Annotated in this window: 52 protein-coding genes and 2 tRNA genes (2 of these 54 cut by a window edge); 27 read left to right on the top strand and 27 right to left on the bottom strand. The window is 31.6% G+C overall.

All coding sequences use genetic code 11. The annotated features are described in order from the left end of the window. The 6 genes from dnaG to G4L40_RS06890 all read right to left on the bottom strand — a co-directional run. Nucleotides 1-1,409: the 5' portion of a DNA primase gene (dnaG, locus tag G4L40_RS06915; protein WP_166236474.1), read on the bottom strand. It extends 568 nt beyond the left edge of the window; 1,409 of the gene's 1,977 nt are visible here — the first part of the coding sequence; it begins with the start codon at nucleotides 1,407-1,409; its stop codon lies off the left edge, out of view. A 125-nt stretch (nucleotides 1,410-1,534) separates the two neighbouring features. Continuing rightward, entirely contained in the window at nucleotides 1,535-3,145 is a 1,611-nt protein-coding gene (locus G4L40_RS06910; RefSeq protein WP_166236473.1) for a hypothetical protein, read from the bottom strand. A gap of 34 nt (nucleotides 3,146-3,179) precedes the next feature. Beyond that, nucleotides 3,180-3,863, bottom strand: a complete 684-nt coding sequence (locus G4L40_RS06905) for a hypothetical protein (RefSeq protein ID WP_166236472.1) — start codon at nucleotides 3,861-3,863, stop codon at nucleotides 3,180-3,182. Continuing rightward, nucleotides 3,850-4,419: an RNA polymerase sigma factor gene (locus tag G4L40_RS06900; protein ID WP_166236471.1), complete on the bottom strand. Its 570-nt coding sequence runs from the start codon at nucleotides 4,417-4,419 to the stop codon at nucleotides 3,850-3,852. Before G4L40_RS06900 ends, G4L40_RS06905 begins: the two co-directional genes overlap by 14 nt. 69 nt (nucleotides 4,420-4,488) lie before the next feature. After that, a complete protein-coding gene (locus G4L40_RS06895) occupies nucleotides 4,489-5,040 on the bottom strand; it encodes a hypothetical protein (RefSeq protein ID WP_166236470.1) in 552 nt (183 codons plus the stop codon). Between the two features lie 67 nt (nucleotides 5,041-5,107). Further along, on the bottom strand, nucleotides 5,108-5,872 hold the full coding sequence (locus G4L40_RS06890) for a response regulator transcription factor (RefSeq protein ID WP_166236469.1): 765 nt from the start codon (nucleotides 5,870-5,872) through the stop codon (nucleotides 5,108-5,110). 194 nt (nucleotides 5,873-6,066) lie between these two features. Between G4L40_RS06890 and G4L40_RS06885 the strand changes: the two genes are divergently transcribed. Beyond that, nucleotides 6,067-8,469, top strand: a complete 2,403-nt coding sequence (locus tag G4L40_RS06885; RefSeq protein ID WP_166236468.1) for a PAS domain S-box protein — start codon at nucleotides 6,067-6,069, stop codon at nucleotides 8,467-8,469. A 205-nt stretch (nucleotides 8,470-8,674) separates the two neighbouring features. Here the strand turns inward: G4L40_RS06885 and G4L40_RS06880 are convergent, their stop codons facing one another. Beyond that, complete coding sequence (locus tag G4L40_RS06880; protein WP_166236467.1) at nucleotides 8,675-9,655, bottom strand: polyprenyl synthetase family protein; 981 nt, start codon at nucleotides 9,653-9,655, stop codon at nucleotides 8,675-8,677. A gap of 53 nt (nucleotides 9,656-9,708) precedes the next feature. Continuing rightward, a complete protein-coding gene (rlmN, locus tag G4L40_RS06875) occupies nucleotides 9,709-10,749 on the bottom strand; it encodes a 23S rRNA (adenine(2503)-C(2))-methyltransferase RlmN (protein WP_166236466.1) in 1,041 nt (346 codons plus the stop codon). A gap of 72 nt (nucleotides 10,750-10,821) precedes the next feature. Here rlmN and G4L40_RS06870 point away from each other — a divergent pair, with 72 nt between their 5' ends. Next, on the top strand, nucleotides 10,822-11,463 hold the full coding sequence (locus tag G4L40_RS06870) for an O-methyltransferase (protein ID WP_166236465.1): 642 nt from the start codon (nucleotides 10,822-10,824) through the stop codon (nucleotides 11,461-11,463). Here the strand turns inward: G4L40_RS06870 and G4L40_RS06865 are convergent. From G4L40_RS06865 to G4L40_RS06845, 5 genes are all read right to left on the bottom strand, one after another. Further along, nucleotides 11,447-12,022, bottom strand: a complete 576-nt coding sequence (locus G4L40_RS06865) for a phosphatase PAP2 family protein (RefSeq protein WP_166236623.1) — start codon at nucleotides 12,020-12,022, stop codon at nucleotides 11,447-11,449. The two genes, G4L40_RS06870 and G4L40_RS06865, sit on opposite strands and share 17 nt — an antisense overlap. Then, nucleotides 12,022-12,366 carry a twin-arginine translocase TatA/TatE family subunit gene (locus G4L40_RS06860; protein ID WP_166236464.1) on the bottom strand — a complete coding sequence of 115 codons (345 nt, stop codon included), beginning with the start codon at nucleotides 12,364-12,366 and terminating at the stop codon, nucleotides 12,022-12,024. Before G4L40_RS06860 ends, G4L40_RS06865 begins: the two co-directional genes overlap by 1 nt. A 95-nt stretch (nucleotides 12,367-12,461) precedes the next feature. Next, nucleotides 12,462-14,738, bottom strand: a complete 2,277-nt coding sequence (locus G4L40_RS06855) for a M1 family metallopeptidase (RefSeq protein WP_166236463.1) — start codon at nucleotides 14,736-14,738, stop codon at nucleotides 12,462-12,464. A 15-nt stretch (nucleotides 14,739-14,753) separates the two neighbouring features. Next, nucleotides 14,754-15,257 (bottom strand): DUF6702 family protein, encoded by a 504-nt coding sequence (locus tag G4L40_RS06850; protein WP_166236462.1) that lies wholly within the window; start codon nucleotides 15,255-15,257, stop codon nucleotides 14,754-14,756. Nucleotides 15,258-15,273: 16 nt separating this feature from the next. Beyond that, nucleotides 15,274-15,987 carry a hypothetical protein gene (locus G4L40_RS06845; RefSeq protein WP_166236461.1) on the bottom strand — a complete coding sequence of 238 codons (714 nt, stop codon included), beginning with the start codon at nucleotides 15,985-15,987 and terminating at the stop codon, nucleotides 15,274-15,276. A 184-nt stretch (nucleotides 15,988-16,171) separates the two neighbouring features. On the opposite strand from G4L40_RS06845, the gene pepE reads away from it, so the two are divergent. Beyond that, nucleotides 16,172-16,879: a dipeptidase PepE gene (gene pepE / locus G4L40_RS06840; protein WP_166236460.1), complete on the top strand. Its 708-nt coding sequence runs from the start codon at nucleotides 16,172-16,174 to the stop codon at nucleotides 16,877-16,879. Between the two features lie 33 nt (nucleotides 16,880-16,912). Here pepE and G4L40_RS06835 read toward each other — a convergent pair. Further along, a tRNA-Gly gene (locus G4L40_RS06835) sits at nucleotides 16,913-16,985 on the bottom strand. Between the two features lie 31 nt (nucleotides 16,986-17,016). Beyond that, nucleotides 17,017-17,092 (bottom strand) — tRNA-Gly (locus G4L40_RS06830). A 161-nt stretch (nucleotides 17,093-17,253) separates the two neighbouring features. Between G4L40_RS06830 and G4L40_RS06825 the strand changes: the two genes are divergently transcribed. Together G4L40_RS06825 and G4L40_RS06820 are read left to right on the top strand one after the other, a co-directional pair. Continuing rightward, a complete protein-coding gene (locus G4L40_RS06825) occupies nucleotides 17,254-17,691 on the top strand; it encodes a GNAT family N-acetyltransferase (RefSeq protein ID WP_166236459.1) in 438 nt (145 codons plus the stop codon). Between the two features lie 42 nt (nucleotides 17,692-17,733). Next, a complete protein-coding gene (locus tag G4L40_RS06820) occupies nucleotides 17,734-19,326 on the top strand; it encodes a L,D-transpeptidase family protein (protein ID WP_166236458.1) in 1,593 nt (530 codons plus the stop codon). Between the two features lie 71 nt (nucleotides 19,327-19,397). On the opposite strand, the gene G4L40_RS06815 is transcribed toward G4L40_RS06820, so the two are convergent. Continuing rightward, nucleotides 19,398-20,060: a murein L,D-transpeptidase catalytic domain family protein gene (locus tag G4L40_RS06815; RefSeq protein WP_317163942.1), complete on the bottom strand. Its 663-nt coding sequence runs from the start codon at nucleotides 20,058-20,060 to the stop codon at nucleotides 19,398-19,400. Nucleotides 20,061-20,319: 259 nt separating this feature from the next. Between G4L40_RS06815 and G4L40_RS06810 the strand changes: the two genes are divergently transcribed. Both G4L40_RS06810 and gpmI read left to right on the top strand, forming a co-directional pair. Further along, the gene (locus G4L40_RS06810) at nucleotides 20,320-22,731 is read left to right on the top strand and encodes a DUF5916 domain-containing protein (RefSeq protein ID WP_166236456.1); all 2,412 of its coding nucleotides are present in this window, start codon (nucleotides 20,320-20,322) and stop codon (nucleotides 22,729-22,731) included. Nucleotides 22,732-22,814: 83 nt separating this feature from the next. Then, nucleotides 22,815-24,332, top strand: coding sequence for a 2,3-bisphosphoglycerate-independent phosphoglycerate mutase (gene gpmI / locus G4L40_RS06805; RefSeq protein ID WP_166236455.1), 1,518 nt, complete (start codon nucleotides 22,815-22,817; stop codon nucleotides 24,330-24,332). Between the two features lie 60 nt (nucleotides 24,333-24,392). Here the strand turns inward: gpmI and G4L40_RS06800 are convergent, their stop codons facing one another. Together G4L40_RS06800 and G4L40_RS06795 are read right to left on the bottom strand one after the other, a co-directional pair. Further along, on the bottom strand, nucleotides 24,393-24,725 hold the full coding sequence (locus G4L40_RS06800) for an RNA recognition motif domain-containing protein (protein WP_111566080.1): 333 nt from the start codon (nucleotides 24,723-24,725) through the stop codon (nucleotides 24,393-24,395). 220 nt (nucleotides 24,726-24,945) lie between these two features. Further along, nucleotides 24,946-26,220 carry an acetyl-CoA hydrolase/transferase family protein gene (locus tag G4L40_RS06795; protein WP_166236454.1) on the bottom strand — a complete coding sequence of 425 codons (1,275 nt, stop codon included), beginning with the start codon at nucleotides 26,218-26,220 and terminating at the stop codon, nucleotides 24,946-24,948. Between the two features lie 178 nt (nucleotides 26,221-26,398). Between G4L40_RS06795 and map the strand changes: the two genes are divergently transcribed. From map to G4L40_RS06765, 6 genes are all read left to right on the top strand, one after another. Further along, complete coding sequence (gene map / locus G4L40_RS06790) at nucleotides 26,399-27,217, top strand: type I methionyl aminopeptidase (RefSeq protein ID WP_166236453.1); 819 nt, start codon at nucleotides 26,399-26,401, stop codon at nucleotides 27,215-27,217. Then, nucleotides 27,217-27,981: a class I SAM-dependent methyltransferase gene (locus G4L40_RS06785; RefSeq protein ID WP_166236452.1), complete on the top strand. Its 765-nt coding sequence runs from the start codon at nucleotides 27,217-27,219 to the stop codon at nucleotides 27,979-27,981. Before map ends, G4L40_RS06785 begins: the two co-directional genes overlap by 1 nt. A gap of 77 nt (nucleotides 27,982-28,058) precedes the next feature. Beyond that, on the top strand, nucleotides 28,059-29,309 hold the full coding sequence (locus tag G4L40_RS06780; protein WP_166236451.1) for a type IX secretion system plug protein: 1,251 nt from the start codon (nucleotides 28,059-28,061) through the stop codon (nucleotides 29,307-29,309). 116 nt (nucleotides 29,310-29,425) lie between these two features. Then, on the top strand, nucleotides 29,426-29,812 hold the full coding sequence (apaG, locus tag G4L40_RS06775) for a Co2+/Mg2+ efflux protein ApaG (protein ID WP_166236450.1): 387 nt from the start codon (nucleotides 29,426-29,428) through the stop codon (nucleotides 29,810-29,812). Nucleotides 29,813-29,958: 146 nt separating this feature from the next. Then, a complete protein-coding gene (gene pruA / locus G4L40_RS06770; protein ID WP_166236449.1) occupies nucleotides 29,959-31,584 on the top strand; it encodes an L-glutamate gamma-semialdehyde dehydrogenase in 1,626 nt (541 codons plus the stop codon). Between the two features lie 191 nt (nucleotides 31,585-31,775). Further along, nucleotides 31,776-35,471 carry a putative lipase gene (locus G4L40_RS06765; protein WP_166236448.1) on the top strand — a complete coding sequence of 1,232 codons (3,696 nt, stop codon included), beginning with the start codon at nucleotides 31,776-31,778 and terminating at the stop codon, nucleotides 35,469-35,471. Nucleotides 35,472-35,540: 69 nt separating this feature from the next. Here the strand turns inward: G4L40_RS06765 and rsmG are convergent, their stop codons facing one another. Beyond that, on the bottom strand, nucleotides 35,541-36,170 hold the full coding sequence (rsmG, locus tag G4L40_RS06760; protein WP_166236447.1) for a 16S rRNA (guanine(527)-N(7))-methyltransferase RsmG: 630 nt from the start codon (nucleotides 36,168-36,170) through the stop codon (nucleotides 35,541-35,543). Nucleotides 36,171-36,277: 107 nt separating this feature from the next. On the opposite strand from rsmG, the gene G4L40_RS06755 reads away from it, so the two are divergent. The 3 genes from G4L40_RS06755 to G4L40_RS06745 all read left to right on the top strand — a co-directional run bounded on the left by G4L40_RS06755 (nucleotide 36,278) and on the right by G4L40_RS06745 (nucleotide 40,656). Continuing rightward, on the top strand, nucleotides 36,278-37,372 hold the full coding sequence (locus G4L40_RS06755) for a fatty acid desaturase family protein (RefSeq protein WP_166236446.1): 1,095 nt from the start codon (nucleotides 36,278-36,280) through the stop codon (nucleotides 37,370-37,372). A gap of 60 nt (nucleotides 37,373-37,432) precedes the next feature. Beyond that, a complete protein-coding gene (locus G4L40_RS06750; RefSeq protein ID WP_166236445.1) occupies nucleotides 37,433-38,617 on the top strand; it encodes a pyridoxal phosphate-dependent aminotransferase in 1,185 nt (394 codons plus the stop codon). Nucleotides 38,618-38,784: 167 nt separating this feature from the next. After that, entirely contained in the window at nucleotides 38,785-40,656 is a 1,872-nt protein-coding gene (locus G4L40_RS06745) for a peptidase U32 family protein (protein ID WP_166236444.1), read from the top strand. A 32-nt stretch (nucleotides 40,657-40,688) separates the two neighbouring features. Here the strand turns inward: G4L40_RS06745 and G4L40_RS06740 are convergent, their stop codons facing one another. Both G4L40_RS06740 and G4L40_RS06735 read right to left on the bottom strand, forming a co-directional pair. Then, on the bottom strand, nucleotides 40,689-41,246 hold the full coding sequence (locus tag G4L40_RS06740) for a sugar O-acetyltransferase (protein WP_166236443.1): 558 nt from the start codon (nucleotides 41,244-41,246) through the stop codon (nucleotides 40,689-40,691). 99 nt (nucleotides 41,247-41,345) lie between these two features. Beyond that, nucleotides 41,346-43,532 carry a LamG-like jellyroll fold domain-containing protein gene (locus G4L40_RS06735; protein ID WP_166236442.1) on the bottom strand — a complete coding sequence of 729 codons (2,187 nt, stop codon included), beginning with the start codon at nucleotides 43,530-43,532 and terminating at the stop codon, nucleotides 41,346-41,348. A 130-nt stretch (nucleotides 43,533-43,662) separates the two neighbouring features. On the opposite strand from G4L40_RS06735, the gene G4L40_RS06730 reads away from it, so the two are divergent. The 8 genes from G4L40_RS06730 (at nucleotide 43,663) to G4L40_RS06695 (ending at nucleotide 48,965) form a co-directional block, all read left to right on the top strand. Then, on the top strand, nucleotides 43,663-45,654 hold the full coding sequence (locus G4L40_RS06730) for a sensor histidine kinase (RefSeq protein ID WP_166236441.1): 1,992 nt from the start codon (nucleotides 43,663-43,665) through the stop codon (nucleotides 45,652-45,654). 1 nt (nucleotide 45,655) lies between these two features. Continuing rightward, entirely contained in the window at nucleotides 45,656-46,276 is a 621-nt protein-coding gene (locus G4L40_RS06725) for a response regulator transcription factor (protein ID WP_166236440.1), read from the top strand. Nucleotides 46,277-46,292: 16 nt separating this feature from the next. Further along, nucleotides 46,293-46,868, top strand: a complete 576-nt coding sequence (locus G4L40_RS06720; RefSeq protein ID WP_166236439.1) for a Crp/Fnr family transcriptional regulator — start codon at nucleotides 46,293-46,295, stop codon at nucleotides 46,866-46,868. Nucleotides 46,869-46,946: 78 nt separating this feature from the next. Further along, nucleotides 46,947-47,660 (top strand): pirin family protein, encoded by a 714-nt coding sequence (locus tag G4L40_RS06715; RefSeq protein WP_166236438.1) that lies wholly within the window; start codon nucleotides 46,947-46,949, stop codon nucleotides 47,658-47,660. A 44-nt stretch (nucleotides 47,661-47,704) separates the two neighbouring features. Continuing rightward, nucleotides 47,705-47,986 (top strand): GNAT family N-acetyltransferase, encoded by a 282-nt coding sequence (locus G4L40_RS06710; RefSeq protein ID WP_166236437.1) that lies wholly within the window; start codon nucleotides 47,705-47,707, stop codon nucleotides 47,984-47,986. A gap of 15 nt (nucleotides 47,987-48,001) precedes the next feature. After that, nucleotides 48,002-48,238, top strand: coding sequence for a (4Fe-4S)-binding protein (locus tag G4L40_RS06705; RefSeq protein ID WP_166236436.1), 237 nt, complete (start codon nucleotides 48,002-48,004; stop codon nucleotides 48,236-48,238). Then, a complete protein-coding gene (locus G4L40_RS06700; RefSeq protein WP_166236435.1) occupies nucleotides 48,222-48,434 on the top strand; it encodes a hypothetical protein in 213 nt (70 codons plus the stop codon). Before G4L40_RS06705 ends, G4L40_RS06700 begins: the two co-directional genes overlap by 17 nt. Nucleotides 48,435-48,437: 3 nt before the next feature. Beyond that, on the top strand, nucleotides 48,438-48,965 hold the full coding sequence (locus tag G4L40_RS06695) for an NADPH-dependent FMN reductase (protein WP_166236434.1): 528 nt from the start codon (nucleotides 48,438-48,440) through the stop codon (nucleotides 48,963-48,965). A gap of 57 nt (nucleotides 48,966-49,022) precedes the next feature. Here the strand turns inward: G4L40_RS06695 and G4L40_RS06690 are convergent, their stop codons facing one another. The 6 genes from G4L40_RS06690 to hpt form a co-directional block, all read right to left on the bottom strand. Continuing rightward, the gene (locus G4L40_RS06690; RefSeq protein WP_166236433.1) at nucleotides 49,023-51,170 is read right to left on the bottom strand and encodes a S46 family peptidase; all 2,148 of its coding nucleotides are present in this window, start codon (nucleotides 51,168-51,170) and stop codon (nucleotides 49,023-49,025) included. Between the two features lie 178 nt (nucleotides 51,171-51,348). Continuing rightward, nucleotides 51,349-52,359, bottom strand: a complete 1,011-nt coding sequence (gene obgE, locus G4L40_RS06685) for a GTPase ObgE (protein WP_166236432.1) — start codon at nucleotides 52,357-52,359, stop codon at nucleotides 51,349-51,351. A gap of 67 nt (nucleotides 52,360-52,426) precedes the next feature. Continuing rightward, a complete protein-coding gene (locus tag G4L40_RS06680) occupies nucleotides 52,427-53,701 on the bottom strand; it encodes a hemolysin family protein (protein WP_166236431.1) in 1,275 nt (424 codons plus the stop codon). A 112-nt stretch (nucleotides 53,702-53,813) separates the two neighbouring features. Next, complete coding sequence (locus tag G4L40_RS06675) at nucleotides 53,814-54,110, bottom strand: DUF1905 domain-containing protein (protein WP_166236430.1); 297 nt, start codon at nucleotides 54,108-54,110, stop codon at nucleotides 53,814-53,816. 8 nt (nucleotides 54,111-54,118) lie between these two features. Then, entirely contained in the window at nucleotides 54,119-54,691 is a 573-nt protein-coding gene (locus G4L40_RS06670; protein ID WP_166236429.1) for an adenylate kinase, read from the bottom strand. A gap of 22 nt (nucleotides 54,692-54,713) precedes the next feature. Beyond that, nucleotides 54,714-55,247: a hypoxanthine phosphoribosyltransferase gene (gene hpt / locus G4L40_RS06665; protein WP_166236428.1), complete on the bottom strand. Its 534-nt coding sequence runs from the start codon at nucleotides 55,245-55,247 to the stop codon at nucleotides 54,714-54,716. A gap of 98 nt (nucleotides 55,248-55,345) precedes the next feature. Between hpt and G4L40_RS06660 the strand changes: the two genes are divergently transcribed. From G4L40_RS06660 to purE, 3 genes are all read left to right on the top strand, one after another. After that, the gene (locus G4L40_RS06660) at nucleotides 55,346-55,879 is read left to right on the top strand and encodes a hypothetical protein (protein WP_166236427.1); all 534 of its coding nucleotides are present in this window, start codon (nucleotides 55,346-55,348) and stop codon (nucleotides 55,877-55,879) included. A 95-nt stretch (nucleotides 55,880-55,974) separates the two neighbouring features. Beyond that, the gene (locus tag G4L40_RS06655; RefSeq protein WP_166236622.1) at nucleotides 55,975-57,126 is read left to right on the top strand and encodes a 5-(carboxyamino)imidazole ribonucleotide synthase; all 1,152 of its coding nucleotides are present in this window, start codon (nucleotides 55,975-55,977) and stop codon (nucleotides 57,124-57,126) included. Between the two features lie 219 nt (nucleotides 57,127-57,345). Then, nucleotides 57,346-57,671: the 5' portion of a 5-(carboxyamino)imidazole ribonucleotide mutase gene (gene purE / locus G4L40_RS06650; RefSeq protein WP_166236426.1), read on the top strand. 157 nt of this gene lie beyond the right edge of the window; only the first 326 of its 483 coding nucleotides appear in the window; it begins with the start codon at nucleotides 57,346-57,348; the stop codon falls past the right edge of the window.

Raw genomic sequence — 57,671 nt, 5'->3', positions numbered from 1 at the left:
TCTAATTCGTATTGAATATCGACTTTTGTTGTTGGTTGAGCAATATCATTTCTTACAACCTCAAAAGCCTTTTGTTCCTCTTTATGTTGTTTATTAGCTTCCGATAAATCTTTCTTGACTAATTGCGCTAAGGTATTAAAAAGCACATCTTCGGAAATATCCATAATTCGGGAACATTCCTTAATGTAAACTTCTCGCTTAATTCGGTCTGGAATTTTAGAAATACTGATAACCATATCTCGAATCAAATCTGCTTTTTTTATCGGATCATTCTTTGCTTCTTGCATCAATAAAGACGCTTTAAACTGAATGAAATCTTTTGCATTCTCTTCGAAATACAATTGTAAATCTTCATACGACGTTTTACGAGCGAAACTATCTGGGTCATCGCCATCTGGAAACGTACACACTTTTACGTTCATTCCTGCTTCCAGAATCAAATCAATTCCTCTAATCGAAGCTCGAAGCCCTGCCGCATCACCATCAAAAAGTACTGTAATATTTGGCGTTAAGCGATTAATTAAACGAATTTGATCAGGTGTTAAAGCTGTCCCAGAAGAAGCCACAACGTTTTCAATTCCAGCTTGATGCATTTGAATTACATCAGTGTATCCTTCCACTAAATAACAATTATTCAGTTTTGCAATAGATTGCTTCGCATGGAAAATTCCGTACAAAACTTTACTCTTATGGTAAATATCACTTTCGGGTGAATTCAGGTATTTTGCCGCTTTTTTATCATTAGTCAAAATACGACCACCAAAACCCAAAACACGACCACTCATGCTTTGAATCGGAAACATAACGCGTCCTTTGAAACGGTCAAATTGCTTGTCTTCCTTAACAATCGAAAGTCCAGTTTTGTCTAAATATTCTAGCTTATATCCTTTTCCAAGTGCTTCTTTGGTAAAAGCATCCCAAGTTTCTGGCGAATATCCTAATCCAAATTTCTTTATCGTATCAGAAGTAAAACCACGTTCTTTAAAATAGGATAATCCAATAGCTTTTCCTTCTTCGGTTTCTAATAAAGTGTGATGGAAATATTTTTGTGCAAATTCGGAGACCAAATACATACTTTCTTTTTCATTGGCTTGCACTACCTCTTCATCCGATTGAACGGTTTCTTCAATCTCAATATTGTATTTTACTGCTAAATATTTGATAGCTTCTGGATAGGTAAAATGTTCGTGTTCCATTAAGAACGTCACGGCATTTCCGCCTTTTCCAGACGAAAAATCTTTCCAAATTTGCTTTACAGGCGACACCATAAACGAAGGTGATTTTTCGTTTACAAATGGCGACAATCCTTTTAAGTTACTTCCTGCTCGTTTGAGTTGAACAAAATCACCAATCACCTCCTCAACTCGGGCGGTTTCAAAAACTTTTTCTATGGTGTCTTTTGATATCAAATTTAGATTTTAAAAAATCGAATTCAAAGTTACAAAGTTAATCCATAAAAAAACTTATAAAAACAAAAAAGTACTTCATTGCTGAAGTACTTTTTCAAAACAGAGAACTTAACCTAACCCTAAATTTAATTAAAATCAAAGCGTATTCCTAACGAAACGTTGTTTTGATCTATATTATTGTTTTTGAACATCGGATTTAAGTCATATTTAACATATAGACTGGTTTGTCCATATCCTAAATAAGCACTTAACCCGTAATTAAAGTCCGAAACATTGAAATCTCCTTTTTGTTTTTCTTTCACTTTCACATCATCAACTTCATATTTTAAAATTTGTTTTGTTTTTACACGAACACCTCCATAACCACCAATTCCAAAACGAACTGATTCATGTGTTCTGAAATAGGTTTTTGTTCCATCTTTTGAAAGTTTTTTTGGTGTAAAATCAAATTCTAAATGCAATGGTGCGGTTAAATACACATTTCTAAAACGCGATTCATCTAAATTTACACTTGAAGTAACTAAATCCGTTTGATTTCCGTTTTTTACAAAATAACGATTATCGGTTGGACGAAGATTGTTATACATTAAAGAAAGTCCGTATTTAGCATGAAGCAAATTATTGTTTTTGAAAATTCTTGAGTTATATGTAATTCCCCATTCATAAAAATGTGAACCCCAAACTCTGTAATCTGAATCTTCAAAATTTTCGCCATCAGTAATAACATTATTTAAACCAAAAGCAAAAACAAATTGCGATGTAGTTCTTTTAGATTTTCTTTCCACTTTGTCTTTTTCTCCATTGTAGATTTTCATTGAGCCTAAATTAATTTCGGTTCTATTTTCTCCAATAGAATCATCTTGATTGCTACCTAAAACAATTTTAGTTCCTCCTCTTTTTGGCTTATCATCAGAATCTGCGATTTTTCCATCTACTTTATCCTGTACCAATTGCGCTAATTTTGCTTCTTCAATAGCTACTTTTGTTTCGATGTTATTAGCGCGTTCTTGAGCAATATTCGTTTTTAATTCTTGTGCTTTTTCAGCCGTAATTTTACCTTCGCTTACTTGCAAATCAATTGCCTCAACCTCTTTCTTTAAAGCATTTTTCTCTTCGGTAGTAATCATTTCAATGTTATTTGCAATTACCTTCGCTTTATCTTCAAATGAAATACTTTTTGAATTTCTACCTTTTATAGTTCCAGTCTCTGAAACAGAATCGTCTACAATTTCAACTTGTATGTCTTTAAACCAAATTTGACCTGTTCCATCCAATAAAACTCCGTAAGAAAAATCAGTTGCATCTTGAGGTACAAATAAAACAACTTCGTATTTAGTCCAATCATTTGTTCCTTCTATAGCTCTATTTTGCATATTGTCAAAAGAAAGAACTTTATCATTATAATAATCGATACGCATCCAAAGTCCAGCCCAAGATTTTACTTTTTCGCTTTTAACATACCCTGTCATTTTGATAGTTTTACCTAAATATAAATCAGGCTTTCCCGATTTCATTAAAGTTCCAAAACCATCTATCTTTTTATCGATAGATCGTATAGTAAAAACTTCTTGCTCGTTAGATGTTGATTTTTTTGACAAACCCATTTCATAACTTTCTGGCTTACTTCCGCGCGCCATCCACTCGGTTGATTTTTCAATAGTTTCTAGCTCCTGAGCAACTGCTTTTGTTAGGAAACTAAACACAATAACAATTGTGTACAAAATATTTTTTTGCATGACTGTTTGATTTTTAATTAATGATGATTTTTGTTTATTCGTAATTTCTATTGGCTAATGCTGATTTAGCATCTTGAAATTTTCTATTTAATTTATCCAAAGTAGTTTCTCTGTAATTTTCATCTAATTCTTTTTCAACGTTTGTTAGCAACGAATTAGCATCTACTTTCATTTTAGATTTTGGACTTATTTTTTTATCTGAGGTGATTATTTTTTCACCTGTTTGAACTTCGGCTAATAAATTCTCTGGAGAAACGTATTTGTAAGTGTTGGGTGTTGAATGTTGGATGTTAGGCGTGATTTTTTCTTCCAAAACACTTTCTGACTTTGTCACTTTATTTGTTTCAACTGATTTTATATTTCTAGTTTGTTTTGAATTATTTATTTCATTCTGAACCAAAACAGGCTTTACATTTTCAACAGAAATTTCATTTATTTTATTGGTTTCAATCGTATCAATTTCTTCGTTGATAGTTGTTACAATTGGTATTGAATTATTAATTTCTGTCGTTTCGTTTGAATTGAAAAGAAAAAATCCCAATCCGAAAAAAAGTATCGTAGAAGCGGCTACAAAAAACCATCCGTAACCTTTCTTTGGCTTTTTTTCTTCTGAAACCGTAAGCATCGCATCTAATCGGTCCCAAGCTTGAGCAGACGGCTGAATTTCTCTAGCATTCAGCTTTTCTCTTATTTGATTATCTATTTTATTTGGTTCCATTTAATTTGTTTTTTAAGTCGGTGATTTGTTGTTGCAATAACTTTCGGGCGTGTGATAATTGCGATTTTGATGTTCCTTCACTTATTTTGAGCATTTCGGCTATTTCCTGATGTTTGTAGCCTTCAATCGCATATAAATTAAACACCATTTTGTAACCATCGGGCAAATTGTCAATCATATTTTGAATGTCATCTACCGAAAAATCTTCCATTTCATACACCGATTCGTTCTCGCTAATCGTAACATCTTCAATATCTTGATGATTGAAATTGTTCTTTTTCACCCGAAGAAAATCGATACATTCATACACCATAATTCTTCGAATCCAACCTTCAAAACTGCCTTTGTGTTCAAAATTTTTTAGATTGGTAAACACTTTCATAAATCCGGTAATCATTACATCTTCTGCATGGTGAATGTCTTTTATATATTGACGACAAACACTTAACATTTTGGAAGAAAACTTAGCATAAATCTGCTGTTGTGCTTGCCGATTATTTTCGACAGCCAACACAATTAATTGCTTTTCTTCTTGATGTAACTGGATAACTTTCATAAAAAGTGTTCAGTAAAATATACTTCTATAAACATAGACGTGAATGATTTTAAAATGGTTGTATGAAGGTTAATTTATTTTGAAAATTTCTTTTCTATCTCCGGTTTTTAAATCAAAATTAATAATAATCATTTGATTTTCAGAACTTTTCAAAACACTCTTCTGAATGATTATTAATTTATTATTTTCTTCTGAAAGTTCGTAATCTATTATAGTTGACCAATCATTATTTAATTTGATTAAGCTAAAATTGACCAAATCAATCAAATATAAATTTCTTGAATAATTAGAAGACAACTTTACAGATTTTTCGTTTTCAAAAGAAGTTTCAACTAATATAAATTTTTGATTTTTAAACAATAATATACAGTCCGTCTTGACCTTATTAATGTTTTCATTCAAAGGTAAAACAATATTTTTCACCTCATCAAGTTTAGCATTTACAATAAGGATTTGATTGTTATTATGAGTATTTGAACTCATTTTTGAATGGTTTTCGTAAGACGAAACATAAAAATCTGTGTTTTCAACCTTTTGTAAAGTATTAAAAAACACTTCATTTTTTACTTGAGCATGTAATGAAAAACTTAAAAGAATAAATGTAAAAAATATCTTTCTCATACTATATAATTTAAAATGTGTTTATAATTATATAGACGAGAAAAAAAGCAATAGGGTTGTATGAAAATTAATTAAGATTTCTCTTTTTTATGTAACTTTTTGGTGAAGTATTTGTGTATTCTTTAAAGCTAATAGAAAAATAAGAAAGTGAATTAAATCCACAAGAATCCGCAAGTTGTTGTACATTAGTTTCTCCAGCTTCAATTAAGCGGATTGCATATTCAATTCTAAACTCTCTTATATATTTAGTAGTATTAACCTGTTTATCTCTTCTTATCTTTTTGTCTAAAGCAGATTTACTAATAAATAACTCTGACGCAATTTTTTCAATAGTGATGTTTGATTTAATATTTTTAATAATTACCTCATTCAACCTTTCAAAGAAGTTTTTGTTTTTAAGCTTTATAGTTACTTTTGAAAAAGGATCTTGAATAGTTCGCTTCATCAAAGTTTCTTTATATTGAAGAAAATTTTTAATCTTAAATATTAACTCCTGAATTTTAAATGGTTTATTGATGAAATCATTCACTCCATTTTCGAGTTGTTTTAATTTTGTTTCAAAAGTCATATCAGCAGTAATAATCAAAAACGGAATCTCATCATATTTTTTTAGTTTTCTAATTTTAAAAAACAATTCTTCTCCTGACATTATTGGCATCATTAAATCACATACAATAATATCAGGCATTTTAGTTTCTAAATAATGATAAGCTTCTAGCCCATTTTGACACCATTTAACCTCATAATCATTCACTTCTAACAATTCAGAAACTGTTTGCCCTAATGAAATGTCGTCTTCAATTAATAATATTTTAGATGCTTTTTTCTTCATAAGGTAAATTTAGTTTAATATTTTTTAAATTATAAATAATTTACTTTTAATCATTCGTACACAGAAACATATTTAAAGAAAATTAATATAAGTTTGTTCAACAAAACTTAATAGAAATGCTTTATTCCTAATAATAATTTACATACAAATTTAAAGAAATAAAATCTTTCTATTACTATTAGTCCCTATCTAAAATGAACCATCTACTTAAAGCAATCTCAGAAGCAAATAATCACTTACTCAAAGAGTATAGTATTACTCATGCGCTACAAGAATGTATTACTGCATTAGGAAGCAATACCTTAGTTGATAGATGCTATATTTTTAAAAATGAGATTAAAGATGGCGTATTAATTCTAAATTATGAATATGAATGGTGCAAAAAAGATGTTACACCATTTATTGGTAATCCTGAATTAAGTGGCATACCTTATGATGTTTTTCCTGGACTACTTGAAACCTTAATCCAAAATCTTCCCTTATACGGTCTTGTTCGTGAAAGCGAAAATGTACTTTTTAGAGAAACAATGGAAATGCAAGGGATTAAATCTTACTTATTTACTCCCATTTTTTCAAACGATGAATTTTGGGGATGGATTGGATTTGACGATTGTGAAACCGAACGAATTTGGCAAGAGGAAGAGGTTAATGTAATACATACCGTAGCTAGAAATATTGGAATTCGATTAAACCAAGATAAAGTACATTTTGAACTCGAAAGCGCATTAGACGAACTCAATTTCTATATGAAGAGTTCTAAACAAGCTAAATGGGAGTGGAATATTATTACAGGAGGTGTTAAATTCACTTACTATTGGTTTGAAATGCTTGGTTTTACTCCTGAAGAATTGGAAGAATCATTTGAAACATGGAGAAATAGAATTCACCCAGATGATTTATCAGAAATTGAACAAAATCTTAGTAATTATATCAATAAAATTAGTGACAATTATTCTGGCGTTGTTAGAATGCTCCATAAATTAGGACATTATGTTTGGATAAAATATTCCGGAATAATGATAACTGATAATTTTGGTGTAGCAACAAAAATTGTAGGAACACACATTGATATTAGCGAGATAAAGGAAAAAGAAATTGAATTAGCACAACAAAGAAATGAATATGATCATCTTGTAAATAGTTTAGCCGAAGTAATTTTTAAAACCGAACTAAATGGAGATATCATTTTTTTAAATAGCCAATGGGAAAAAACCACTGGATATAAAATTAATCAATGTATCCACCAAAATCTATTTGATTATTTCGAGAATATTACTAGTGAAATTATCGAAAAACAACTAGAAGAAAGTAGCTCTACCAAATTATTTGAAGCACAATTAGTTAAAAAAAATGGTCATAAAATTTGGGTACTTCTTATTTTAACCATACAAACAGATATTAGAAATAATAAAAAAATTGCTATTGGAAGTATCACAGATATTAATGATACTATAAGCTTAAAAAATGAATTAGAAATTTCAGAACAAAAATTTAGGTTCATTGCAGAAAATACTTCCGATTTGATCATGCAACATCGTCCAGATGGAATAGTAACTTATGTTTCTAGTAATTGCGAAAAATTAATTGGTTATAAACCTCATGAACTTTTAAACAAAAGCCCTTATTTAATTTTACATCCAGATGATTTAGAACGTATTAAAATTCAACATAAAAATATTTTGAATTTTAAAAATGAAATCATGACTTTTAGAGTAAGAAGAAAAGACCAAGAATATATTTGGTGCGAAACTTCTTCTAATATAATTTTAAATTCAAACAAAGAAATCATAGGTGTACAAACTTCAAGTAGAGATATTACTGAAAGAGTTAAAGACCAAGAAGAAATCAAATTAGCTTTAGAGAAAGAAAGAGAATTAAATGAATTAAAATCAGGGTTTGTTACCATGGCTTCACACCAGTTTAGAACACCTCTTTCTGTAATTTTTTCTAATGTTGAACTTTTAAATTATAAAATTAACACTAAGAAAGTAATTATTAAAGATGATGTTGAAGTAATTACCAACCGAATTGGCAATGAAGTCAACAGAATGACTGAATTAATGAATAACATCTTGGTTTTTGGAGAATATGAATCTAATAATTTAAAAATTGAAATTAAAGAAATTTTACTTTCTGATTTTATAGAAAAACTAATAGAAACTTATTTTAATAATGAAAAAGACAATCGAAAATTAATCTTTGAGATGACTGGAACTGAAAAACCAATCTTGTCAGATGAAAGTCTTTTAATACACATTTTAAACAATTTAATTTCGAATGCTTTTAAATATTCTAAAGGAAGTTCAAATCCTATCTTAAAAATAGATTTTGATCAATCATACTTCAAAATTCAAATTATAGATTTTGGTATTGGAATTATCCCAAAAGAAACAAAACACCTTTTCAAATCATTTTATAGAGGAAGTAATACTTCTACTATTCAAGGTTCAGGATTAGGTTTAATTATTGCTAAACAATTCACAGAATTATTAAATGGAACAATTTCTATTTCGAGTAAGATTGATGAAATGACAGTAGTTTCGCTTAAATTTCCATACAAACAAAAGAAAAACAGACTAACTAATATAAAAAAATAAAACTCTCTAACTAAATAAAAAAATGGACACTCCTCTAAATGAATTTTTAAAATACTATAACGGTTACATAAAAACAAAAGGCTTTGAACCTACTGCATATGATGTAAATTATTGGGTTCAAAATTTCTTTAAACAAACAACAAGCAAAGAAAAAAAGGTTGAAACAAAAAATAACTCTGAGAAAAAATAATATTTGATTCAAATATTATTTTTTTCTCTCTATCACATAATTCACCATCAAAGTAAGTGCTTCTTTATAAGGAGAAGAAGGGAAATCTTGAAGTAATAAAAGTGCTTCCTGCTGAAATTGAACCATTTTTTGTTCGGCATAAGCTAATCCGTTTTGTTGTTTTACAAATGCGATTACTTCTTTTACTCTTTTTTTATCTTTATTGTGATTTTTAATTGAATTTATAACCCAACTTTTCTCTTTTGCTGTGCAATGATTTAAAGTATAAATTAATGGCAATGTCATTTTTTGTTCTTTAATATCAATTCCAGTTGGTTTTCCGATAGCATCATCAGTGTAATCAAACAAATCATCTTTAATTTGAAAAGCCATTCCGATAAGTTCACCAAATTTTCGCATCTTTTCTACCAACACAGCATCATTAGGAGCAACAGAACAAGCTCCAAGCGAACAACAAGCAGCAATTAAAGTAGCTGTCTTTTGTCGAATGATTTCGTAGTAAACATCTTCTGTAATATCTAATCTGCGAGCTTTTTCAATTTGAAGCAATTCACCTTCACTCATTTCACGAACAGCAACAGAAATGATTTTCAACAAATCAAAATCATTATTGTCTATGGAAAGTAACAATCCTTTCGACAACAGATAATCGCCCACTAAAACTGCTATTTTATTTTTCCAAAGTGCATTTATGGAAAAAAAACCACGACGTTTGTTACTATCGTCAACCACATCATCATGTACTAATGTTGCGGTATGAATTAATTCAATTACAGAAGCACCGCGATAAGTACGTTCATTAATTGAACCGCCAGAAACCATTTTAGCAGTTAAAAAAACAAACATTGGTCGCATTTGTTTTCCCTTTCGGTTAACGATATAGTGTGTAATTCTATTTAACAAAGCTACTTTTGAAGACATCGCATCACGAAACTTTTCTTCAAAAAGTTCCATTTCTGGAGCGATAGGCAGCTTTATTTGTTCGGTTATTTTCATTAGTAAACAAAAGTAAGAAAGTTTTTAAAACATTTTGCTACTCGTTCACTTTTTTACGATTTATTCGCTAATTGACCGCAAGCCGCATCAATATCTTTCCCACGACTTCTTCTCACTTTTGCCACAATATTACTTTTCGTCAAAGCAGAAATATAGAAATCAATTGCTTCATTAGATGCTTGTTGAAACATCCCATCATCAATAGGATTATATTCGATAAGATTTACTTTACATGGTACATATTTACAGAACTTCACTAAAGCATCAATCGATTTTTTATCATCATTGATTCCTTTCCAAACTACATATTCGTAAGTGATTTTGCTTTTAGTCTTTCTGTACCAATATTCCAAACTTTCACGCAAATCAGTAAGAGGAAAGTTTTTAGTAAAAGGCATGATTTCGTTACGAATTTCCTCCACAGCAGAATGTAATGAAACCGCTAGTTTGAATTTGACTTCATCATCTGCCATTTTTTTAATCATTTTCGGAATTCCAGAAGTAGAAACTGTAATTCGTTTTGGAGACATTCCTAAACCTTCATTCGAAGTAATCATATCAATCGCTTTCATCACGTTTGGATAATTCATCAAAGGCTCACCCATTCCCATAAAAACAATATTTGACAAAGGTCTATCGTAATACAAGCGACTTTCGTTATCAATTGCAGCAACTTGGTCGTAGATTTCTCCTGGTTCCAAATTTCGCATACGCTTTAATCGCGCTGTAGCACAAAAATTACAATCCAAACTGCAACCAACTTGCGAAGAAACACAAGCCGTAGTTCGGGTTTCAGTAGGAATCAAAACCGATTCTACAATTAAATCATCATGCAAACGAACGGCATTTTTAACGGTTCCATCTTCGCTACGTTGCAATGTATCTACTTTGATGTGATTGATAACAAAATTAGCTTCTAACATGGCACGCGTTTCTTTAGACACATTAGTCATGTCTTCAAAAGTATGTGCTCGTTTTTGCCATAACCATTCGTAGACTTGATTACCACGAAATGATTTGTCTCCGTTAGAAACAAAAAAGTTACGCAATTGTTCTTTTGTAAGGGCTCGTATGTCTTTTTTCTCGATTTGCATGGTGCAAAGTTAGGTTAAAATGTTAAATCGTTTAATTGTTAATTTGTATTTTTGTCAAAATTTGATTTCATCATGCACTTTATATCCGAAGAATTAGAAGATTATGTAGCCAATCATTCAGAAAACGAGCCTGAATTATTAGCCAAGCTTAACAAAGAAACACACCAAAAAATTTTGCAACCAAGAATGTTGAGTGGACATTTTCAGGGAAGAGTTTTGAGTATGTTGTCTAAAATTATTCATCCCACAAATATTCTTGAAATTGGAACATATACTGGTTATGCAGCTTTGTGTTTAGCGGAAGGCTTGTCAGTAAATGGTACTATAGATACTATTGATGTTAATGAAGAATTGGTTGATTTTCAGAAAAAATATTTTGATGCTTCGCCATGGAGTACTCAAATCATCCAACATTTAGGTGATGCTATTGAAATTATACCAACATTGAACAAAAAATTTGATTTAGTTTTTATTGATGCTGATAAAGAAAATTATGTGAATTATTTTCATTTAATTGTCCCGATGATGAACAAAGGTGGCATTATTTTATCAGACAATGTATTATGGAGCGGAAAAGTACTGGAAGAAGTAAAATTGAACGACAAAAGCACTCAAGTTTTATTAGACTACAATAAACTTTTAAAAGAAGACCCAAGAGTTGAAACAGTATTATTACCTATTCGTGATGGCTTGACGGTTAGTCGTGTTCTTTAATGAAATTGTATTTTTTATTAAAAAACAAATACATTCTGTAAAACACAAAACCAAAAGTTACCCCAAACAAATACCCAGTTAAAATATCGCCTGGAAAATGCAATCCAAGGTAAATTCTACTGTAGGCAAAAATAAACGGAAAACAGAACAACAAGAAAGTGTATCTATAGTATTTTCTAATAATTAAATATACAAACATGGTAGAAGCCATTGAATTGGCAGCATGACCTGAGAAAAAACTAAATGATTTTCTTGTAATTACTTCTCGAATTATTCCATCAAATTCTGGAACATTACAAGGACGTAAACGTTCAAAAGTGTCTTTAAATAAGTTTGTAATTTGATCCGTAAATGTGATTAGAACCGCAAGAAAAAGTATGATTATCCCTAAATTTTTCCAGCCCATTCTTTTTTGAATCAAATAAAAAACAGCTAAAAATAAAGGCGACCAATAAATTTGTTTTGTAATAATTTTCCAAAAACCATCAAAAGGTTCAGAACCTAATCCATTTAAAAAAACAAACAAATCTTTGTCAAGTTGAATTAAATGTTCCAAAATTAAGATTGTCTTTTAATAGGTCCTGTCATATCTTCAATATTCTCTTTTACTTCTTGAATAGGATTTTGAACTCCCAAATCAATATTTTCAATTGGATTCACCATTTGTGAAATACCCGCTTTTGCTTTATTAATTTCTTCCGAAACACCTCCAGTAATTGAATCTAAATCCATCCCATTATCTCTAGCTCCTTTTTGAATTTCGCTCTTAATCTCGTTAGTCGCATTTTTTAATTGCGCCATCGTTTTACCTAAAAATCGTGCAATATCAGGTATTTCTTTTGAACCAAAAAGCATTAAAACCACAACTAGAATTAATAATAATTCTCCTATTCCGTCAAACATAATTACTATATTTATGTTGCAAATTTACAAAGTTTTACTTCGATTACTCTTAAAGTATTCAAAAAAAAGACTATCCGAAGATAGTCTTTAATAATTTATTTTTTTTCTAAAGTATCGAACTTAGATTCCATTTCAGCTTTTGGCCAAAAATTATTTGTAACATCAATATCTGCAGTTTCTAACTTTGGATCTAACTGAATTTTCACTACTTTTTTCTCCGTTGCAAATACGCGTCTTGCTGTTGCATTATTTTTTCTCCAAATTTGAGCTGGAAAAACTTGTGTTTCACTTGTTCCATCTTCAAACTGAAGCTCAACTATGATTGGCATAATTAATCCACCTGGTTTGTCGAATTCAACTTCATAGAAAAATCTTGGCGATTTTAATGCGCTAATTTCTTCAGCCGTATAATTTTTAGCTAAATAATCATTTAGCGCTTGTACTTTTGAAGCATCAAAACCATTCTTTAATTCTGGTTTGAATTCTGTTGATCCTTCTAAAACCAATTTTAACATTGATTGTCCGTCACCAATTTTTCTTCCTCTTCTGTTGAATTGCTGTTGTGCTTCTTTTGGGTCTTGCTCAATAACATAATATTGTTTCACATCTTTTACACCAATATCGGTATAATCTGTAGAATAAAACCAACCTCTCCAAAACCAATCTAAATCCACAGCAGAAGCATCTTCCATTGTTCTAAAAAAGTCTTCTGGTGTAGGATGTTTAAATTTCCAACGGTTTGCGTATGTTTTGAAAGCATGATCAAACAACTCATGTCCCATAATCGTTTCTCTTAAAATATTCAAACCAGTTGCTGGTTTTCCGTAGGCATTAGCCCCGAAGTTATAAATACCTTCTGAGTTAGTCATAATTGGTTCTAGATATTGCTGATTTCCTTTCATATAAGGAACAATTTTTGAAGCTGGACCCCTATCAACAGGAAAATTAGGGTCAAAAGAAATTTCTGTTAAATATTCTAAAAAAGTATTTAAACCTTCATCCATCCATGTCCATTGTCTTTCATCAGAATTCACAATCATTGGAAAGAAATTATGCCCTACTTCGTGAATAATTACCCCTAACATTCCATATTTTACTCTATTACTCACAAATCCTTTGTCATCTGGACGACCATAATTCCAGCATATCATTGGATATTCCATACCTTGATCTTCTGCAGAAACCGAAACAGCTTTTGGATAAGGGTAATCAAAAGTATAATGTGAATATGTTTTTAAAGTATGAGCAACTGCTTTTGTAGATAAATCTCCCCAAAGTGGATTTGCCTCTTTTGGATAAATAGAAATAGCAAGTGGCTTATTGGTTGGTAAATCTACCGCCATAGCATCTAAAATAAATTTTCTTGAAGTTGAAAATCCAAAATCGCGCACATTTTGAGCTTTAAATTTCCAAGTTTTTTTCTTGTCTGAAAAACCTTTTTCTGCTTGAGTAGCTTCTTCTTGTGTTACAATTACAACTGGCTTATCAAATGTTTTTTGAGCTAGTTCCCATCTTTTCATTTGTTCAGCTGTATAAACTTCACTTTTGTTTTGAATAACTCCAGTTCCTTCCATAATATGATCCGCAGGAACTGTGATATTGACTTCATAATCTCCAAAAGTCAATGCAAATTCTCCTCTTCCCCAAAATTGCATGTTTTGCCAACCTTCAACATCGCTATAAACTGCCATCCTTGGATAAAACTGAGCCATGACATACAAACGATTTCCATCTGCAAATTGCTCATAACCAGAACGACCGTTATTAGCTTGCTCCATGTAATTTACAATATTGTACCACCATTTTATTGAAAAAGTAACTTTTTCGCCATTTTTTAATGGTTTTGGTAAATCTATACGCATCATTGTTTGGTTGATGGTATATTTCATTGGATTGCCTTTTGCGTCTTTTACATATTCTATATTGAAACCGCCTTGAAATGGTTTTTCAATATATTTTTTTGCAAAACCATCAGTAGTAATCGATTTATTTAAGCTTTCATTTTCAATTAAAGGCGTTTTTGAATCTGGTTTTTCAATATTTTGATCTAATTGAACCCATAAATATTCTAAAGACTCTGGTGCATTATTATAATATGTAATCGTTTCTGAACCATATAATTTTTTGTTCTTATCATCTAATTCCAGATTCATTTTGTAATCTGCCTTTTGCTGATAATATGCTGGCCCAGGTGCTCCAGAAGCAGTTCTAAACATATTTGGCGTTGCCATTTCTTGATACATTTGACGAAATTTATTTTCATCATAATGCCCTGATTCACGTTTTTTTTCTTCAGGTTTTACTTCTTGTGCAAAAGATCCAAAAGCAACTGTAATGGATAAAAAAACACTTAATAGAATTGATTTTCTCATAATATTATGGTCGGTTTAATAGTCAATTTTTTCTTCTAATTCAGTATTAGTCAACAAAAAGCTTTTTTTGTTACTATTAATATTTGTGTGAACAATATTTTGTTGATCAGCAAATGTTTCTGTTAATAATGAATTATAGATTTCGAAAGTATTTATTTTTTTTGAAATAGCAATTTTAGTGTAAACAATTAACACATCGCCTTCTACTTCTCTTGCTAAATAATCTATAGATTGCGGTTTTTTATTGATTGAAATTTTAATTTTTTCTTTCAAATAAGCTTTAATCCATTCTTCTGCTTCTGGAAGCTCATTGGTTGAAGTTAAATTTGGCTTTTTCTTATATTTCTTTGTAAGCGCTTTTTCAAAATCATCTATAAAAATTCGAGAAGTGATTTCTATTCTTTTCTTATTTGGCACATAATCAATTTGAGTAACCGAAACATAAAATTTATGAGCTACAAATGAGCTGCACAATGCAAAACAAAAAAATAAAAATATTATTTTATAACTCTTTTTCATTTGGTAAAAATAGTAATTATTCTTTTTGTTTATTCATTGAATTTTCAGGGGCTTTATTTACTGTATTTAACACTTCAAATCCTTGTAATTCTCTATACTGTGATGCCAATTCGGATAAGACAAATGTTGCCATAGTATAATTTTTAGCTTTCATAGCTGCTGCAAATCGTTCGTTCTCTGCGGCATAAAACAGAAAACCATCTACATATTCTTCTGGAACTTTTAGTGTATTTACAATATATTCTCTTTCATAATTATTAGTCATTTTAGCTTGAAGCAGTTCTTTTTTCTCGACTTCCAATTCTTTTTTTAGCATTGAGGTTCTTCCAGAAATCCAATTAAGCAACGGGTCTACTGAAATTACTGAACCTATCGACATTTCTCCAGCCGTTTTAAGTTTACGCTCTGCTGGTGTATATGTTTTTTGTCCTTTGGGAACAATTCCTAAAGCTTCTGCATTTATATTTTTATAATCAATTATAGTAACTTCCTTAAGCTGATTATTTATTAATTGCATTGTTATAAAAACTAAATTTTCTCCAAAATCTTTATCTGTTATAACATGGGGTTCAGCTTTTAAATTGAAAGCACTAAAGATTAATGTGTCATTTGTCTTTCCAAAAATTGAAAAATATCCTCCTCGTTGTGTTACAACTTCTTGATTATTCGAAATGTTTTTTACTAAAATTCCTTCCACTTCATTTGCATTTGACACTATTTTTCCATTCACAATAGAATCGTTTTGCGAGAAAACAAATATTGGAAAAAGAAAAAGAAAAAAAAGGAATTGTTTTATCATAAAATTACCGCCAAATAATATTTTGTAAATGTACTTATGAGCCATCAAAATGAAATCCTAACAAGATGATAAACTTATGTTAATACAATCTTGTAAATTTGCAAAAAAAACATTCATGAAAAACATAATTATTGCGAGCACCTCAACATTACACAATGGCGATTATTTAGCATATTTATTACCCGAATTGAAGCTGTTTTTTCAAAATTGTTCAGAAATAATTTTTATACCTTATGCACGTCCTAGCGGCATTACACATGAAAATTACACCAAAAAAGTAGCTGAAGCTTTTGCAAAAATTAACATTTCAGTTAAAGGAATTCACGAATTTGAAAACCCAATTACTGCCATTGAAAATGCTAACGGAATATTTACTGGTGGCGGAAACACTTTTTTATTAGTAAGTCAATTGTATAAAAACAATATAATTGACACTTTAGAAAAAGTAGTTAAAAACGGCACACCATATCTTGGCACAAGCGCCGGAAGCAACATCTGTGGATTAACAATGAGCACAACTAACGATATGCCAATTGTGTATCCGCCAAGTTTTAGAACCTTAGGATTAGTTTCTTTTAATATTAATCCACATTACTTAGACCCAATTGAAGGTTCAACCCATATGGGCGAAACACGTGAAACGAGAATTAATGAATTTCATCATTTTAATCCGCAACCTGTTGTTGGATTGAGAGAAGGAAGCTGGTTAGCCGTAAAAGGAGATTCAATAAAATTAAAAGGAAATTTAACTGCTCGTATTTTCAAAAGAAATGAAAATCCAATTGAAGTAGTTCCAGAAACCGAACTCAATGAATTGAAATAAAAAAAGCCTTGCAATTGCAAGGCTTTTTTATAGAGCGGAAGACGAGGCTCGAACTCGCGACAACCAGCTTGGAAGGCTGGAGCTCTACCAACTGAGCTACTTCCGCAGATGATAATTTTTAAAACTTTATCTTGTTTTGGAGCGGAAGACGAGGCTCGAACTCGCGACAACCAGCTTGGAAGGCTGGAGCTCTACCAACTGAGCTACTTCCGCATTACAAAAAAGCACATATATACTTATTTTGTGGGTGCAAATATACTTCAAAAGTTTTTTTAATTGCAAATTTTTATGCACATTTTTTTAATTCATTTGTTATAAATTTGTTGATGTTCATTTCATTTTTCTTAATTCGTTAAAATATAAATAGTTAGAAAATGTTTATTACTAAAAAAATTACCACTTTTGAGACTTACACTATTCGTCAGGAAGTATTAAGAAAAGGAAAACCAATAGAAACCTGCTATTTTAATGGCGATAACGATTCTTCAACAACACATTTTGGATTGTTTGAAAACGAAAAAATAATTGGAGTTGTTTCTGTTTATAAAACAAATTCACTTCTTTTTATAGATGAAATACAATTTCAAATTAGAGGCATGGCGGTTTTAGAAAACTTTCAAAACAAAGGCTATGGGGAACAACTATTAAAGGCTGCTGAAAAATATTGTTGGGAAGAAAAAGCGAATTTAATTTGGTTCAACGCACGTGAAAAAGCAGTTTCTTTTTATACAAAATCAGGATTTAAAATCGTTGGAAACTCATTTGATATTCCAGATGTTGGCATCCATTTTGTAATGTATAAGAAAAATTAAAAAGATTTTTATTACATTTATACGTCCAAATGGATTTTCGCTATGAAAATAATTACTACTCTACTCCTACTATCAATTCTAGTTTCTTGTAAAAAAGAAGCAAAAACTATTGCTTTTGATGACAGCATTATTAAAGACACTATACATAATGTAATCATCAGGCCTGTTAATCCTGAACTTCTTGAAGGTAAATCAGATAGTTTAAAAATATATTATCAAAAGTTGAACTTTCACGAAATTTGGTATTTAGATGAAAACCGAAATGACCTAATCAACGAAATCAAATTTTGTTATCAAGAAGGCTTAAATCCAGTAGATTATTCATTTGAGTTTATTGAAAATTTAGAAAAAAAAAGAAAAGAACTCTCTGATGAAGATATTGTTAAATATGATATTTTACTAACAGAATCTTTTGAAAAATTAGCCCTTCATTTACACAAAGGCAAGTTAAATCCTAAAGAACTTTACAAAGATTGGGATTTGAAGCCTAAAGAAATTGCACTTTCACCGCTGTTAGAAAAAGCTATAACAAAAAAAACAGTTGCGTCAACCTTTAAGGAATTAAAACCAAACCACATAGTTTATCAATTACTTAAAAAAAGCTTAATTGAATTGGATAAATTTCCAAATGTTACTTTTACTAAAATTGAAACTAAAAAGGAAAAAATTCAACTTAACGACACCTTGCCAGAAATGGTGAAAATCAAAAAAAGATTAAGTTATTGGAACGATTACAAAAACCCAGATAGTATTTTCACATGGGCATATGATACGCTGACTTTTAAAGCAATTAAAAAATTTCAAGGACGTCATGGGTTATTACAAGATGGTGTTATTGGAAAAGGAACATTAAACGCTTTAAATGTTACTAAAAACGAAAGAAGAGAACAAATTTTTGCAAATTTAGAAAGATGGCGCTGGTATCCAACAGATTTAGGAAAACAATACTTAATTGTAAATCTTCCTGAATATATGTTAAACTACGTTGTTGATAACGACACTATTGCTACACACAGAACAGTTGTTGGAACTCCAAAAAGAAGAACACCTATACTAACTTCAAAGCTTTCTAATTTTGTTTTCAATCCTACTTGGACAATTCCTCCAACAATCATAAAAGAAGATTTAACTCCAAGTGCTACAAAAAACAGAAATTATTTTTCTTCTCGAAAATTAACAATTTTCAACAATAAAGGAGTTGAAGTAAGCCCATACGAATGGAATCCTGCAAAAGCCAATAGTTATCGTTATGTTCAAAAACCTGGCTATAATAATTCGCTTGGGTTAGTAAAATTTAACTTTCCAAACAGTCACTTAGTTTATTTACACGATACAAATCATCGCGATTATTTTGTAAAAACCTATCGTTCGTTAAGTTCTGGATGTGTTAGAATTGAAAATCCTTTAGTTTTGGCAAAAAAAATCTTAGTAAAAGAAAATCCAAAAAAATGGGATTCTCCTGAAATAGATTCTATTATAAAACGAGAAAAAACAAAAACAGTGTCTGTTAAAGACACTGTAAATATTCATATTTTTTATTGGACAAGTTGGTTAGAAAATAATCAATTACAATTTAGAACCGACATTTATGAACTTGACAAAGAATTGTTTTTAAAATTAAGGAATCGCGATTAAAAAACTTTGCGTAAGCAAAACCAATAGATAAAAGCGATTACATAAATGACAACTTAAAATTAAATCTACATTTATGAAACTAACTTCGATTTAACCGTGTAATTTCTTGAAGGGTGATAAATAAAAATACACGATTTCTCTTTAATTGTTTCAATTAATTGTTTGTGTATTTCATAAGGAACCGCTGGACAACCTTGGCTTCTTCCTATATAACCTTGTGTGTTAGCTAATTTTTTGCTTACATAATCTGCTCCATGAATAACTACCGCTCTATTTCTAGCATTATCATTAATTCCATATTCCATTCCATCTAAACGTAATGACATTCCGTGTTTTCCTTGGTACACCTCACCTGTTACATAAAAACCTAAACTACTTTTGAATGATTCATTTTCATTTGAAAAATTGGTAGCAAATTCAACACCCGAATTTCTACCGTGTGCTACTAATGATTTCAAGATTACTTTTTGTGATTTCATATCAATAACCCACATTCTTTCTTCTTTAGAAGATAAGCTGAAATCGATTACTGTTAAAATCTCATTTGTAATTTTTCCTTGTGCTTTTAATTGCTCATATCCTTGAAATGCAGCAAAAAAACTATCAAATTTTGGTAATGATAAATTATTAGCATCAATAGTAGTGTAAAAAGTTTTACACTTTGTTTCTAAAGTTGCTTTTGTATTTGCAGCTACTAATTTTGGATCTGTGTTTAAAATAACATTTCTTTTCACATCAGCCGTATTTAAAGGCTTGAACGAAAAAATACAAAATAAAATAAGCGGTAAAAACTTGTAAATCATTGTTAATCTTGTAGTTATATTGTTGTTGAAAGTGCCAAATATATTTATTATTTTTTAATAAACAAATAAAAAAGTGTTTTTTATCGAAATTTTATGTATTTCATCGATTATTTTAAAAAAAGTTAAACATTATACAAAAAAAGTAGACCTATATAATAATCACATAATTTTGCGCTTTAATTTCATCTATATGACATACAAATTCAGTATTACACTACTTTTTTGCATAACCGCTTCGTTTTTTTCGTTTTCACAAACAAAAAAAAGCATTACTACAAATAAAACAAATGAGTCTGTCACTATCGATGCAGATTTAAACGAAGCCTCATGGAAAAATGCCGAAATTGCTACTGATTTTGTAATGTTTGAACCTGATAATGGGAAACCTATTGATGAAAAGAAAAAAACGGAAGTCAAAATATTGTATGATGATGAAGCAATATATGTAGGCGCTTTACTTTATGATGATGAACCTGCAAAAATTATGAAAGAAATTACTGAACGTGACGACTTTGGTACAACAGATGCTTTCGGAATATTTATAAATGGTTATAATGATGGTCAACAAGATTTTCGCTTTTTCCTTACAGCAGCAGGAGGACAACTAGATTGTTTGGCTACAGAACAAATAGGAGAAGATTTTTCATGGAATGCAATCTGGGATAGTAAAGTAAAAATCACTGATTTTGGGTGGGTTGTAGAGATGAAAATTCCATATGCAGCATTGCGTTTTTCTCCAGAATCTGTTCAAACTTGGGGATTAAACTTTGTTCGGGAAATTAAACGTGAAAGACGCGTTTATACATGGACACACGTAGATTCAAAAATTGGAGCCGTAATTCAACAAGCTGGAGTTTTAAATGGTATTAAAAACATTAAAACACCTACCAGATTATTTTTGATTCCTTATTCTTCATTTTATTTAAATGCTAGCGACGCTCAAAAAACAAAAGGAGAATTCAAAGGAGGATTAGATGTTAAATATGGCATCAATGATGCTTTCACGTTAGATGCTATTTTAGTTCCCGATTTTGGTCAAACAAAATTTGATAATGTGATTTTAAATTTAGGTCCTTTTGAACAACAATTTAATGAAAATAGGCCTTTCTTTACAGAAGGAACAGATCTATTTAGCAAAGGAAATTTATTATATTCAAGAAGAATTGGACAAACACCCGATTTGAATTTAAATTTAGCAGATAATGAATTTATTAATGAATTTCCAAGCGCAATTAATTTATTAAATGCAATGAAAATTTCGGGCCGCGATAAAGACGGAATGGGAATTGGATTCTTGAATGCAATCACAGAAAAAACTACTGCTAGTGTTTCAAATTCTGATAATAATTCAACTAGACAAGTTGTTGTTTCCCCTTTAACCAATTATAATGTTACCGTTTTTGATCAGCGATTTAATAAAAATTCATCTGTTACTTTTATTAATACTAATGTCACTCGAAATGGAAACTTTAGAGACGCTAACGTAACAGGGTTGTTATTCGATTTAAATAACAAAACAAATAAATACAATGTTTCAGGAGGTCTAAAATCGAGTAGTATTAATGATGTTAAAAACACTAATGGAATAAATGCATCTCTTTATTTAGCTGAAACCAGTGGTAAATTCAGACATAGTATTGGTGGTGATTTTATATCTAAAGATTTTGATAACAACGACTTAGGAATTAATTTCAAAACAAATTATTATGCAATCTATGGAAATTCAAATTATCGCATATTAAATCCAAATAAAACATTTAATACTTTTAGAATCAATTTGAATTCTTATTTTGAATTTTATAAGCCAACAAATCAAATTCAGTCGAGTAATTTTAATGTAAATATTAATTCAACAAACAAAAAAAATCACTTTTTTGGCGGAGGAATTAATTTTAATCCGTTTAAAAATTATGATTATTATGAACCTCGTGTAGCCAATCGCTTTTTTGTAAATCCAGAAAATTTAGGTGGTTGGTTTTATTTTTCTTCAAATTACAACAATAAATTTGCATTAGATATAAATCCATATATTACACATGTTTTAAATCAAAACAGATATGAAGCTGGAATCAATGTAAGCCCAAGATATCGATTTAATGACAAATTTTCATTGGTATACAGTTTTGATTATTTTAGACAGCAAAACGACATAGGCTTTATTGATTTTGAAAACAATGATATCATTTTTGCTCGAAGAGACAGAAATACTTTTACGAATGCACTAACAAGTAAATTTTCAATTAGTAGCGTAATGAACTTTAATTTATCTGTAAGGCATTATTGGTCATTGGCAGAAAACAATCAAATAAACACATTAAACGCTGATGGGAGCTTATCGCCTAATACAACTTATACGAATAATAAAAACTCAAATTTCAGCAGTTGGAATTTAGACTTATCCTATTCATGGTGGTTTGCGCCTGGTAGCCAAATGTCAATATTGTACAGAAATAATGCTGCCACTTTTGATCGTACAATAAACAAGAATTTTGGTTCAAATTTCTCCAACTTATTTGACAACAATTTGAATCATGTTTTATCTATTAGTGTGCGCTATTTTATAGATTATAACCAAGCTAAAAACTGGTTTAGAAAAGGGTAAATAGCTTAATCGTTTTCGTAATTTTAAGTTGCTTTTTGATTCAAAAAATCACCAATTGCTTATCTTTGTACAAACACAAAACCATGAACAAAAAAGTAATTTTAATGATCTTAGACGGTTGGGGAAAATCTCCTGACCCGAAAGTTTCTGCAATTGACAATGCTAACACGCCTTTCATTGATAGTTTATATACCAAATACCCAAACGCACAGCTAAGAACCGATGGTTTAAACGTAGGCTTACCTGAAGGACAAATGGGAAATTCAGAAGTAGGTCACATGAATTTAGGTGCTGGACGAATTGTTTATCAAGATTTAGCCAAACTAAATTTAGCAGTAGAACACAAAACCATGAGTCATGAAAAACCACTTGTGGATGCATTTAATTACGCTATAAAAAACAACAAAGCCATTCACTTTTTAGGATTAGTTTCAGATGGCGGCGTGCATTCTCATACTTCTCATTTAAGAGGTTTAATTGATGCAGCACAAGAAAGTGGTGTTCAAAAAATGTTTGTTCATGCGTTTACAGATGGTCGTGATGTAGATCCGAAATCGGGAGTAAAATATATTTCAGATTTAGAAAATTATCTTCAAAATACCAATGCAAAATTAGCTTCTGTAATTGGAAGATACTACGCAATGGACCGAGATAAGCGTTGGGAAAGAGTAAAATTAGCATACGATTTAGTAGTAAATGCGGAAGGAACTCACTCAAAAAATGCAGTTGCAAGTATTAACGAAAGTTATGCAAATGATGTAACCGACGAATTTATTCAACCTATTGTGATGGTTGATGGAAACAACAATCCAGTTGCAAAAATTCAACAAGATGATGTAGTGATTTTCTTCAATTTCAGAACAGATAGAGGAAGAGAATTAACCGAAGTTTTATCACAAAAAGATTTTCACGAATTCAATATGCACAAATTGAATTTGTATTATGTTACGATGACCAATTACGATGAAACATATGAAAATGTTCACGTAATTTACGACAAGGACAACATCACAGAAACACTTGGAGAAGTTTTAGAAAAAGCCAATAAAAAACAAATTCGTATTGCCGAAACTGAGAAATATCCGCACGTAACCTTTTTCTTTTCTGGTGGAAGAGAAGAACCTTTTGTAGGCGAAACACGTATTTTGAAAAATTCTCCAAAAGTAGCTACTTACGATTTACAGCCTGAAATGAGTGCTTTTGAACTTAAAGATGCTTTAGTTGAAGAACTTAAAAAAGGCGAAGTTGATTTTGTTTGTTTAAACTTTGCCAATGGTGATATGGTGGGTCACACAGGCGTAATGGAAGCAGCAATTAAAGCTTGCGAAGCCGTTGATGTTTGCGTAAAAGAAGTAGTTGAAACTGCTTTAGAAAACAATTACACCACAATAATCATCGCCGACCATGGGAATTGCGAAACGATGATAAATCCAGATGGATCGCCAAATACAGCACATACAACGAATCCAGTTCCAATTATTTTGGTTGATAAAGAATTAAAGAATATTCAAAATGGTGTTTTAGGCGACATTGCTCCTACTATTTTAGAGTTAATGGGAATTGAAAAACCAGAAGTAATGACTTGTCATTCGTTATTATAACAATAAACTAAAAAACCTTCGCAATGCGAAGGTTTTTTTTCGTTTTATATCCAAAAAATATTAGTAACGACTTCTTGAGTTGTTATCTCTATTGTTAGAGTAACCACCTCTTCCACCTGAATTACGATCGAAGCTTCTTCTTTCTCCTTCTGGTTTTGGTTCAGATTTGTTAACAACGATTTTTCTACCTTCGATAGTTCCACCGTTTAATTCGTCGATTGCTTTTTGAGCCTCAGCGTCATTAGCCATTTCAACAAATCCAAATCCTTTACTTCTTCCGGTAAATTTATCAGAGATAATTTTAACTGATTCTACAGCTCCATACTCTTCAAAATAACCTCTTAAATCTGCTTCCTCTACACTGAAAGGAAGACTTCCTACAAAAATGTTCATCTATGAAAAATTTAATTCCATACAAAGGTAGACTATTTAATGTTGTGAAAAGGTTAAACTTTGAAATATTTTCATAAACAACTGTTTTTTGTTAAAAAATTCAAAATCAAAAAGTTAGTTTTTTGAAGAATTTTTAAATGAATTCCGGAATTACTAAAAAATTTCAAATAAAAAAAGACAACCTTTCGATTGCCTTCTTTTATACTAACTCAACTTTTTATTATTTACAACCAGTCATTTCATAGTAGGCGCGTTCCACAGCTTCTTGATGTGATGGATGAGCAATTTTTACTAATTCAGTAACGCGCTGTCTTAAGGTTTTACCATATAAATCCGCAATTCCATTTTCTGTAATAATATAGTGCACGTGTGCTCTTGTTGTAACTACACCTGCTCCTTGTTTTAAATAGGGTACGATTCTACTTTCACCTCTTTTGGTAATAGACGGCAAGGCAATAATTGCTTTTCCACCATCACTTAATGAAGCTCCTCGAATAAAATCCATTTGTCCACCAACACCAGAATACATCGTACTTCCAATAGAATCAGCACAAACTTGCCCAGTAACATCTACTTCAATTGCAGAATTAATAGAAACCATTCTTGGATTTTTACGAATGCGAGCCGTATCATTCACCATAGAAGATTCTTTCATTTCAATAAACGGATTGTCATCTACAAAATCATACAGGCGTTTTGAACCAATTAAAAATGTAGCCAAAGCTCTTCCGCGCAAAGTACCTTTATAATTACAATTAATAACATCATTTTCAATCAAATCAATCACACCATCTGAAAACATTTCGGTATGTAATCCTAAATCTTTATGATTGGTCAATTTGCTCAAAGCTGCATTAGGTATTGAACCAATTCCCATTTGAAGTGTACTCTTATTTTCAATCAATGATGCAACATAAGTTCCTATTTTTTCTTCTTCTGCCGTAAAAGGAGCAACATCGTGAGCAAAAATAGGCACATTAACTTCTACTAAATAATCAATTTCAGAAACATGTAATATACCATCACCAAATGTTCTTGGCATATTCGGATTAACTTGTGCTATCACTGTTTTTGCATTTTCAATTGCTGCCACGGTTGCTTCCACAGAAACACCTAATGAACAATACCCATGTGCATCTGGTGGAGAAACATGGATAAAAGCCACATCTAATTTCACTACATTTTTACGAAATAATAGTGGTAATTCACTTAAAAAAACTGGCGTATAAGAACCATTACCAGCCTTTAATGTATGACGCACATTTGCACCAATAAAAAACGAATTCACGTGAAAACTTTTAGCTAATTCAGGATTAGCATAAGGTGCTTCACCTTCTGTATGCAAATGACAAACTTCAACATCTCTCAATTCTGAAGCTCTATCAGTTAATGCTTTTGTTAAAATTGTTGGTGTAGCTGCTGCTGCTTGCACATATACCCTATCACCACTTTTTACTATTTGTACAGCTTCTGCTGCGGTAACATATTTTCCCATACCTAATGAAATTTATACTGCAAAATTATGCTGTAATTTAATCATAAAATATGACATTGCTCATATTTGGTTAAAGGTTTTGAATTAATGGTGTAAGAAAAATGAAATAAAAATTGAATTTTGAAATTACCCTTGAATTTGAAATTGAATTCGTACTTTTGCTCCGAAATTTTGCATTATGATTGTACTTAAAACCCTTGAAGAAATTGAATTAATGCGTGAAAGCGCTTTGATTGTTTCCAAAACATTAGGAATGATAGCTAAGGAAATTAAACCTGGCGTAACTACCTTATATTTAGACAAATTAGCAGAAGACTTTATCCGCTCTCATGGAGCTGAGCCTGCCTTTTTGGGCATGTATGGCTTCCCAAATTCATTGTGCATGAGTCCAAACACTCAGGTGGTTCACGGAATCCCAAATGACATTCCATTACAAGAAGGAGATATTATTTCAGTAGATTGTGGTGCTTTAAAAAATGGCTTTTATGGAGACCATGCATATACATTTGAAGTTGGTGAAGTAGCTGAAGCAACAAAAAAATTATTAAAAATCACAAAGGAATCTTTATACGAAGGAATTAGAGCAACTAAAGTTGGAAATCGTGTAGAAGATATTGGAAACGCTGTTCAAGTATATTGTGAAGCACAAGGATATGGAGTTGTTCGTGAATTATGCGGACATGGTTTAGGTAGAAAAATGCACGAAGATCCAGAAGTGCCTAACTATGGAAAAAGAGGTCGTGGAAAAAAATTAGTCAACGGAATGGTAATTGCAATCGAACCAATGATTAATATGGGTACACGAAATATTAAACAACACAAAGACGGTTGGACAATTACTACTGCCGACGGAAAACCAAGTGCGCATTTTGAACACGACGTAGCTATTGTTGACGGAAAACCAGAATTATTATCAACTTTTGCATACATCTATGAAGCCTTAGGAATTGTGAGCAATGAAGAAGATGGATTGAGACAAAAACCTTTAGTGCTGTAATGAAAAAATTATTCAAACTTATACTTAACACAATTCCTCGTCCAATATTGATTCGCTTGAGTATTGTGGTGCGTCCGATTTTGGCATTTTTATTAAAAGGAAGTCGTTTTACTGATCCAATTGATGGAAAAAGTTTTCGTATGTTTTTACCATATGGCTATGGAACACAACGAAATAATGTATTATCACCAAGCACACTTTCTTTAGAAAGACACCGTTTATTGTGGTTATATTTAAAAAACGAAACCGATTTTTTTACAGCTCCAAAAAAAGTATTACACTTTGCACCCGAGCAAGAATTTTACAAACGTTTTAAAAAACAATCAAATTTAGATTACACAACTACTGATTTGTTTTCGCCATTAGCAGATGTAAAAGCAGATATTTGCAACTTACCTTTTGAAGATAATTCATACGATATGGTTTTATGTAATCACGTTTTGGAACACATTCCTGATGACACAAAAGCTATGCAAGAATTATATCGTGTTTTAAAACCTGGAGGAATGGGTATTTTTCAAATTCCACAAGACTTATCAAGAGCTACCACTTTTACAGATGATTCAATAACCGACCCGAAAGAACGTGCTAAAATATTTGGACAATACGACCACGTAAGAGTTTACGGCAGAGATTATTTTGACAAGCTGAGAAGTATTGGTTTTAAAGTTGAAGAAGTTGATTATACCACTACTATTTTGCCAGAATTAGTAGAAAAATATTGCCTAGCAAAAGGAGAAATAATTCCTGTTTGTTTTAAATAATATTTTCAGTAATAATTGCATAGTTTTTGCAGACATTCAATTAGTTTGTTATTTTTACAATTATTAAACCGCTTCAAATGAAAAAATGTTTTAGTGTATTTGCATTACTTTTTGTTTATTTCAGCTCATTTTCTCAACAAGCCGATGAACAAGAACCTACTTTTAATATAAAAACAATTTCATTTGTTCAAAATGGTAGAAATGTTATTCCTTTTTTCAAATTGGGAGACACTTTTGAATTGCAATTTGATGATTTATATGGTGATGAAGCAGATTATTATTACACCATAACACAATACAATTATGATTGGTCTGCACCATCAAATCTATCCAAAGCAGAATATTTAACTGGAATGGATAATCAACGAATTATTACTTATCTAAATTCATTTAACACATTACAAATTTATTCACATTATAAACAAGTTTTTCCTAATAAATTTAATCGAATTACAAAAAGTGGAAATTACTTACTAACCGTTTTAAATGATGAAAATGAAGTGGTTTTTTCAAGAAGATTTATTCTTTATGAAGAAGAAGTCAATGTTAATTTACTAGTCCGAAGAAGTAGAGACTTTGAAACTATCGATACGAAACAAAACATAGAAATGAGTATAAATTATGGCGATAAGATTTTACAAAATCCAATTCAAAATGTCAAAGTAACTTTATTTCAAAATGGTAATTGGAAAACCAGCATAACAGACATAAAACCACAGTATACTTTAGGCTCAGAATTAATTTACAGATACAATAAGGAAACTCAATTTTGGGGTGGAAATGAGTGTTATACAATCGACAATAAAATCATTAGAGCCACTAATAATACTGTTTCAAAAGTGACTTCTGGAGACAATATCTACAATACTTATTTATATGTAAATTCGGCTAGAAAAAATCTGCCTTATACTTATTTTCCAGATATTAATGGAAACTTCTTTATTGCAAATGCTAATACTACAAATCCAGAAATTGAAGCCGATTATTCTTGGGTTTACTTTGCAGTTGAAGCGCCAACATTTTTTGATAGTAACATTTATGTTTCAGGAATGTTTAATAATTACACCATTTCAGATGAATATAAAATGGAATACAATAAAGTTACTGGTCTTTATGAAAAAGCATTATTAATAAAACAAGGTTTCACAAATTATCAGTACATAACAACTGATAAAACTGGGAAAATTGATTTCCAAAATGCACTTGATGGCAACCACTATCAAACTGAAAATAATTACACCGCAATCATTTATTACAAAGGTAACAGCGAAAGATATGACAGGGTTATTGGAATTGCCAACACAAACAGTGAGGTTATTAAAAACTAAAGAATATTTTTACAGAAATCGCTGATTCACTTTTATTTATGAAAAAATTAGCATTCGTTTTACAAAAACTACCATAAAATTTGTAATTTTGAAAAAAGAAAGCACTACTAAAATAAATGGTTAGTCAAATTACTAGAGGCATAAAAATTTCTGTTTTAACTAGTTTTGAAGGAACATACTTCAAAAACTATAAGATTCACTTTGCCTTCACTTACCATGTAACCATAGAAAATCAAAGTAAAGACTCTGTTCAATTAAATTCTCGCCACTGGGAAATTTATGACGCTTTAAACAATGTTGAGATTGTAGATGGTGAAGGAGTTATTGGTAAAAAACCTGTATTAAAACCAGGAGAAACTCATACTTATTCTTCAGGTTGTTTACTTTCATCACCTATTGGAGCTATGAAAGGATATTTTAATATGGTAAACTTTACTTCTACTCGTAGTTTTAAAGTTGAAATTCCAGCTTTTAAATTAGGAGCGCCATTTGCATTGAATTAATTTATTCAAAAATCAAACTCAAAACATCTTCAATCAATCGTAACTTTTGTTATCGATTATTCAAAATATACTTTGTATTTTTGTATTCGTTTACGATAAATTCGTAAATCAAAGTACTAAATTGTTTAATTTTCAAATACAACACCATGTTAAAAGGATTTTTTAATGTTCCAAAAGCAGTTAATGAACCTGTAAAATCATATGCTCCTGGTTCTCCAGAAAGAGCAGCAGTTGCGGCAACCTATTCAAAAATGTGGAATTCCCAAGTAGAAGTTCCTTTATATATTGGTAACGAAGAAATTAAAACAGGTAATACCAAAAACATGACAGCTCCACACGATCACCAACATGTAGTAGGAGTTTATCATCAAGCCGACAGAGCTTTAGTTGAAAAAGCAATTGTTTCAGCATTAGAAGCACGCAAAAAATGGGCAGCAATGGCTTGGGAAAATAGAGCTGGAATTTTTTTAAAAGCAGCTGAATTATTAGCTGGTCCATACCGTGCCAAAATCAACGCTGCAACTATGATTGCACAATCCAAAACAATTCACCAAGCTGAAATTGATTCGGCTTGTGAATTAATTGACTTTTTACGTTACAACGTAGAATTTATGACAAAAATATACGCAGACCAACCGGCTTCTACATCAGACATGTGGAACAGAGTTGAATACAGACCATTAGAAGGATTTGTATATGCTATTACACCATTCAATTTTACTGCTATCGCTGGAAATTTACCTTCAAGTGCAGCATTAATGGGAAATGTTGTTGTATGGAAACCAGCAGCAACACAAGTATATTCAGCTAATGTAATTATGGAAGTTTTCAAAGAAGCTGGCTTACCAAATGGAGTTATCAATATGGTAATGGGTGACTCTGGAATGGTTTCTGATGTGGTTTTAAACAATCCACATTTAGCAGGAGTTCACTTCACAGGATCAACTGGTGTTTTTAATGATATTTGGAAAACTATTGGTCAAAATATTGCCAACTACAAAACTTATCCAAGAATTGTTGGTGAAACAGGTGGAAAAGATTTCATCGTTGCACATCCATCTGCAAACCCAGCACAAGTAGCTGTTGGAATTGCACGTGGTGCTTTTGAATTCCAAGGTCAAAAATGTAGTGCAGCTTCTCGTGTTTATGTCCCACAAAGTTTGTGGCCAGCAGTTCAAGCTAAATTAGAAGCTGATATGAAATCAATGAAAATGGGTTCACCTGAAGATATGAGTAATTTTATTACTGCTGTAATTTCGGAAGCTTCATTTGATAAATTAGCACGTTACATTGACCAAGCTAAAAAAGATAGTGATGCCGAAGTAATCATTGGTGGAAATTATGATAAATCTAAAGGCTATTTTATTGAACCAACCGTTATTTTAACTTCAAATCCTAAATATACAACTATGGAAACCGAATTATTCGGACCAGTAGTTACGATTTATATTTATGAAGATGCTAAATGGTCTGAAACATTGAAATTAGTTGACGAAACTTCTGAGTATGCTTTAACTGGAGCTGTATTTAGCAAGTGTCGTTATGCGGTTGAAGAAGCAACTATAGCGCTACAAAACGCAGCAGGAAACTTCTACATTAATGACAAACCAACTGGTGCAGTTGTAGGAATGCAACCATTTGGAGGAGCTAGAGGTTCTGGAACTAATGACAAAGCAGGTTCAGCCCAAAACTTATTACGTTGGGCATCTGTTAGAACAATTAAAGAAACATTTGTAACACCAGAGGATTATAAATATCCATTTTTAGGATAATTTAAAAGTTTTAAATTATAAAAAAAGCTTGTCAGAAATGGCAAGCTTTTTTGTTTTTTATTATTTCATCGGTATTTTATTTCTTTTTAACTGATTTATAAAAAATTACAACGATTTATTATTTTTTTTATAAATTGTATCCGAAATCTATTATGCAAGCATAGTATTTTCCTCCCTAAAGAAAATAAATTATGATTAAAAAATTACTTTTTGTAGCTGTGATTCTTTTTTCAGCATCTTCAAATGCTCAAGAAATAAAAGAAAAAAATAAAGCATTTGACTTATTAAAAAATCACACACAAACTAAAATACTATATGATAAAGTTGGAGCTATCGCAAAATTAACTGATGTTCAAACAAAGCCTTTATCTTCATTAGACTACAAACAAGTATATCATGAAATTCAAAGAGCTGATTTTCTTGAACGACTTCCAAAAATTGATTTTTTAGAAACCAAAACAGAAAAAGGTTTTGCAGAAAACATTGTTCCAATTTCAATTTTAATTTCTGAATTTGAAGCAATTAAACCAAGCGTAAGAACACAAAATCAATTACAACTTAATGCAAACAATCAATACGAGATTACAGATTTCTCCATTGATTACTTTAATATTCATAAAATAGGGTTTGCATCTCCTTTAATCAAGCAATTAAAAGGAACTCAAATTGCTTTTAAACTTTCTGACGAATTAATTTTCAATACAACTACTCAAACAATCAGTAAAATTGAAATTAACTTTAATACAGGAAAAGGATTTGAAAAAATTTCTAGCAATCAAATTATTTCTGCTGATTTTGAAACTCTTGGTTCAAAAACAATTTCATTTAAAATTACTTTAAACGATGGAACTGTTTTTACAAACGAATCAAAATTTACTTTAAAAGAAAAAGCACAAAATCTAAGTCAATTAAACAAAGTAGCACAACAAACTCCTTTTGCAGTTAGCCCATTAACCGAAATAATTTCTTCATTAACTTATCAAGGCACGAACGAAACTGCTGCTCATGCTGGAAAAGGAGAATTTCAAATATTTTATGACAATGAAGCTGGCTTATTAGACAAAGTAATCATTGTATGTGATGGATTTGACCCTTCTGACGGAAGAGATACAGGTGCAATTTATAACTTATTAAACTATGGAACTCCAACACAAAATCTTGGTGACAATGTTAGAAATTTAGGTTATGATGTTGTTGTATTAAACTTTCCTATTTATACTAGACCTGATGGTGTTACAAATATAGATGGTGGTGTAGATTATATCCAAAGAAATGCACGAGTAATGATTGAGTTGATTAATTATATTAATGCAAATAAAGTAGGAAATCAAGAACTTGTGGTTATAGGTCCAAGTATGGGCGGATTGATTACTAGAATGGCTTTGCGATATATGGAAATGAATGGAATGAATCATAAAACACGTTTATGGTTATCATTTGATTCGCCTCATTTGGGAGCAAATGTTCCTATTGGAATGCAACACATGTTCAACTACTTAGCATACGACCCGGATATCTCTGATTTAACTGTTAGAGCAATAGTAGATTCAATGCTAAAAAGTCCTGCAGCAAGACAAATGCTGATTGACCACTTTGAAGGACATTTATCAGGCTCTAGTTTAACCGACTTTGACCAAGCTTCTGCTGCTTTACTTCCAACAGGTCATCCTACGCATAGAAATGTTTTTCAAACAGAATTAAACACAATGGGTTTCCCTCAAAATTGTAGAAAAATTGCAATTTCAAACGGAGCTGGAAATGGAACAATGACAGGAACACCAGGAATGGCAGTACTTTCAGGATTAGATGTTCCAAATAGTGATGGTTTTACAAGGGCATTATTAGATTTGAATTTTACGCCAGCAGCTAATGGCAATATAAGAGTAAGTAGAGTTAGAAAACAAGCATGGACATTGTTTTGGTTAACTATTGGAACAGGACAAACAAATGCGCGTTCATTTGCTTATACTGCTGGTTTAGATTCTGCACCTGGTGGTTTGTTTAATTTAGAAAGTTTAGCCGCTGATGCTGGTCCTAACCCAACATTAACTCGCTTTTTAAATGCAATGACCATTAAAAAGTTTGACTTTATTCCTGCACAAAGTTCATTAGCAATTACAAGTACTAATAACTGGTATGCAAATATAAATGCTAGTAGCACGAGTGCTTTTGATGCTTATTCTGTACCAACAGCCAACGAAGATCACGTTACATTAACACCATCAAATGTAACTTTTGCAATGAATGAAATTGTAAATAATATTCAATTGAAATGCCCAACTTCAACCACTTGGAATGGAACTTCATGGAGTAATGGATTACCATCAAAAGACAAACAAGTTGCATTTACAGGAAATTATACCTCATCATCTTCAATCGACGCTTGTTCAATTTCTGTTTCAGGAACAGCTATTGTAAATTTCTTAGCGAATCATGATTTAAATGTTAGAGGTGGAATTACTGTTGCTCCAACTGCTCAACTAAAATTTGCATCAAGTTCAAACGTTTATCAAATAGAAGAAATTTCAAATTCTGGGAACATTGAATTCAATAGAGAAACTTCTCTAAAAAGATTAGATTATGTAGGTTGGTCTGCACCAGTTGCAAATCAAAATTTATTAGCATTTTCACCAAACACGTTAACCAATCGTTTTTACGAATACATTCCAACAGGAACAACAACTCCAACCGCTTACAATAGTGTAAATCCTACAACAAATAACTTTGCAACTGGAAAAGGATACTTAATTAGAGCCGAAAACACAATGCCAAGCACAACAACTACTTGGAACGGAAAATTTACAGGAACACCAAATAATGGCAGAATCAATCCAAATGTTATTTATGGTGGTGCTGTAGGCTTAGGATTTAATTTAGTAGGAAATCCGTACCCTTCACCAATTAATATTCAAGAGTTTATTATTGGAAATTTATCTAAAATTGATGGAACACTTCATTTTTGGACCAATACAAATGCAGCAGTAAGCGGAACCTATATTGCAAACAACTTTGCATCACGTAATTTAACTGGCGGAACAGCAGCGATGAATGGCTCATTAATTCCTGACGAATTCATACAAACAGGACAAGGTTTCTATGTGAACGCTCTTGCAACAGGTCCAATGTATTTTACCAACAGTATGCGAAACGCTACAAGTAATAATCAGTTTATCAATAGAAATATCAATATTAGTACTTCTACAACAACTGAAAAACACCGTTTTTGGTTGAACCTTTCGGAAGGAAATAACAATCACAATCAAATTCTATTAGGTTATGTTGAAAACGCAACAAATGATTTAGATTTTGGATACGATGGAAAAATATTAAATAACGGAAATAGCGCCATTTATTCTTTAGTAAACGGCAATGAATTAGTTATTCAAGGAAAAGGATTACCTTTTACTGATGACGACGTTATCCCATTAGGATTTACTACTCAAAACAGTGGATTATTTACAATTTCATTAGGCGAAAAAGACGGATTATTTACAAATCAATCGATTTATTTGAAAGATAATTTTACAAACAGCCTAATTGATTTAACTCAAAACAATCATACATTTATTGCAAATGCAGAAACCATCAACAATCGTTTTGAAATTGTATTTAAAAATAATTTATCAAACAACAACCAAACTGAATTCGATGAAAATTCAACAATTGTTTTCAACGAGAACAATTCATTAACAATAACAAGTAGTACAACAAAAATAAAATCAATTATAGCTTATGATGTTTTAGGAAGAGTTTTATTTGAAGAGAATCATATTCAAAGCAACAAATTTATAATTCCGAATTTAAAACCAACCAACAATATTTTACTGTTAACAATAATCGACGAAAACAATATCAAAGTTCAGAAGAAAGTGATTTTTAATCAATGAATTAGAAATAAAAAAACCCGATTTTCAGTTGAGAATCGGGTTTTGTTTTTATAACTAATTACTAATCACTTATTTCTTATACTTCAACGGCAAATGCACCACTTTCTTCGTTTCAAAAAACTCTTCTTTGAAGAAATCCGATAAATTATATTCTGTGGCTTTTGGGAAATCCTTCAATTCTTCGGTTAAATCGCCACCTTTTAAATATAAAATTCCGTTCGCTAATTCGTGGTTTTGCTTTTTAGCAACTTTATCATCGACCCATTTTACAAAATCAGGCATATTGGTTACAGCTCGACTTACGATGAAATCGAATTCTTGTCTAACTAATTCGGCACGTTTTTGTTCGGCTTTTACATTTTTTAATCCTAAACCTATTGCAACTTCATTCACCACCTTGATTTTCTTAGCAATGATATCAATCAAATAAAAATCAACCTCAGGAAACAAAATTGCCAATGGAATTCCAGGAAAACCACCACCAGTTCCCACATCCATAATTTTTGAACCTGGACGAAACTCGATAATTTTCGCAATTCCTAACGAATGTAAAACGTGTCTAGTATATAACTCATCGATGTCTTTTCTTGAAATTACATTAATTTTTGCATTCCAATCTTGATATAGTGATTGCAATTTTTGAAACTGAAGCACTTGATTTTCAGTTAAATTAGGAAATTGCTTTAAAATCTCTTCCATTCGTTAAATTTTGCACAAAAATACGTTTTTTAGTGAATAAAAAATGACTAATATCATAAATGAAAAAATTATAATAATTATCTTTGGCAAAATTTGAATTCAAAATTATGAATACACAAGCTCCAGTTTTTTCAAAAAACGATAATCTGAAATTTTTCAGAACATTAAATAAAAGAGTAAACGATTATTTCAAAGAAAACAAGATAGATAAAACAGGAAACTGGAAACTTCACTTGAAAACTATAGTGATGTTTGCCCTTTTCTTAACACCTTATTTCTTTTTACTTGCAATGGACATGCCTTTTTGGACTTATTTATTACTTAACGTAGTAATTGGTGTTGGAATGGCCGGCGTTGGAATGAATGTAATGCACGATGGTAATCACGGCGCATACTCAACCAAATCTTGGGTAAACAAATTAATGGGCGGAAGTATCTACATCTTAGCTGGAAATGTTTACAACTGGCAAGTACAACACAATGTTTTACATCATACGTATACTAACATTATCGGTCACGATGAAGACTTAGAAGCGGGAAGAATTTTACGTTTTTCTAAAACCGCAAAATGGTACAGTCACCACAGATTTCAACATTACTATTCAGTTTTCTTATACGGATTATTAACGTTTAACTGGGCTATCACAACTGATTTCTTACAGATGAAGCGTTACTTAAAAAGAAAATTATCTTATGGTGAATTCAAAAAACCAACCATACTTTGGACAACACTAGTAATTACAAAAATAATTTACTTTTCAATTTGGTTAGCATTACCAATGATTTTAGGGGTTACTTGGTGGAAAGTTATTTTAGGTTTCGTTGTAATGCATTACACTGCTGGATTAATTTTAAGTGTTGTATTCCAATTAGCACACGTTGTAGAAGACACTGTAAATCCAATGCCAGATGAAAATGGAGAAATCGAAAACACTTGGGCAGTTCATCAGTTATTTACCACAGCTAATTTTGCTCCAAAAAATTGGATTGTAAATTATTACACAGGTGGATTAAACCATCAAATTGAACACCATATTTTCCCAAATATAAGCCACATTCACTATAATAAAATTGCTGAAATTGTAAAACAAACAGCAGCGGAATGTAACTTACCGTATCATGAGTTTAAAACTACTCGAGCGGCAATTGCATCTCACTTCAAGCATTTGAGAGAACTAGGAAGAAAACCACAATTAGCATAATAAAAATAGAGAGACGCGAGGAATCGCGTCTTTTGTATTAACTATAATAACTAACACACAATGAACCCGTTATCGGACAGAATCAACAACTTAGCCGTATCTCAAACTTTAGCTATGGCGGCTTTGGCAAGAGAATTAAAAGCACAAGGAAAAGACATTATCAGCCTTAGTTTAGGTGAACCAGATTTCAACACTCCTGAATTCATTAAAGAAGCTGCAAAAAAAGCTATCGACGAAAACTACAGTACCTACACACCTGTTGAAGGTTACTTAGAGCTGAAAGAAGCGATTTGCAAAAAATTCAAAAGAGATAATAATTTAGACTACAACCCATCACAAATTGTAGTTTCTACAGGGGCAAAACAATCGTTATACAACATCGCACAAGTCATGTTAAACGAAGGTGACGAAGTAATTCTTCCAGCTCCATATTGGGTTTCGTATTTCGAAATTATCAAACTTTCTGGTGGTGTCCCAGTTGAAGTTCCAACTTCTGTTGAAAGTGATTTCAAAATTACACCAGAACAATTAGAAGCTGCTATCACACCAAAAACAAAAATGATGTGGTTCAGTTCGCCTTGTAATCCAAGTGGTTCGGTTTATAATCGTGAAGAATTAACAGCTTTAGCTAAAGTTTTAGAAAAATATCCAAACGTATATGTAGTTTCTGACGAAATCTACGAACATATCAACTTTTCAGGAACATTTTGCAGTATTGGTTCAATTCCTGGAATGTTAGAAAGAACGATTACGGTTAACGGTGTTGCGAAAGCATTTGCCATGACGGGTTGGAGAATTGGTTACATCGGAGCTCCAGAATTCATAGCGAAAGCATGTACTAAAATTCAAGGACAAGTTACTTCAGGAGCCAATTCTATTGCACAAAGAGCAACGATTACTGCAGTTGAAGCAGACCCAAGCGTTTTAAACGAAATGGTTTCCGCATTCAAAAGCCGTAGAGATTTAGTTGTTGGATTAGTAAAAGAAATCCCAGGATTCAAATTGAATGTTCCAGAAGGAGCGTTTTATGTTTTTCCTGATGTATCGTACTATTTTGGTAAAACCGTAAAAGGAACCGAAATTAAAAATGCAACTGATTTCTCAATGTTCTTATTAGCGGAAGCAAATGTAGCAACAGTAACAGGAGACGCTTTTGGAAATCCAAATTGTATTCGTTTCTCATACGCAACAAGCGAAGCTTTGTTAACAGAAGCAATGAGAAGAATCAAAGAAGCGGTTTCTTAATTCACAACAAATATATTAGCACGAATTGATTTATTAAATTAAACCAATTCGTGTTTTTTTTATGCTCTAAATTCAAAAAAAGCCAATTTGAATTAGAAATCTTGGATTTTTTATAAGAACTTTGCACACTTTTTTTCGGCAAATCCCGAAAGATTAAAGATTTACAAATGAAGAAGAAGATTGAAATTTTAGCTCCAGCAAAAGATTTACTTACCGGAATTGCCGCTATTAACGCGGGTGCCGATGCGGTTTACATTGGAGCACCACAATTTGGAGCCCGTTCAAATGCTCACAATTCATTAGAAGACGTTGCTGCATTAGTGCAATATGCACATTTGTATAATGTACAAGTTTTTGTGGTAATCAATACTATTTTATATGATGATGAATTAGAAACGTGTCGTCAATTGATTTGGAAATTATATGATGCAGGTGTTGATGCTTTAATCATTCAGGATATGGCGATTATGGAAATGGAATTGCCTCCAATTGCACTTCATGCCAGCACACAAGCTAACAACAGAGATGCCGATAAAATCAAATTCTTAGCTGATGCTGGAATTCAAAGGGTAGTTTTAGCCCGTGAATTAAACCTGCACCAGATTAAAGAAATTAGTCAGGCAACCGATGTGGAATTAGAGTTTTTTGTAACAGGTGCTTTATGTGTTTCATTTAGTGGAAATTGTTATATGAGTGTTGCCAATGGCGAACGTTCGGCAAACCGTGGTTCTTGTGCACAAAATTGTCGTTTACCTTATAATTTAATTGATGGAAATGGCGATACTTTAATCAAAAACAGTCACTTACTTTCGATTAAAGATTTTGATGTCACTGAACAAGTTCCAAATTTAATAGAAGCCGGAATTGTTTCGTTTAAAATTGAAGGGCGCTTGAAAGATATTGTTTATGTAAAAAATAACGTTTCTTATTTACGTCAAAAATTAGATAGCTTTTTAAACGAAAATAGCGATAAATACACAAAGGCTTCTTCTGGAAGCTGTACATATACCTTTGATTCGGCTTTAGATAGAACTTTTAATCGTGGTTATACTGATTATTTTGTAAACGAAAGACATCAAGCGATTGGCTCTTGGGAAAGTCCAAAATCAAAAGGACAATACATTGGAAAATTAATTAAAACCATTGGAAATTCATATGTAATTGAAAATGGTGAATTATTAAATAATGGTGACGGATTGTGTTTTATCAACGAAAAAAACGAAGCTGAAGGAATTTATGTTAACCGTGCCGAAAACGGAATCGTTTATCCCAACGTATTGAAAGAAATCAAAGAAGGTACTTTCATTTATAGAAATAACGACGCTGCTTTCATCAAATTAGTAGAAAGAGAAGATAGTGCGGTTCGAAAAATCAGCACGACTTTACTATTAAAAGAAAATGAAACTGGTTTTGAATTAATCGCAACTGACGAAGACGAAAATGTAAGCGTTGTAAATTTAGTTCACCCAAAAGAACAAACAAAAAACAACGAATCTTTAGCTGAAAATTTCAAAATCAACTTAGCAAAAACTGGTTTTACACCTTATACCGCTGATGAAATTACGATTGAATTTTCTGGAAATTGGTTTCTTCCTATTTCGAAAATCAATGAAATGCGAAGAACGGTTTACGAACAATTATCAGAAATTCGTTTGAAAAATTATGTTCGAAAAGAACACCAATTGGTAAAAACATCACATCCTTATCCAGAAACAAAATTGGATTTCATGTACAATGTTGCCAACAAAACCGCTCGTAAATTCTACGAACGTCATGGCGTAACCGAAATTGAAAAAGCATTCGAATTGCAATGGGATCCAGGAAAATCTCGTGTAATGACAACCAAATATTGCATCAAATACGAATTAGAACGTTGTCCAAAATACCATCGTGAAAACATGGATAAAAAAGTAAAAGAACCTTTGGTTTTAAAGCAAGGTGAATTGGAATACAAACTAAAATTCAATTGCAAACCTTGTGAAATGGAAATTTGGGAAAAAGATGCCGAATTCGAAATTGAAGAAGATCACTTTCATTAATATAGCAACCGATGTGTAACGCATCGGTTTTTTTATTCATTCAATTTTCGAATCACTTTAGCTGGATTTCCAAGAGCTAATGAATTGGCTGGAATATCTTTAGTTACTACAGAACCTGCGCCAATGGTACAACCATCACCAATTGTAACACCTGGACAAATTACTGTGTTTCCTCCTATCCAACAATCGTTACCTATGGAAACAGGTTTTGCAAATTCAATGGTTCTTCTTTCAATTGCATTTGTAGGATGCGTTGCGGTATAAATATGAACGCCTGGCCCAATGAATACGTTATTACCAATAGTTACTTTTGCTACATCTAAAACAACACAATTCACATTAAAATAAACCATTTCGCCAGAATGAATATTGTATCCGTAATCGCAATGAAATGGCGGCTCGATATATATTCTTTTGTTCGCATTAGGTAATAATTCTTTTAAAATAGCTCGAGCGTTTCCGTTCATTAAATATTCTGTAACATTTAATTTATGAAGTAATCTCTTAGCTTTCGTTCGCTCTAAAACCAACTCTTTATCATTGGAAAAATAGTTTTCTCCTGAGAGCATTTTTTCTTTTTCGGTTTTCATTTTTTAGTATTATTATTCAAAGGTAACACATTAATCTAAAAACAAAAACCGCCTATAAAGACGGTTTTATTTGCTTAATCAACTATAATCTATGGAGTTTTATTGCTTAATAACTTTTATAGTTTTTGTTGCTCCCTCAGAAGTTATTTTCACAAAATAAGTTGCAGAAGCAAGTGTTGACAAGTCTAATTGTATTTCTAAACCTTTACCTTCTTGGTTTAAAACATTTTGCCCTAATAAATTATAAACTGATACATTAGAAATTTCTTTATCATAAGAAATGTTTACGATTCCTGAAGTTGGATTTGGGTACAAACTTAAATTAGATTCATCAAATGAGGTTGTATTTAGGAATGTAGAGCAAGTATTTCCAGTAGTAACCGCTGCAATATTTGACCAATTTGAAGTGCCGCCATTTAACGCAAAATTGTTTAATGCACCGTTGTAATTGTTTCCACTCGAATCGGTTAATGCTGTTAAACCTGTATTGTTTCCGCCTCCAAATCCTTGGTTGAATTTGTAGTAAGCCACTAATCCTGTTTGCGAAGCGCCCAATTCACAATTCATATTATTAAGTATTTCTGGAGCAGTTAAAGCTCTTGACCAAATTCTGATTTCGTCGATATTACCTGTGTATTTTTCATTAGATAAGTTCGTTCCAATATGAATTGGGTTACTCGATAGTGATTTAAAGCTGGCTCCCGTTACTCCTGTAGTTGTTCCAACTAAAACACCATTAAGGTATAATTTTAAATCAGACCCATTCCATACAGCAGCCACATGTTGCCATTGGTTTAGCACGGCTAAATCCGACACAGAAACTGCCTTGAAATTGGTTCCATTACTATCGTTAACCCAAAACTGATAAGCAGTCCCGTCTCTTCGTAACATAAATTGCATATCAACATTAAAGGTATTGTAATTTCCAATGATAGACCCCAAATTATAACCAAATGCGTTGTTAAAAGACGTATTATAAACCCAAGCTTCAACTGTTATTGTATTGATGGGATCAATAACGGCATTAATTGCTGTACCTAAAGTAATTCTATCATTAGAATCATCAAAATGTAGTGAGCCTCCATTAATGGTTACATTTACTGAAGTTCTTGAGCTTTCACAACCATTATCGGTTTGAGAAACATAATATGTTCCTGTTGTTAAAATATCCGTTATATTATATTCTACACCTCCAGATGCTTGTGAAAACCATTTCAAATTAGATCCAGTAGCTACTAAATTTGCAATTGTTGCATTAGCATCAAACGTTTGGTTCGCAGGTGCTGTAGGTGCTGAAGTAATATTTACCACAACGCTCACGGCTATCCTATCCGACTCACATGTTCCAGTAGTTTGAGAAACATAGTAATTGCCTGTTGCTAAATTTTGTGTACTAGTCAATGGCGTTCCTCCTGTTGCAACATCATACCAGTTAATTGTTCCAGAACCAGTTGCTGTCAAATCTAAAACTTGTGCTGCATTGCAAAAACTTTGTGAAGTATTTACGTTTAATGAGTTATATAAAGTTCCTGAAACTCCATTTGCTGGACTACCTGGAGCAACAAAATTAGAAGTAGTTCCATTTAACTGAAAATTAATTATTGCGCCATCATATCCATTTGTTGTTGAATCTATTAAATCAATTTCTCCACCGTTATCTTGATTTGCAGTTCCTTGATTGCATTTATAATAAGCTACTAAACCCGTTTGTCCGACAGCTAATTCCGCATCTTTATTATATTGTAATTCACAAGTTGTTAAAACTCTGTCCCAAATTCTTACTTCATCCATTCTTCCATTGAATACGTTAGCACCATCATCAAAAGAACCTAATCGAATTATATTGCCATTCAATACTTGAGGTACGTTTGTATTAGTAGCCACCAAATTACCGTTTTTATACAATTTCATTGTTGTAGTTGCAGCATCATAAGTTACTGCTACATGGTACCACGTATTTATAATTAGTGGATTGGGATCTTGAACAGCTTCCCATGCACCATTATGACCTGCACTTAGTTTATTTCCTGAATAATTAGGGATAAACAAAGCATGTTGACCATCTGCATTTCCTCCCGAAATAATATTATTGGAAACATTAAAATTTGAAATGTAAATCCAAGCTTCTTTTGTATATGACGTTGGCAAAAAACTCCCACACATAACATAATCGTCAGAGCCGTCAAAATGTAGTGTTTCTCCTTGTTGAGCAAGACCAAATTGAGTACTAAAACTGAAACTTAAAAGCGTTAGCATTTTTAATTTAAATAGTAATTTTGTTTTCATTGTTATATCTTTTTGATTTGAATACAAAATTGTATCAATCTCTTAAATATTTATGTAAGGGGTAACCCCTGAAATGCAATAGCTACTTTTTTTCTTTACAGAATTGAATACATTTGTAAAAAAACAATACATGTTAACCCTAAAAAAATACACATTTCTTTTAACACTAATCATAGTAAGTATTAGCTGTGAAGACAAAAAAGAGAATTTCTATTTTGAAAAAGTAACTCCCCCTAAAGAAGATTCAACAAAAGTTTGGTTGAGACAAAACGACAACTATCAGGAGGATAAAGAGCACTATTTAAAAGTCTTTTTTAAATATTACAATACTAAATTAGCTAATAAAGAATATCTTAATGCTTCAAAGATATTGGATGTAATTACAACCAAGTTTGTCTATTTTTATGATTTTGACCCAAGATTAACTGAAACAGTTGATGCATTTAATTTAAAATATAGGAACAAATTACCCGCTTTAAAAACTACGCATATAGACAATTATTACGCAAATTTAGAATTTGACAGAGACAACGTAAAAAAAGCAAAGGACTACTTCTTAAAAATCACAGCATTAGAACCCAACGATTATAAGAGTTGTTACAAAATAGCGCGTGCTTACTATGATTTATCTTATACTTATTTTATACTTGGTGACATTGAACTTAGCATTGAAGCCAATGAAAAATCAAGAATTTATTCTGAAAGAATTAGAGATAAAGAAAGTATTGTTTCAGTACATTTGAATTATATCAACATTTATAAAGCAAATGGCTCTTTTGAAAAAGCAATTAGCAGTGCTAATGAAGCCATAAAAGTATTCAAAGAAGAAGGAAACACCTATGATTATTTTATGGCTAAATACAATAAATGCTCTGTTTATGGTTTTTTTGGCAAAACGCAATTAAAAAACAATTACATCCATACTACTTATAAAGAATATTTAGACAGTAAATTTGACAGCGATGTATTGTTACTTTGTCTATCAGATTATGAAATTGAAGCTTTATTGAATGAGAACAAAACCAAGGAAGCAAAAATCGTTTTAGATAGAATTAGACCCGTTGCTGCGAGAAATACTTCTCAAAATTGGCAAAATGATTATCAAGCAGCTTTAGCATTATATGAAATAAAAAATGATGTGAAAAACTGTAATACTAGCTATATTGAAAAAGCACTTCCAAATCTTCTTGCCAACGAAAACTACGAACGCGCCAATTTATTTTATACTGTTTTACTAGAAAAAGCGATTCAAAATAAAGAATTTGAAAAAGCTGTTTTTTATACAAAAGAAGCCTACAGAACAAAAGATAGTTTATCAAATATTCAAAATAAATTAGAAAATTTGGCCCTTGCTGCTAAATATGAAACTAAAGAAAAAGAGCAAAAAATTCAGCTTCAGCATGAAACCATCTCAAAGAAAAACACTACTATTTTTGCTTTAGCACTGGTTTTCATAGCCTCAATATTGAGTGTTTTTATTTACTTTTTAAAACAAAAACAAATGAAATTATTTAAAGAGAAAGAACAATCGCAACAATTTACTAAAAACTTACTTGATAAAACCGAAGAGGAACGCAAACGAATTGCTTCCGATTTACATGATAGTGTTAGTCACGAATTACTTGCCTTAAAAAATTCATTTGAAGTCAATCATTTTCAGTTAAATGAAAAAGTAGATACAATAATTAATGATATTCGAGCTATTAGTAGAAATTTGCATCCTGTTTTGTTCGAAAAAATTGGCTTAGTAAATAGTTTAGAACAATTCATTGAACGTATTGAAAATACACATCAATTCATGATTTCTTCCGAATTTAATTATCAGAGTAGTTTATCTTCTGAAAAAGAGCTGCAAGTTTACCGCATAGTTCAAGAAGCTGTAACCAACATCATCAAATATGCTAATGCCATTGCGGCTAAAATATCAATTATAGAAACTTCAGAGAAAATTACCCTTGAAATTATTGATAACGGCATTGGTTTTAATGTAGAAGAAACATTACAATCTAAAGATGCTTTTGGATTGCATAACATTATAGAAAGAAGCAAAGCAATTGGTGGAATTTCAGTTATTTCTTCTTCAGAAAAAGGTACTAAAATTGTAATTGAAATAAAAAAATAACATGAAAATTTTAATAGCAGACGATCATCCATTAACCTTGCAAGGCACAGTTTCCTATGTAGAAAAAATGGGGCACAAAGTCGTTTGTTCCTGTTCAAATGGTAAAGCAGCATTAAACTACATTCAGCTTCATACACCAGACTTGGCTATTTTAGATTTAAACATGCCTGGTTTAGATGGTATAGAAGTTGCTCAAAAAATATTTGAAAACAAAAGTCAAACTAAGATTGTGTTGCTTACCATGCATAATGAAATTAGTGTTCTTAACAAAGCAAAAGAATACAATATTTATGGTTATATTTTGAAAGATAAAGCTTTCCCAGATTTGGAAAATTGCTTAAAAGAAATTGAGAATGGGAAAAAATATTTTTCTACTTCTATGCATAACAATTTTAAATTAGACCCAACTGCTTCAAGCGATGTTCTATCTTCTTTGACTTTGTCTGAAAGAAAAATTATTGAATTAATCGCTACCCAAAAAACAAGTAAACAAATAGCCGAATTGTTATTCTTATCTGAAAAAACAGTTGAAGGTCATCGCACAAAAATCATTGAAAAATTAGGAATTCCGAAAGAAAAAAACGCCTTACTAATTTGGGCAATTCAAAATATTAAAAAATAAATCCTACTTTTGAAGTATGTTAAAAGTACTTCAAAATATAGCCAAACACGTTTCTTTAACTAAAGAAGAGGAAGCCTTATTTTTATCTAAAACCGAGACCAAGCAGTTTAAAGCTAAAACCATTTTATTGAGTGCTGGCGAAGTAGCAACGTGTACTTATTTTGTGAATTCTGGCATTTTGAGAAGTTTCAATATTAATGACAATATTATTGAACACGTTTTGCATTTTGCTTGCGAAGGTTGGTGGATTGGTGACATGTACAGTTATATTTCAGAAAAACCAGGCAATCTTTTTATAGAAGTTTTAGAAGATGCTGAAGTAGTAATCATTACCAAAGAAAACCAACAACAGCTTTATCAAGAAATTCCAAAATTAGAACGCTTTTTCAGAATTTTAGCTGAAAACTCTTTAGTTTCTCACCAAGAACGCTTAATGGATAATTTGAGTTTAACGGCTGAAGAGCGTTTTGAAAAATTTTGTAGCAAATACCCAACATTGATACAAAAAGTGCCTCAAAAACACATTGCTTCTTACATTGGCGTTACACCTGAGTTCTTTAGTAAGATGAAAGCGCGGTTGTTGAAGAAATAATTTCTTAACCTACATTAAGTGCCCTTCCCTATTCCTCGTTGTAAATTTGTATCATAATAATTACTAAATTTATACGATATGAAAACGATAGTACATAAAGCGAATGAAAGAGGTCACGCTAACCATGGTTGGTTGAATGCTTACCATAGTTTTAGTTTTGCCAGTTGGTACAATCCAGATAGAATTCAGTTTGGCATGTTGCGCGTATTAAATGACGACACAGTAGCTGCAGGAATGGGTTTTGGAACACATCCACATGATAATATGGAAATTATAACCATTCCGTTAGAAGGTGATTTGGCTCACAAAGACAGTATGGGAAATGCTGCAACCATCAAAACGGGTGATGTACAAGTTATGAGTGCTGGAACGGGAATTCAACATAGTGAATTCAATCCAAATCATGACCAACACACAAAATTATTCCAAATTTGGTTGTTTCCTAAATATAGAGATGTAGAACCTCGTTACCAACAAATTACGTTAGACCAATCATTACAAAAAAATGATTTTGCACAAATCTTATCTCCAAATCCTGATGATGCTGGAGTTTGGATTCATCAAGATGCATGGTTTTATTTAAGTGATTTTGATACTAATTTTTCAAAAAAATTAAATTTGAAAAAAGAAGGAAACGGCTTTTACATTATGAACATCGAAGGTGAAATTGAAGTAAATGGCGAGAAATTAGAAAGAAGAGATGCAATTGGAATTTGGGAAACTAATGAAATTGAAATCAAAGCAAATTCTAATGCGAAGTTTTTGATAATGGAAATTCCTATGGAGCAATAATTAGTGAGCAGTAGCAGTAGTCAGTCGCGGTAAAAAATTAAATTATGAGTGAAGTAAAACTTAGAATAAACGACAACAAAGGCGCTTTTTACATTGAAGTTGAAGGCAAACAAGAAGCTATGATGACTTTTGTTTTTGCGGGTGAAGATAAAATCATTATTGACCACACTGAAGTAAATCTGGGAAATGAAGGAAAAGGGTTTGGTAAAAAAATGGTAACGAAAGCTGTGGAATTTGCAAGAGAAAAAGGAATCAAAATCTTGCCTTTGTGTCCGTTTGCGAAAAGTGTTTTTGATAAAACTCCAGAATTTAGAGACGTATTGTAATTTAAAAAATCAATCATGGATCCAAAAAATCTAAAAAAAGAATATACAAATGGCGAAGTAACCATTGTATGGCAGGCTGGAAAATGTACTCATTCTGCTAATTGTGTTAAGAATAATCCAGACGTTTTTAAACCCAAAGAAAAACCATGGATTCATGCAGAAAATTCAACAACAGAAAAAATTATTGAAACCGTTAAAAAATGTCCGTCAGGAGCATTAACCCATTATTTAAACAATGAAACAACCGCCTAAATGGAAATTTGCCATAATGGTTTGGCTAGCTATTTATCCAACGATTACCTTAGTTACCTTTCTAATTGGTGATTATATTAAGAATCTACCATTGCCTTTAAAAACTTTGCTTCTAACTGGAATTTTAGTGCCAACTATGGTATTTATATTATTGCCTTTTTTAAGAAAAATATTAGGCAATTGGTTAAACAAATAACAAATGAAAAAAATTATAGCTTTTGGAGCTTCATCAAGCAAAGCTTCAATTAATAAAGAGTTTGCAACTTATGTTGCTTATCAATTTCAAAATGCTTCTATCGAAATTTTAGATTTGAATGATTATGAAATGCCTATATTTTCTGTTGACAAAGAAAAAGAGAACGGAATTCCACAATTAGCTCAAGATTTTTATGCCAAACTAGGAAGTGCCGATTTAATTATTATCTCTTTTGCGGAACACAATGGCGCTTATTCGGCAGCTTTTAAAAACATATTAGACTGGACTTCTCGAATTAACATGAAAACATTTCAAGAGAAACCCATGCTTTTATTAGCAACTTCACCTGGTCCAAGGGGAGGAAGCTCGGTATTAGAAATTGCTAAAGGGCGTTTCCCTTTTCAAGGTGGCGTTGTGAAAGGAAGTTTTTCATTACCAAGTTTTTTTGACAATTTTAATAGTGTTAATGGAATCATTAACCCAGATTTGAAGAATCAATTGACAAACATTATTACTTCTATTGAAATATAATTCCATAAAAAAACCGACTTAAAATTAAGTCGGTTTTTATTTATTTAAGAATTGGAATTACTTCACAATTGTCATTTCATCAACAATATGTTTAGCTCCAGAGAAATTTTCAATTACCCATAATACATAACGAATATCTACGTTAATTGTACGTTGTAATTTTTTGTCGAAAATAACATCTCCAGCCATTGCTTCAATATTACCATCAAATGCTAAACCGATTAGTTCTCCTTTTCCGTTTAACACTGGTGAACCAGAATTTCCACCGGTAATATCATTATCAGTTAAGAAACAAACGTGTAAAGAACCGTCTTTATCTGCATAACGACCAAAATCTTTATTCGCGTTCATTTCTAATACTCTTGCTGGTAAATCAAATTCTAAATCACCTTTTTTGTATTTTTTAACTTGACCTGCTAAAGTAGTGTAGTTATTAACTGTAGCGTCATTACGTTTATCAGCAGGTAAAGAACGAACTTTTCCATAAGTTAAACGTAAAGTAGAGTTTGCATCTGGATATTTAATTTCTCCAATTTTAGATTCTCTTAAACCTTCTACTAATAAACGGAAAGATGCTCCAAAATCGTTTTGTGCTTTTGTTAACTCCTCACTTTTAAAGCTATAGTGTGTTAATAAATCATTTGTTAAAACATACAATGGGTCGTTTACTAATAAAGCTTCAGATGGTAAATCTAAAAATGCTTTTATTTTTTCTTTTGAAGTAAAAATACTTAAATCAAATGCTGCATTTACATATTTAGTAAAATCTCCGTTATTTTCTTTAGCTAATTTTTCAACCATTGGTGCTAAAGTATAACCCGCTTTTTTAGAGTATAAATTTAATTGTGCTGCTAAAATATCTTTTTCTGCTGGAATATGTAATTCTTTATACATTTCATCCACCATTTCTAAAATACCTGGCGCCATTTGAGCTCTTTTAGTAGCATCAGATTTTGCATACGTTTCCAATTGTTTTCCTAAACCTCTACTAACTGTTCCAAATGCAGATGTTCTGAATAATTGCATCATGTAATTATCATGACGTGATTTTTCATTTGTCATTGCATAATATTTGTTGATAGTAGGAACTACATTACCATATTTTGCTTTGTTTGCTGGTTTGTTTGCCCATTTGTGAAACTTTGCTTCTTGAGCTGCTTTTGTTTTTGCTGTACCAAATTTTGATAACGCATCAATCATTCCTTGACGGTTTTTCCAATAGTTTGCAACACCTGCAAATTTTGAAGCATATACAAGGTTTAAAGCATCACTTTGCAACATGTATTTTTTCATGTTATCCATTCCTGTTTTAGAACCTTCTACCCAAGCTGGATAAGCAAATTTTACATTTTGCTCAATTCCACCTGCTGGCATCCAACGGTTTGTTCTACCTGGATAACCTAAAATCATAGCGAAGTCATTCTCTTTAACTCCACCTAAATTAACTGGTAAATGGTGTTTAGGTTGTAAAGGAACATTATTTGGAGAATATTCTGCTGGATTTCCGTTTGCATCAGCATATACTCTAAACATAGAGAAATCTGCTGTATGACGTGGCCATTCCCAGTTGTCTGTATCACCACCAAATTTTCCTAAACTTTCTGGTGGAGTTCCTACTAAACGAACGTCTTTATAATCTTGGTAAACGAAATAGTAATATTCATTTCCTTGAAAAAACGGACGAACAGAAACGGTATATTTTCCACCTTCGTTGTTTTCTTTTTCAATTTTAGCGATTTCAGCGTTGATAGCTTTTTCTCTATCTAATTCGCTCATACTTGGGTTTACAACCGATAAAATTCTTTTTGTACAATCGTCCATACGAACAAAGAAACGTACAAATAAGCTAGAAGGTTTTAATTCTTCTTTTCTGTTAGCTGCCCAATAACCATCTTTTAAATAGTTTTTATCTGCTGATGATAATTCTGCAATGGCATCATATCCACAGTGGTGGTTTGTTAATACTAAACCATCTTTAGAAATCATTTCAGCTGTACATCCTCCGTTAAATTGCACAATGGCATCTTTTAAGCTGTGGTTGTTGATACTGTAAATTTCTTCGGCTGTTAATTGCAAGCCCATTTTTTGCATGTCGCGGTGATTTAAACGCTCAATGAACATTAAAAACCACATTCCTTCGTCTGCTTTTACCGAAGCCGGCACAAGCATTATCGCAGAAACGACAAATAATAATAATTTTTTCATAATAAATATGTGTCTTTTGATTTGTGTTGCGAATATACTTAAAAATAAGAATTTGATAAAATTATCACTATAAATTCAATTTCGAATATGCCAATTTTAACTTTTTATTTTAATAATTGCATTAAATACAAAAAGCACCTTCAAATTGAAGATGCTTTTTCTTGTATTTTTATTTCCTTTATTTAGTTTCTACATTTAGCATTTGCCACAATTTGTCTTTCAACTCTTGCAACCCTTGTTGCGCAACTGACGAAATAAATAAGTAAGGTGTTCCTTTAAATTCTTTGTCCAATTGTTTTTTCAATTCTGCTTTTAATTCGTCGTCTAACATATCGCATTTTGAAATCACAATCAAACGATCTTTGTCTAACATTTCTGGATTGTAACGACGTAATTCGTCTAAGAGAATTTCGTATTCTTTTTTAATATCATCCGCATCCGCAGGAACTAAAAACAACAACGTTGAATTACGTTCAATATGACGCAAGAAGTAATGTCCTAATCCTTTTCCTTCTGCAGCACCTTCAATAATCCCTGGAATATCTGCCATTACAAACGATTGAAAATCTCTGTAAGCCACAATTCCTAAATTTGGTTTTAAAGTTGTAAACGGATAATCGGCAATTTTTGGTTTAGCCGAAGTAAGAACAGAAAGTAGCGTTGATTTTCCAGCATTTGGAAAACCTACTAAACCTACATCTGCTAACACTTTTAACTCAAGCGTGACATCTACTTCTTTTACAGGCATTCCTGGCTGAGCATATCTAGGTGTTTGGTTAGTAGCACTTCTAAAATGCCAGTTTCCTAAACCTCCTTTTCCTCCTTCCGCTAAGATTTTAACCTCATCGTGTTCTGTAATTTCGAACAAAACATCTCCTGTTTCTTGATCTTTTACAACGGTTCCAAGTGGCACTTCAACATATTTATCTTCACCATCATGTCCTGTACTTCTTGAACTTCCTCCATCTCCTCCGTGGCCTGCTCTTAAATGTTTCAAAAATTTTAAATGAAACAATGTCCAAAGATTTTTATTTCCTTTTATATAAACATGTCCTCCTCGGCCACCGTCTCCTCCATCAGGGCCTCCTTTTTCAATAAATTTTTCTCTGTGTAAATGCGACGACCCTTTCCCTCCTTTTCCGGAAGAAACATATATTTTTACGTAGTCTACAAAATTTCCTTCTGTCATTTGAAAGTTAGAAGTTAGAAGTTAGAAGTTAGAAGTTTCTAACTGTAACCTTATTAAATTAATTATTTTATTCTTTGTATTGTTTGATAAGTACCTTATCTATCTTAGCACCATCCATGGCTAATGCTTCTAATTCTAGTTTGTTCCAGATGATTTTTTCTCCTTGAGTAGGAATATTTCCAAGTTCTGTGATAAAAAATCCGCTAACTGTGGTTACTTCGTAATCAGTGGTTAATTCATCCAAATCAAAAAACGTTAAAAAATCATGCAATGAATATTGCCCGTCAACTAACCACGTGCCATCTTCATTTGCAATTAATTTATATTCGTCTTCATCAAAATCTGAGGCATCTCCTACTAATGCTTCTAAAATATCATTTAAAGTAATAACCCCTTGAAAAATAGCATGTTCATCAACCACAAAAGCATAATGTAGCTTTGAAGTTTTAAAATTTTCAAGTGCTTTATATGCCGAAGTTTGCTCAATTAAATAAACAGGTTCTTTTGTAATTGACTTTAAATCAAATGTTCCAGACTCAAAACTTACAAATAAATCTTTTAATAACACTAAACCAATTACATTGTCTAAATTATCTTCACATACAGGATAAACCGAATGCAACTCATCAATTACCTTTGCTTTGATTTCTTCTTTAGAATCTTCAAGTGACAAATAAACGATATCACTTCGGTGTGTCATTAACGAATTTACTTTTCTATCACCAATATGAAACACTCGTTCCACAATATCTTGCTCAATTTCTTGTACTTCACCTACTTCTGTTCCTTCTTTAATAATTGCTTTAATTTCTTCCTCAGTTACTTTACCATCCGCAGTTGGTTTAATTTGTAACATTTTTAATAATGAATCTGTTGAAGTAGTTAGCAACCAAATAAACGGCATTGTCACTGTTGAAACTATTTTCATAGGATAAGCAACTGCTTTTGCAATACCTTCAGGATAATTCAAACCAATACGTTTTGGCAACAATTCCCCTAAAACAAGAGAGAAAAAAGTTAACGTCACCACCACAATTCCTACAGCAATTGAATGCGAATAAGGTTTTAAAACCTCATAAGTGGCTACAAAATCTTGCATGTCTTGCGTGATTTTGTCTCCCGAATAAATACCTGTTAAGATTCCAATTAAAGTGATACCAATTTGAACCGTAGATAAAAACTCGTTTGGCGAATTTGCTAGGTCTAAAGCTGCTTTAGCATTTTTATTTCCTTTTTTTGCAGCGGTTTCTAAACGATTTTTTCTAGCAGAAATCAATGCAATTTCTGACATTGAGAAGACACCATTTAAAAGGATTAAAAAAAGTATAATTAAAATTTCCATAGTTTAAAATTACAAAAAAAGAGCATACATCCCGAATTTCGGAAATAGCTCCTTTTCTGTTTGCAAATATCTAAAAAAAAATTGAATGCTCGAAATTTAGTCTTAACAATATCTAAATAGAGATAATAACTTCAATTTCAGAGTTTAAAAGTATATTTTCTTTTTTTCTGATTTCTGATTTTAATGGCAATAAATACGTTTGATTTTTAGAGTCAAACCAAATAGCAGTTTTCCAATTTGTTTTTCCAATTTTGGCATCAATTTTTAATCTACCCCAGCCTTCTTCATATTCTTTGAATGAATTCCTTATTTCTGATGAGACATTTTGAGGAACTGTAACAAAAATCCAAGCGCCTTTTCCTGAATATTCCCAAACATTAGAGGTAAATTGATAATTGTTTTTTACCATTATTTGATTTACAAATTATCAAAAACTTGATTCAATCGCTCGTTAACTTCCAAAATTGTACCTATTCCGTTTACAGTATGAAATTTCCCTTGAGATTTGTAATAATCCATTAAAGGTGCCGTTTTTTGATTGTATTCGTCATAACGATTTCTGATTTTTTCTTCATCTTGATCGTCAGGTCTGCCTGAAGTTTTTCCTCTTTCTAATAAACGTTGTATTAAAATTTCATCGTTTGCCTCTAAAGCAACTGTTGCTGTGATTTCTTCTTCCTTACTCGCTAAAAAAGCATCTAAAGCCTCTGCTTGAGCAATAGTTCTTGGAAAACCATCAAATAAAAAACCAGCAGCTTGTGGGTTTTTATCCACTTCACTTTGCAACATTTGAATAGTTACCGCATCTGGAACTAAATCACCTTTATCCATGAATGTTTTAGCTAATCTTCCTAGTTCGGTATCATTTTTTATGTTAAATCTAAAGATATCTCCTGTAGATAAATGTACTAAATTGTATTTGTCTTTTAAAAATTCGGCTTGTGTTCCTTTTCCAGCTCCTGGCTTTCCAAATAATACTATATTAATCATTGTAAGTTATGTTAATGAATGGTTAGTTTTCTGATAATTGATATACGTCTTTTAAGTTTCTTCCTAAACCATCGTAGTCTAAACCATATCCTACAATAAATTTATTTGGAATTCTAATACCTACATAATCCAATTTAATGTCTTTTTTGTATGCTTCAGGCTTTAAAAATAAAGTTGCAATTTTAAAATGTTTTACATTGTGTTCTTTTAAGATTGCTTTTAATTCTTCGATAGTATTTCCTGTATCTACAATATCCTCTACAATAATTACGGAACGACCTTCTAAATTTTGATTTACACCAATCAATTGTTTTACTTCATTAGTAGTTTGTGTTCCTTCATAAGAAGCCATTTTAACAAATGAAACTTCGCAAGGCTGATTGTATTTTTTTAGCAAATCTGAAACCACCATAAAAGAGCCATTTAAAACTCCAATAAAAACGGGAACATCATCAAAAAAATCATCTTCAATTTGTTTGGCCATGTTTTCAATGGCAAAGTTTATTTCTGCTCCAGAAATAAAAACTTCAAACTTTTTATCGTGTAGTTGTATCACTTTAGGTTACTTTTAGAAATAAACAACAAATTTACTAAACTCATAAGGATTTCAAATAAAGTATTTTAACTTTTTTGCAAATTTGATATATTTACCAAATGAATCTAGATTTTTACACAGAAATAGCAGAAAGTACCGCACACAGAAAATGCAGAGACGATATCAAAAATTTTGTTTTTGCTCATCCTAATTATCTGAAAGATTTAGTTGAAATTGCGTTGATGACTAAAGACAAAAACCACCATAAAGCTTGTTGGGTTTTAGAATTAATTTGTGAAGAGCAACTTGCATTATTCATTCCATTTATTGATGTATTTTGTAACAAACTATCCGATTATACTTCCGATTCTGCTATTCGTTCTGTATCAAAAATTTGCTTGTTTTTATCCAAATCAAGAACAATTAAATTGACCACTTTTCAAGAAGAAAAAATTATTGAAAGTAATTTAGACTGGTTAATTTCAACAAATAAAGCAGCTAATGCAGCATATTCTATGCGAACTCTTTTTGAACTTGGTAAAAAACATTCGTGGGTAAATGAAGAATTAAAGAGTTTACTCACGCGCGATCTTAGTCAACAAACTGCTGGCTATTGTTTTGCTGCGAAAGATATTTTGAAGCGATTAAAATAATTTCCAAATGCTTATCTTTGCGACACAAACAACACAACAAAATGACTCGAGCGAAGCGACTGCATGAGACAAATAAAAACAATAACTACGACGAAATGAATTATTTTTCTTCTGATTTTAAATTAGGAATTTTAGGCGGCGGTCAATTAGGAAAAATGCTCTTGACTGAAACTCGAAAATTCGATATTCAAACTTTAGTTTTAGAACCAAGCGAAGAAGCTCCAGCACGATACAGTTGCAACGGATTTTACAAAGGCAGTTTAATGGATTTTGATACGGTTTACCAATTTGGTAAAATGGTCAATTTGTTAACTATCGAAATTGAAAATGTAAATTTGGATGCTTTAGATAAATTGGAAGCAGAAGGATTACCAATTTACCCTTCGCCAAAAACCTTACGTTTGATTCAAAACAAAGGAAAACAAAAAGATTATTACGTTTTAAACGATATTCCCACTTCGCCACACCAACGATTTGTAGATTTAAACGATTTAAGAAACGCTTTAGCAAAAGATGAATTAGAATTTCCATTCGTTTGGAAATGTGCGCAATTTGGTTACGACGGAAATGGCGTTAAAATTTGTCGCTCTGCATTAGATTTGGTAAAACTTCCTGATGTAGAATGTATTGCTGAAGAAATGATTCCATTCAAGAATGAATTAGCGGTAATTGTAGCGCGTTCTGTTTCTGGGGAAGTAAAAACGTATCCCGTAGTAGAAATGGAATTCCATCCTGAAGCGAATCAAGTGGAATATGTAATTTGTCCGGCTCGTATTGATGAAAAAGTAGCACAAAAAGCTACCAAAGTTGCTTTAAAAGTTTCAGAAGCATTCAATCATGTTGGATTATTAGCGGTAGAAATGTTCCAAACTTCGGACGATGAAATTTTGGTAAACGAAGTTGCTCCTCGCCCACACAACTCTGGACATTATTCTATTGAAGCGAGTTATACTTCGCAATTTGAAAACCATTTACGTGCGATTTTAAACTTACCTTTAGGAAACACCGATAGCAAAGTTGCCGGAATTATGGTAAATTTGGTAGGTGAAGAAGGGTATTCTGGACAAGTAGTTTACGAAAACATAGAAAAAATCATGGCAATCGACGGAGTAACGCCACACATTTACGGAAAAAGAGAAACAAGACCTTTCCGAAAAATGGGACACGTTACAATTGTAAATGAAGACATGACGGAAGCAAGAAGAATTGCTGAAGAAGTGAAGAATAGTATTAGGGTAATTTCATAATATGGATATTTTAGATGCAATTATTAATTTCTTTAAAGTGACAGATTCTACAAATCTTTTAAAAAAGAATTGGATAATCCTTCATGATAAAAACGAATACTTAGGAGAAAGAATCAAAGCGTTTTTTTCAATTTTTATTTTAACTATTCTTTATATTTTTTTAATCGCATTGATAATCTATCTAATCAAATATTTATTTTTTAAATAATAAAAACAAAAATGAGTAAAGTAGCCATAATAATGGGAAGCATCTCGGATATGCCAGTAATGCAAGAAGCCATCGACATATTAAAAGGATTTGACATCGAAACCGAAGTAGATATTGTTTCGGCACATCGAACACCTGAAAAATTATTTGATTTCAGTAAAAATGCACACGAAAGAGGCATTTCAGTAATTATTGCTGGAGCTGGTGGTGCGGCGCATTTACCTGGCATGGTTGCATCTATGTCGCCACTTCCTGTAATTGGAGTTCCAGTGAAATCTAGTAATTCTATTGATGGATGGGATTCGGTTTTATCAATTTTACAAATGCCGGGTGGCGT

The sequence above is a fragment of the Flavobacterium celericrescens genome (genome assembly GCF_011392075.1).
In the GTDB taxonomy this organism is placed as follows: domain Bacteria; phylum Bacteroidota; class Bacteroidia; order Flavobacteriales; family Flavobacteriaceae; genus Flavobacterium; species Flavobacterium celericrescens.
Note: the sequence above shows the minus strand (reverse complement) of the source record. Positions and strands in the feature narration are given on the sequence as shown.

Excerpts from the sequence above, each read along its gene's own strand:
- G4L40_RS06910 (WP_166236473.1), bottom strand. The coding sequence starts at position 3,145 with ATGCAAAAAAATATTTTGTACACAATTGTTATTGTGTTTAGTTTCCTA.
- G4L40_RS06905 (WP_166236472.1), bottom strand. The coding sequence starts at position 3,863 with ATGGAACCAAATAAAATAGATAATCAAATAAGAGAAAAGCTGAATGCT.
- G4L40_RS06900 (WP_166236471.1), bottom strand. The coding sequence starts at position 4,419 with ATGAAAGTTATCCAGTTACATCAAGAAGAAAAGCAATTAATTGTGTTG.
- G4L40_RS06895 (WP_166236470.1), bottom strand. The coding sequence starts at position 5,040 with ATGAGAAAGATATTTTTTACATTTATTCTTTTAAGTTTTTCATTACAT.
- G4L40_RS06890 (WP_166236469.1), bottom strand. The coding sequence starts at position 5,872 with ATGAAGAAAAAAGCATCTAAAATATTATTAATTGAAGACGACATTTCA.
- G4L40_RS06885 (WP_166236468.1), top strand. The coding sequence starts at position 6,067 with ATGAACCATCTACTTAAAGCAATCTCAGAAGCAAATAATCACTTACTC.
- G4L40_RS06880 (WP_166236467.1), bottom strand. The coding sequence starts at position 9,655 with ATGAAAATAACCGAACAAATAAAGCTGCCTATCGCTCCAGAAATGGAA.
- rlmN (WP_166236466.1), bottom strand. The coding sequence starts at position 10,749 with ATGCAAATCGAGAAAAAAGACATACGAGCCCTTACAAAAGAACAATTG.
- G4L40_RS06870 (WP_166236465.1), top strand. The coding sequence starts at position 10,822 with ATGCACTTTATATCCGAAGAATTAGAAGATTATGTAGCCAATCATTCA.
- G4L40_RS06860 (WP_166236464.1), bottom strand. The coding sequence starts at position 12,366 with ATGTTTGACGGAATAGGAGAATTATTATTAATTCTAGTTGTGGTTTTA.
- G4L40_RS06855 (WP_166236463.1), bottom strand. The coding sequence starts at position 14,738 with ATGAGAAAATCAATTCTATTAAGTGTTTTTTTATCCATTACAGTTGCT.
- G4L40_RS06850 (WP_166236462.1), bottom strand. The coding sequence starts at position 15,257 with ATGAAAAAGAGTTATAAAATAATATTTTTATTTTTTTGTTTTGCATTG.
- pepE (WP_166236460.1), top strand. The coding sequence starts at position 16,172 with ATGAAAAACATAATTATTGCGAGCACCTCAACATTACACAATGGCGAT.
- G4L40_RS06825 (WP_166236459.1), top strand. The coding sequence starts at position 17,254 with ATGTTTATTACTAAAAAAATTACCACTTTTGAGACTTACACTATTCGT.
- G4L40_RS06820 (WP_166236458.1), top strand. The coding sequence starts at position 17,734 with ATGAAAATAATTACTACTCTACTCCTACTATCAATTCTAGTTTCTTGT.
- G4L40_RS06810 (WP_166236456.1), top strand. The coding sequence starts at position 20,320 with ATGACATACAAATTCAGTATTACACTACTTTTTTGCATAACCGCTTCG.
- gpmI (WP_166236455.1), top strand. The coding sequence starts at position 22,815 with ATGAACAAAAAAGTAATTTTAATGATCTTAGACGGTTGGGGAAAATCT.
- G4L40_RS06800 (WP_111566080.1), bottom strand. The coding sequence starts at position 24,725 with ATGAACATTTTTGTAGGAAGTCTTCCTTTCAGTGTAGAGGAAGCAGAT.
- G4L40_RS06795 (WP_166236454.1), bottom strand. The coding sequence starts at position 26,220 with ATGGGAAAATATGTTACCGCAGCAGAAGCTGTACAAATAGTAAAAAGT.
- map (WP_166236453.1), top strand. The coding sequence starts at position 26,399 with ATGATTGTACTTAAAACCCTTGAAGAAATTGAATTAATGCGTGAAAGC.
- G4L40_RS06785 (WP_166236452.1), top strand. The coding sequence starts at position 27,217 with ATGAAAAAATTATTCAAACTTATACTTAACACAATTCCTCGTCCAATA.
- G4L40_RS06780 (WP_166236451.1), top strand. The coding sequence starts at position 28,059 with ATGAAAAAATGTTTTAGTGTATTTGCATTACTTTTTGTTTATTTCAGC.
- apaG (WP_166236450.1), top strand. The coding sequence starts at position 29,426 with ATGGTTAGTCAAATTACTAGAGGCATAAAAATTTCTGTTTTAACTAGT.
- pruA (WP_166236449.1), top strand. The coding sequence starts at position 29,959 with ATGTTAAAAGGATTTTTTAATGTTCCAAAAGCAGTTAATGAACCTGTA.
- G4L40_RS06765 (WP_166236448.1), top strand. The coding sequence starts at position 31,776 with ATGATTAAAAAATTACTTTTTGTAGCTGTGATTCTTTTTTCAGCATCT.
- rsmG (WP_166236447.1), bottom strand. The coding sequence starts at position 36,170 with ATGGAAGAGATTTTAAAGCAATTTCCTAATTTAACTGAAAATCAAGTG.
- G4L40_RS06755 (WP_166236446.1), top strand. The coding sequence starts at position 36,278 with ATGAATACACAAGCTCCAGTTTTTTCAAAAAACGATAATCTGAAATTT.
- G4L40_RS06750 (WP_166236445.1), top strand. The coding sequence starts at position 37,433 with ATGAACCCGTTATCGGACAGAATCAACAACTTAGCCGTATCTCAAACT.
- G4L40_RS06745 (WP_166236444.1), top strand. The coding sequence starts at position 38,785 with ATGAAGAAGAAGATTGAAATTTTAGCTCCAGCAAAAGATTTACTTACC.
- G4L40_RS06740 (WP_166236443.1), bottom strand. The coding sequence starts at position 41,246 with ATGAAAACCGAAAAAGAAAAAATGCTCTCAGGAGAAAACTATTTTTCC.
- G4L40_RS06735 (WP_166236442.1), bottom strand. The coding sequence starts at position 43,532 with ATGAAAACAAAATTACTATTTAAATTAAAAATGCTAACGCTTTTAAGT.
- G4L40_RS06730 (WP_166236441.1), top strand. The coding sequence starts at position 43,663 with ATGTTAACCCTAAAAAAATACACATTTCTTTTAACACTAATCATAGTA.
- G4L40_RS06725 (WP_166236440.1), top strand. The coding sequence starts at position 45,656 with ATGAAAATTTTAATAGCAGACGATCATCCATTAACCTTGCAAGGCACA.
- G4L40_RS06720 (WP_166236439.1), top strand. The coding sequence starts at position 46,293 with ATGTTAAAAGTACTTCAAAATATAGCCAAACACGTTTCTTTAACTAAA.
- G4L40_RS06715 (WP_166236438.1), top strand. The coding sequence starts at position 46,947 with ATGAAAACGATAGTACATAAAGCGAATGAAAGAGGTCACGCTAACCAT.
- G4L40_RS06710 (WP_166236437.1), top strand. The coding sequence starts at position 47,705 with ATGAGTGAAGTAAAACTTAGAATAAACGACAACAAAGGCGCTTTTTAC.
- G4L40_RS06705 (WP_166236436.1), top strand. The coding sequence starts at position 48,002 with ATGGATCCAAAAAATCTAAAAAAAGAATATACAAATGGCGAAGTAACC.
- G4L40_RS06700 (WP_166236435.1), top strand. The coding sequence starts at position 48,222 with ATGAAACAACCGCCTAAATGGAAATTTGCCATAATGGTTTGGCTAGCT.
- G4L40_RS06695 (WP_166236434.1), top strand. The coding sequence starts at position 48,438 with ATGAAAAAAATTATAGCTTTTGGAGCTTCATCAAGCAAAGCTTCAATT.
- G4L40_RS06690 (WP_166236433.1), bottom strand. The coding sequence starts at position 51,170 with ATGAAAAAATTATTATTATTTGTCGTTTCTGCGATAATGCTTGTGCCG.
- obgE (WP_166236432.1), bottom strand. The coding sequence starts at position 52,359 with ATGACAGAAGGAAATTTTGTAGACTACGTAAAAATATATGTTTCTTCC.
- G4L40_RS06680 (WP_166236431.1), bottom strand. The coding sequence starts at position 53,701 with ATGGAAATTTTAATTATACTTTTTTTAATCCTTTTAAATGGTGTCTTC.
- G4L40_RS06675 (WP_166236430.1), bottom strand. The coding sequence starts at position 54,110 with ATGGTAAAAAACAATTATCAATTTACCTCTAATGTTTGGGAATATTCA.
- G4L40_RS06670 (WP_166236429.1), bottom strand. The coding sequence starts at position 54,691 with ATGATTAATATAGTATTATTTGGAAAGCCAGGAGCTGGAAAAGGAACA.
- G4L40_RS06660 (WP_166236427.1), top strand. The coding sequence starts at position 55,346 with ATGAATCTAGATTTTTACACAGAAATAGCAGAAAGTACCGCACACAGA.
- G4L40_RS06655 (WP_166236622.1), top strand. The coding sequence starts at position 55,975 with ATGAATTATTTTTCTTCTGATTTTAAATTAGGAATTTTAGGCGGCGGT.